The 57,671-nt window shown below is 71.2% G+C and carries 50 protein-coding genes (1 of these 50 running past the window's edge); 25 read left to right on the top strand and 25 right to left on the bottom strand.

From position 1 onward, the window contains the following. The 8 genes from DPQ65_RS13870 to DPQ65_RS13835 form a co-directional block, all read right to left on the bottom strand. Window positions 1-1,982: the 5' portion of a helix-turn-helix transcriptional regulator gene (locus tag DPQ65_RS13870; protein ID WP_114907948.1), read on the bottom strand. The gene continues 1,021 nt to the left of window position 1, outside the view; 1,982 of the gene's 3,003 nt are visible here — the first part of the coding sequence; it begins with the start codon at window positions 1,980-1,982; the stop codon falls past the left edge of the window. A gap of 190 nt (window positions 1,983-2,172) precedes the next feature. Next, entirely contained in the window at window positions 2,173-3,072 is a 900-nt protein-coding gene (locus DPQ65_RS13865) for a M56 family metallopeptidase (protein WP_114907947.1), read from the bottom strand. A gap of 13 nt (window positions 3,073-3,085) precedes the next feature. Next, complete coding sequence (locus DPQ65_RS13860) at window positions 3,086-3,472, bottom strand: BlaI/MecI/CopY family transcriptional regulator (protein WP_114907946.1); 387 nt, start codon at window positions 3,470-3,472, stop codon at window positions 3,086-3,088. Window positions 3,473-3,684: 212 nt separating this feature from the next. Beyond that, a complete protein-coding gene (galE, locus tag DPQ65_RS13855) occupies window positions 3,685-4,722 on the bottom strand; it encodes a UDP-glucose 4-epimerase GalE (RefSeq protein WP_114907945.1) in 1,038 nt (345 codons plus the stop codon). 42 nt (window positions 4,723-4,764) lie between these two features. Next, window positions 4,765-5,469 carry an ABC transporter ATP-binding protein gene (locus DPQ65_RS13850; RefSeq protein ID WP_114907944.1) on the bottom strand — a complete coding sequence of 235 codons (705 nt, stop codon included), beginning with the start codon at window positions 5,467-5,469 and terminating at the stop codon, window positions 4,765-4,767. Then, the gene (locus DPQ65_RS13845; protein ID WP_114907943.1) at window positions 5,466-6,644 is read right to left on the bottom strand and encodes an ATP-binding cassette domain-containing protein; all 1,179 of its coding nucleotides are present in this window, start codon (window positions 6,642-6,644) and stop codon (window positions 5,466-5,468) included. Before DPQ65_RS13845 ends, DPQ65_RS13850 begins: the two co-directional genes overlap by 4 nt. Window positions 6,645-6,728: 84 nt before the next feature. After that, window positions 6,729-9,539, bottom strand: coding sequence for an ABC transporter permease (locus DPQ65_RS16360; RefSeq protein ID WP_114907942.1), 2,811 nt, complete (start codon window positions 9,537-9,539; stop codon window positions 6,729-6,731). Beyond that, entirely contained in the window at window positions 9,536-13,165 is a 3,630-nt protein-coding gene (locus DPQ65_RS13835; protein WP_114907941.1) for an FtsX-like permease family protein, read from the bottom strand. Before DPQ65_RS13835 ends, DPQ65_RS16360 begins: the two co-directional genes overlap by 4 nt. A gap of 243 nt (window positions 13,166-13,408) precedes the next feature. Here DPQ65_RS13835 and DPQ65_RS13830 point away from each other — a divergent pair, with 243 nt between their 5' ends. After that, window positions 13,409-15,478, top strand: coding sequence for an acyltransferase family protein (locus DPQ65_RS13830; RefSeq protein WP_162802247.1), 2,070 nt, complete (start codon window positions 13,409-13,411; stop codon window positions 15,476-15,478). Between the two features lie 10 nt (window positions 15,479-15,488). Beyond that, window positions 15,489-17,270, top strand: a complete 1,782-nt coding sequence (locus DPQ65_RS13825; protein WP_162802246.1) for a glycosyltransferase family 4 protein — start codon at window positions 15,489-15,491, stop codon at window positions 17,268-17,270. Here the strand turns inward: DPQ65_RS13825 and DPQ65_RS13820 are convergent. The 3 genes from DPQ65_RS13820 to DPQ65_RS15755 are packed head-to-tail and all read right to left on the bottom strand — an operon-like array spanning window position 17,240 to window position 22,415. Further along, window positions 17,240-19,408 (bottom strand): glycosyltransferase family 4 protein, encoded by a 2,169-nt coding sequence (locus tag DPQ65_RS13820; protein WP_114907938.1) that lies wholly within the window; start codon window positions 19,406-19,408, stop codon window positions 17,240-17,242. The genes DPQ65_RS13825 and DPQ65_RS13820 overlap by 31 nt on opposite strands. After that, a complete protein-coding gene (locus DPQ65_RS13815) occupies window positions 19,408-21,987 on the bottom strand; it encodes a glycosyltransferase family 2 protein (RefSeq protein WP_162802245.1) in 2,580 nt (859 codons plus the stop codon). The genes DPQ65_RS13820 and DPQ65_RS13815 overlap by 1 nt, the downstream gene beginning before the upstream one ends. Continuing rightward, window positions 21,987-22,415, bottom strand: coding sequence for a hypothetical protein (locus DPQ65_RS15755; RefSeq protein WP_162802244.1), 429 nt, complete (start codon window positions 22,413-22,415; stop codon window positions 21,987-21,989). The genes DPQ65_RS13815 and DPQ65_RS15755 overlap by 1 nt, the downstream gene beginning before the upstream one ends. Window positions 22,416-22,569: 154 nt before the next feature. On the opposite strand from DPQ65_RS15755, the gene DPQ65_RS13810 reads away from it, so the two are divergent. Beyond that, window positions 22,570-23,772 carry a glycosyltransferase family protein gene (locus DPQ65_RS13810; protein ID WP_114907936.1) on the top strand — a complete coding sequence of 401 codons (1,203 nt, stop codon included), beginning with the start codon at window positions 22,570-22,572 and terminating at the stop codon, window positions 23,770-23,772. Window positions 23,773-23,849: 77 nt separating this feature from the next. On the opposite strand, the gene DPQ65_RS13805 is transcribed toward DPQ65_RS13810, so the two are convergent. After that, window positions 23,850-25,949, bottom strand: coding sequence for a glycosyltransferase family 4 protein (locus DPQ65_RS13805; protein WP_114907935.1), 2,100 nt, complete (start codon window positions 25,947-25,949; stop codon window positions 23,850-23,852). Between the two features lie 9 nt (window positions 25,950-25,958). Then, entirely contained in the window at window positions 25,959-26,426 is a 468-nt protein-coding gene (gene paaI / locus DPQ65_RS13800) for a hydroxyphenylacetyl-CoA thioesterase PaaI (RefSeq protein ID WP_238146865.1), read from the bottom strand. Window positions 26,427-26,535: 109 nt separating this feature from the next. Between paaI and DPQ65_RS13795 the strand changes: the two genes are divergently transcribed. Further along, a complete protein-coding gene (locus DPQ65_RS13795) occupies window positions 26,536-26,961 on the top strand; it encodes a hypothetical protein (protein ID WP_114907934.1) in 426 nt (141 codons plus the stop codon). 35 nt (window positions 26,962-26,996) lie between these two features. Here the strand turns inward: DPQ65_RS13795 and DPQ65_RS13790 are convergent, their stop codons facing one another. The 4 genes from DPQ65_RS13790 to DPQ65_RS13775 all read right to left on the bottom strand — a co-directional run bounded on the left by DPQ65_RS13790 (window position 26,997) and on the right by DPQ65_RS13775 (window position 30,486). Further along, on the bottom strand, window positions 26,997-28,187 hold the full coding sequence (locus tag DPQ65_RS13790; protein WP_114907933.1) for a 3-hydroxyacyl-CoA dehydrogenase NAD-binding domain-containing protein: 1,191 nt from the start codon (window positions 28,185-28,187) through the stop codon (window positions 26,997-26,999). 50 nt (window positions 28,188-28,237) lie between these two features. After that, window positions 28,238-29,143, bottom strand: coding sequence for a deoxyribonuclease IV (locus tag DPQ65_RS13785; protein ID WP_114907932.1), 906 nt, complete (start codon window positions 29,141-29,143; stop codon window positions 28,238-28,240). A 115-nt stretch (window positions 29,144-29,258) separates the two neighbouring features. Further along, window positions 29,259-29,627, bottom strand: coding sequence for a nuclear transport factor 2 family protein (locus tag DPQ65_RS13780; RefSeq protein ID WP_114907931.1), 369 nt, complete (start codon window positions 29,625-29,627; stop codon window positions 29,259-29,261). An 82-nt stretch (window positions 29,628-29,709) separates the two neighbouring features. Then, entirely contained in the window at window positions 29,710-30,486 is a 777-nt protein-coding gene (locus tag DPQ65_RS13775; RefSeq protein ID WP_114907930.1) for a hypothetical protein, read from the bottom strand. A 92-nt stretch (window positions 30,487-30,578) separates the two neighbouring features. Here DPQ65_RS13775 and DPQ65_RS13770 point away from each other — a divergent pair, with 92 nt between their 5' ends. Then, window positions 30,579-31,637: an ArsR/SmtB family transcription factor gene (locus tag DPQ65_RS13770; RefSeq protein ID WP_114907929.1), complete on the top strand. Its 1,059-nt coding sequence runs from the start codon at window positions 30,579-30,581 to the stop codon at window positions 31,635-31,637. Window positions 31,638-31,675: 38 nt separating this feature from the next. On the opposite strand, the gene DPQ65_RS13765 is transcribed toward DPQ65_RS13770, so the two are convergent. Beyond that, complete coding sequence (locus DPQ65_RS13765; RefSeq protein WP_238146864.1) at window positions 31,676-32,209, bottom strand: putative immunity protein; 534 nt, start codon at window positions 32,207-32,209, stop codon at window positions 31,676-31,678. A 176-nt stretch (window positions 32,210-32,385) separates the two neighbouring features. On the opposite strand from DPQ65_RS13765, the gene paaN reads away from it, so the two are divergent. The 7 genes from paaN (at window position 32,386) to DPQ65_RS13730 (ending at window position 39,146) form a co-directional block, all read left to right on the top strand. After that, entirely contained in the window at window positions 32,386-34,101 is a 1,716-nt protein-coding gene (gene paaN, locus DPQ65_RS13760; RefSeq protein WP_238146863.1) for a phenylacetic acid degradation protein PaaN, read from the top strand. Further along, window positions 34,094-34,555: a DUF3817 domain-containing protein gene (locus DPQ65_RS13755; RefSeq protein WP_238146862.1), complete on the top strand. Its 462-nt coding sequence runs from the start codon at window positions 34,094-34,096 to the stop codon at window positions 34,553-34,555. Before paaN ends, DPQ65_RS13755 begins: the two co-directional genes overlap by 8 nt. A gap of 106 nt (window positions 34,556-34,661) precedes the next feature. Continuing rightward, window positions 34,662-35,876 carry a formaldehyde dehydrogenase, glutathione-independent gene (fdhA, locus tag DPQ65_RS13750; RefSeq protein WP_114907927.1) on the top strand — a complete coding sequence of 405 codons (1,215 nt, stop codon included), beginning with the start codon at window positions 34,662-34,664 and terminating at the stop codon, window positions 35,874-35,876. Between the two features lie 50 nt (window positions 35,877-35,926). Further along, complete coding sequence (locus DPQ65_RS13745) at window positions 35,927-36,718, top strand: NUDIX hydrolase (RefSeq protein ID WP_238146861.1); 792 nt, start codon at window positions 35,927-35,929, stop codon at window positions 36,716-36,718. Window positions 36,719-36,738: 20 nt separating this feature from the next. Continuing rightward, window positions 36,739-38,421, top strand: a complete 1,683-nt coding sequence (locus DPQ65_RS13740) for a substrate-binding domain-containing protein (protein WP_114907926.1) — start codon at window positions 36,739-36,741, stop codon at window positions 38,419-38,421. A gap of 41 nt (window positions 38,422-38,462) precedes the next feature. Further along, window positions 38,463-38,738 (top strand): hypothetical protein, encoded by a 276-nt coding sequence (locus tag DPQ65_RS13735; protein ID WP_114907925.1) that lies wholly within the window; start codon window positions 38,463-38,465, stop codon window positions 38,736-38,738. 147 nt (window positions 38,739-38,885) lie between these two features. Then, the gene (locus DPQ65_RS13730; protein WP_114907924.1) at window positions 38,886-39,146 is read left to right on the top strand and encodes a DUF6458 family protein; all 261 of its coding nucleotides are present in this window, start codon (window positions 38,886-38,888) and stop codon (window positions 39,144-39,146) included. On the opposite strand, the gene DPQ65_RS13725 is transcribed toward DPQ65_RS13730, so the two are convergent. Together DPQ65_RS13725 and DPQ65_RS13720 are read right to left on the bottom strand one after the other, a co-directional pair. Further along, the gene (locus DPQ65_RS13725) at window positions 39,143-39,865 is read right to left on the bottom strand and encodes a dienelactone hydrolase family protein (protein WP_114907923.1); all 723 of its coding nucleotides are present in this window, start codon (window positions 39,863-39,865) and stop codon (window positions 39,143-39,145) included. The genes DPQ65_RS13730 and DPQ65_RS13725 overlap by 4 nt on opposite strands. Continuing rightward, window positions 39,865-40,248, bottom strand: a complete 384-nt coding sequence (locus tag DPQ65_RS13720) for a phage holin family protein (protein WP_114907922.1) — start codon at window positions 40,246-40,248, stop codon at window positions 39,865-39,867. Before DPQ65_RS13720 ends, DPQ65_RS13725 begins: the two co-directional genes overlap by 1 nt. Window positions 40,249-40,284: 36 nt before the next feature. On the opposite strand from DPQ65_RS13720, the gene hisC reads away from it, so the two are divergent. The 11 genes from hisC (at window position 40,285) to DPQ65_RS13665 (ending at window position 51,099) form a co-directional block, all read left to right on the top strand. Then, window positions 40,285-41,361: a histidinol-phosphate transaminase gene (gene hisC / locus DPQ65_RS13715; RefSeq protein ID WP_114907921.1), complete on the top strand. Its 1,077-nt coding sequence runs from the start codon at window positions 40,285-40,287 to the stop codon at window positions 41,359-41,361. 290 nt (window positions 41,362-41,651) lie between these two features. After that, window positions 41,652-42,839: a pyruvate dehydrogenase (acetyl-transferring) E1 component subunit alpha gene (gene pdhA / locus DPQ65_RS13710; protein ID WP_238146860.1), complete on the top strand. Its 1,188-nt coding sequence runs from the start codon at window positions 41,652-41,654 to the stop codon at window positions 42,837-42,839. Then, window positions 42,839-43,840, top strand: coding sequence for an alpha-ketoacid dehydrogenase subunit beta (locus tag DPQ65_RS13705; RefSeq protein WP_114907920.1), 1,002 nt, complete (start codon window positions 42,839-42,841; stop codon window positions 43,838-43,840). Before pdhA ends, DPQ65_RS13705 begins: the two co-directional genes overlap by 1 nt. Before the next feature lie 57 nt (window positions 43,841-43,897). Then, complete coding sequence (locus DPQ65_RS13700) at window positions 43,898-45,436, top strand: dihydrolipoamide acetyltransferase family protein (RefSeq protein ID WP_114907919.1); 1,539 nt, start codon at window positions 43,898-43,900, stop codon at window positions 45,434-45,436. A 5-nt stretch (window positions 45,437-45,441) separates the two neighbouring features. Further along, the gene (locus tag DPQ65_RS13695; RefSeq protein ID WP_114907918.1) at window positions 45,442-45,855 is read left to right on the top strand and encodes a hypothetical protein; all 414 of its coding nucleotides are present in this window, start codon (window positions 45,442-45,444) and stop codon (window positions 45,853-45,855) included. A gap of 63 nt (window positions 45,856-45,918) precedes the next feature. Beyond that, the gene (locus DPQ65_RS13690) at window positions 45,919-46,575 is read left to right on the top strand and encodes a hypothetical protein (protein ID WP_114907917.1); all 657 of its coding nucleotides are present in this window, start codon (window positions 45,919-45,921) and stop codon (window positions 46,573-46,575) included. Between the two features lie 35 nt (window positions 46,576-46,610). Next, window positions 46,611-47,213, top strand: coding sequence for an RES family NAD+ phosphorylase (locus DPQ65_RS13685; RefSeq protein WP_162802243.1), 603 nt, complete (start codon window positions 46,611-46,613; stop codon window positions 47,211-47,213). Window positions 47,214-47,272: 59 nt separating this feature from the next. Further along, the gene (locus DPQ65_RS13680) at window positions 47,273-47,707 is read left to right on the top strand and encodes a VOC family protein (RefSeq protein ID WP_114907959.1); all 435 of its coding nucleotides are present in this window, start codon (window positions 47,273-47,275) and stop codon (window positions 47,705-47,707) included. Between the two features lie 75 nt (window positions 47,708-47,782). Then, window positions 47,783-49,003 (top strand): thermonuclease family protein, encoded by a 1,221-nt coding sequence (locus DPQ65_RS15890; RefSeq protein ID WP_114907915.1) that lies wholly within the window; start codon window positions 47,783-47,785, stop codon window positions 49,001-49,003. 78 nt (window positions 49,004-49,081) lie between these two features. Further along, entirely contained in the window at window positions 49,082-49,597 is a 516-nt protein-coding gene (locus DPQ65_RS13670) for a YybH family protein (protein ID WP_114907914.1), read from the top strand. A gap of 65 nt (window positions 49,598-49,662) precedes the next feature. Further along, window positions 49,663-51,099, top strand: coding sequence for a hypothetical protein (locus tag DPQ65_RS13665; RefSeq protein WP_162802242.1), 1,437 nt, complete (start codon window positions 49,663-49,665; stop codon window positions 51,097-51,099). Here the strand turns inward: DPQ65_RS13665 and DPQ65_RS15740 are convergent. The 5 genes from DPQ65_RS15740 to DPQ65_RS13645 form a co-directional block, all read right to left on the bottom strand. After that, window positions 50,991-51,638 carry a hypothetical protein gene (locus DPQ65_RS15740; protein WP_162802241.1) on the bottom strand — a complete coding sequence of 216 codons (648 nt, stop codon included), beginning with the start codon at window positions 51,636-51,638 and terminating at the stop codon, window positions 50,991-50,993. The two genes, DPQ65_RS13665 and DPQ65_RS15740, sit on opposite strands and share 109 nt — an antisense overlap. Then, window positions 51,635-52,195, bottom strand: coding sequence for a DUF4352 domain-containing protein (locus DPQ65_RS13660; protein ID WP_114907912.1), 561 nt, complete (start codon window positions 52,193-52,195; stop codon window positions 51,635-51,637). The genes DPQ65_RS15740 and DPQ65_RS13660 overlap by 4 nt, the downstream gene beginning before the upstream one ends. Further along, window positions 52,192-52,827 (bottom strand): hypothetical protein, encoded by a 636-nt coding sequence (locus tag DPQ65_RS13655; RefSeq protein ID WP_114907911.1) that lies wholly within the window; start codon window positions 52,825-52,827, stop codon window positions 52,192-52,194. Before DPQ65_RS13655 ends, DPQ65_RS13660 begins: the two co-directional genes overlap by 4 nt. A 118-nt stretch (window positions 52,828-52,945) precedes the next feature. Then, complete coding sequence (locus tag DPQ65_RS13650; RefSeq protein ID WP_114907910.1) at window positions 52,946-53,515, bottom strand: hypothetical protein; 570 nt, start codon at window positions 53,513-53,515, stop codon at window positions 52,946-52,948. Window positions 53,516-53,814: 299 nt separating this feature from the next. Next, window positions 53,815-54,687 (bottom strand): maleylpyruvate isomerase family mycothiol-dependent enzyme, encoded by an 873-nt coding sequence (locus DPQ65_RS13645; protein WP_114907909.1) that lies wholly within the window; start codon window positions 54,685-54,687, stop codon window positions 53,815-53,817. Window positions 54,688-54,713: 26 nt separating this feature from the next. Here DPQ65_RS13645 and DPQ65_RS13640 point away from each other — a divergent pair, with 26 nt between their 5' ends. Next, on the top strand, window positions 54,714-56,726 hold the full coding sequence (locus DPQ65_RS13640; RefSeq protein WP_238146859.1) for a bifunctional copper resistance protein CopD/cytochrome c oxidase assembly protein: 2,013 nt from the start codon (window positions 54,714-54,716) through the stop codon (window positions 56,724-56,726). Between the two features lie 19 nt (window positions 56,727-56,745). Next, entirely contained in the window at window positions 56,746-57,549 is an 804-nt protein-coding gene (locus tag DPQ65_RS13635; RefSeq protein WP_114907908.1) for a carbon-nitrogen family hydrolase, read from the top strand. Window positions 57,550-57,671 lie beyond the last annotated feature (122 nt).

The raw sequence follows: 57,671 nt of genomic DNA, 5'->3' as shown, positions 1-57,671 counted from the left end.
AGCCGCTCCGACTTCTCGGCCTTGGCGAGTCCCAACGCGTGGGTCAGGTGCCGGTCGGCCTCGACATAGCGCCCCCACAGCAGGGCACCGGTCCCGATGTTGGCGTTGATCCGCGCGATGTCCAGTCGTTCCGCCGAGCTCGACGCGTCCTCGGGAAGCTCCGCGATCGCGTCCCAGGCGGCTTCCTCGCCGAGCATGAGCAGTGCGGCGGCGCGGTTGCCGGCCAGGGAGAGCCGGTCGGCGGGGGAGTGGATGGCGGGCAGGAGCGCGGCGGCCCGCTGCAACCACCGCAGGTGGGTGGAGGCCGGCCATGGGCCGGCGAAGGCCCAGCCGAGATAGGTCATGACCTTGGCTGCCTCCACGGGGTCGTGGCCCAGGTGGGTCACGGCCTGCTCGAGCTCGGCGAGGGCGGCCTCGGCTTCTCCCGTGTTGATGAGCAGCCGCCCGAGGTAGTTGCGGATCTCTCCCCGCTGGCGGTCGGTGAGGTCCGTCGAGTCGAGGGTGCGGCGCAGGGTGGCGACCAGGCGGTGATACAGCTCATCGACGGACTCCCGACGGCCGAGGGCGGCGAGCGCGGCCGTCCGCGCGATTCTGGGCCGGTCCGCAGGTCGGAGGTCCGCGGTGGCCAGTAGGTCGTCGAGGTGGAGGACCGCGGTCGTGTGGTCGCCGGAGTCGATGGCCCGGTGGGCGGTCTGTTCGGCGTAGGTGGCCCACGAGGTGTCGTCACCGGCCTCCCGGAAGTGGCGGGCCAGCTGGGCGATCGGTTGCGGGTTGAGGTCGGTGAGGGCACGACCGGCACGTCCGTGCAGGTGTCGCCTGTCCGGTGCCGGGATGGACTCGTAGACGGCGGCGGCGGCCAGACCGTGCCGGAACCGCCACCGTCCACGGCCGTCGACCTCGAGAAGCCCGGCTGCCGCGGCGTCGGCCAGGGCCGCGCGCCCCTCGACCGGATCCAGCTCCGCGGTCACCGAGATGACCTGCTCGCCGTGCGGTTCCCCCAGGGCTGCCGCGGCGCGCAGCGCGACCTGTGCCGATCTCGAGAGCCGGCCGACCCGCTCCCGGGTGGAGTCGCGGACGGTCGGCGGCACCTGCAGGTCGCTCAGGCTCAGACGCACCCACGACCCGTCCCGGAACACCAGGTCCGCCCGGTCGCAGAGCAGCCGCACCGACTCCTCGACGGCGAGGGGGACACCGTCGGTCCGTTCGTGCAGGAAGGTGGCGAACTCCTCCGACATCGGTCGTCCGTCCAGCATGGAGGACACGAGCGAGGCCGTCTCACCGCGGGCCAGGGGAGCCAGGAGGATCCGCACCTGCGTGGTCCCGGCCGGCAGGCGCGACGACAACCGCAGCAGGAGGGACTGGTCATCCAGGTCCTCGGGCCGGTAGGTCAGCACCAGGTCAGGCCGGTCGGGCTCCTGCCGGGAGGTCAGGAACAGCAGGAACTCAAGGGTGACCTCGTCGGCCCACTGCACATCCTCGACGACCAGCAGGTCGACGCCGAGCGCCCGGATCAGCTCGGTGAGCGCCCGGAACAGCCGGTGACGGGAAGCCATGGCGTCGTCCAGGGCGTCGGGGGCCGGTGGGAGCTCGACGGACCACTCGGGGAAGAGTGGTCGCAGGGCTCCGGCGAGCCCGGTGAGCTCCACGCCGTCCAGGGTCGGTTGGGCGGCACGGAGAGCATCGACGATCGGGCCCAGGGTGAGGGACTCCCGGAACGGCGGGCACACGGCCACCAGTTGGGTGCGCCGGATCGCCGGGTCAGCGGTGAGCGCCTCCTGCAGCAGGCGGCTCTTGCCGATCCCGGCCTCGCCCTCGACCAGCACCACGGCCGGTGATCGGGTCAACGCGTCGGACAGGGTCGTCAACTGGCGGTCCCGTCCGACGAGCGACGGGGCCGAGACGGGGGGAGAGGCGGAGGCTTCCTGGACCTGGACCTGGACCTGGACCTTGGGCGTGGGCGTGGGCGTGGGGACCTGGGACATGGGCTGTCAGTGCTCGAATCTCCCCGTCAGCAGACCCGGGGCTGGTCAGTCGTGCCGTGCGTGAACCGCGGCGACGGCGTCTCCGGTGACGTCGCCGCCCCGTCCGCGGAGTCACTGATCACGGCGTGGAGCATCTCGAGGGAGTCTGGCACACGCTTGGTGAACGGCAGTCAGGTGAGCGTCGCCGCGGTCACGACCGGGTCCAGAGCCCCCAGGCCAGCAGGGCCCAGGGCAGCAGGCCGAGCGCCACGCCTGTCAGCACGACCGGGACCACCGTCGGCTGGAACCTGAGGTGCCCGGGGAGGGCGCGGATCCGCACCGCGGCGTCACCGTCGGCTGCCGCCTCTCCCAGCGTCGCCCGCGGGTGTCCGCGGCCGGCCATCGTCACCAGAGCACCGCCCATCGCGCTGACGCCCACCCTCCGGGCCGCCTGCCGGTCGGCGAGCAGCTCGATCAGCAGGTGCACCTCGGCCAGGGCGGGCTCACTGCGGACCCTGGCGGGCACCGTGCGGTGCAGCACGGTGAAGAACTCCAACATCAGGTCGTGTCGGGAGCGCACATGGGCATGCTCGTGGGCCAGGACGGCCTCCAGCTCGGTGCCGGAGAGAGCGTTGACGGCGCCCTGGGTGAGCACGACGCGGGACTGCAGGCCCGGCAGGCAGTATGCCGATCGGCCGGGGTGGTCGAGCACGCGCAGTCGTCCGTCGGTCCGGCTGGCGACGACGTCGACAACGTGCCGCTGCTCCCGGCGGTTGCTGCGCAGGGAGCGGCCGACCTGGTGTCCGGAGCGCAACAGCAGCACCAGCATGCCGCCGCTGAGGATGGCGGCCACCACGAGACCCACGGTGGTCTGGACCGTGCCGCCGGTGAGCGCCGGCACGGAGTCGCCCGGACCGAAGAGCGACAGCGCGGCAGCCGGTGCGGTCAGCAGGGCGGCTGACACCCCGGTGAGCCCAGCGACCTGCCAGAGGGTCAGCGCCGCTGCCGGGGTGCGGCGCAACCAGCTGATCCGGGGCAGCAGCCGGGGGAGCAGGACGGAGGCGAAGACGGCCAGTGCGGCCAGTGCCAGGACCGGCAGCGCAGTGGACACGGTGGCTGCCGGGTCAGCTGGATTGCTGCTCGGTGACCTCGGTCAGCGCGGCTCGCAGGTCGGCGATCTCGCCGGCAGACGCCTCGCCCAGGAAGTGCAGCATCGCGGCCTTGCGGTCGTCGGCGTCCAAGGCCTCCAGGCTGCCCCGCATCGTCGCGGCCGTCATCTCCTCGCGGGTGGCGGCGGGGGAGTACTGCCAGGCACGACCGTCGCGCACCCGGGTCACGACCTTCTTCTTGGCCAGCCGGTCGAGCACCGTCATCACGGTGGTGTAGGCCAGGTCACGGTCCTTCCCCAGCCGCTCGTGCACGTCTCGCACGCTGAGCTGGCCGTCGCTGTCCCACAGGACATCCATGACGGCACGCTCCAGGTCACCAAGACTTGTTCCGAACGGCCACATGCTCCAAGGATACGTCCTGGGCGCCGGGTCTCCTACGCCACGTAGGACCCCCCCGACCGAGCGCGTGGTGACCCGGGTTCTGCCTCGACCGAGCGCGTGGTGACCCGGGTTCTGCCTCGACCGAGCGCGTGGTGACCCGGGTTCTGCCTCGACCGAGCGCGTGGTGACCCGGGTTCTGCCCCGACCGAGCGCGTGAGTCGCGGAGGGTATCTCTACGCCGACGCGTCCTCGGAGGAGCCGTAGCCCTCTGGGTTGCCCTGCTGCCAGCGCCAGGTGTCTGCGCACATGTCGTCGACGGTGCGCTCGGCCCGCCAGCCGAGTTCGGCGTGCGCGCGGGACGGATCGGCATACGAGGAGGCGATGTCACCGGCCCGCCGTGAGGCGATCACATGCGGGATCTCGCGTCCGGAGGCCCGTTCGAAGGCCCTGACCAGGTCCAGCACGCTGGTGCCGCGCCCGGTGCCGAGGTTCCAGACCGAGAGAGGGTCATCGGTGTGGCTGAGCTTCTCCAGGGCGGCCAGGTGCCCGAGGGCGAGATCGACGACGTGGATGTAGTCGCGCACACCGGTGCCGTCCGGGGTGTCGTAGTCGTCACCGAAGACCTCAAGCTTCTCGCGACGCCCGACGGCCACCTGCGCGATGAAGGGCATCAGGTTGTTCGGGATGTCTGCCGGGTCCTCACCGATGCGTCCGGAGGAGTGCGCCCCGACCGGGTTGAAATAGCGCAGCAGGGCAATCCGCCACGAGGGGTCGCTCTCGGCGAGATCGCGCAGGATCTGCTCGATCATGACCTTGGTCCAGCCGTAGGGGTTGGTCGCCGAGGTCGGCAGGTCCTCGGTCATCGGGACCGGTGCCTGCGCACCATAGACGGTCGCGGAGGAGGAGAAGACCAGCCGGCGCACCCCGAACTCCGCCATGGCGCGCAGCAGGGAGATGGACCCGCCGAGGTTGTTGTCGTAGTAGTCGAGTGGCTTCTCGACGCTCTCGCCCACGGCCTTCTTGCCCGCGAAGTGGATGACAGCATCGAACTCGTGCTCGGCGAAGACCGCGCGCAGAGCCTCGTGGTCCCGCAGGTCCAGCTCGTGCAGCGTCACCTGCGCGCCGCTGAGCTCACGGACCCGCTGGACCGCCTCGGGCACCGCGTTGCTGAAGTCGTCGACGATGACCACGTCGTGAGTGGCGGCCAACTCCACCACGGTGTGCGAGCCGATGAACCCGGCGCCACCGCTGACCAGGATCCGCTCTCTCATGCCCCAAATCCTCCCAGACCGCTCACCCGGTGGACAAGCAGGTCAGGAGACGGCGGCTGCGGTCACTCCGTTGACCACGTGACCGTCGTGGAGCTCGACGAGCCGGTCGGCCCGCTCCATCAGGATCGGGTCGTGCGTGGAGACGACCGCGGCGATCCCCCGCTCGTGGGTCAGCTCGGAGAGCAGGTCCATGATCGTGGCCGCGGTGTCGGAGTCCAGCTGCCCGGTCGGCTCGTCGGCGATGAGGATCTGGGGGTCGCTGACAAGGGCTCGGGCGATGCCGACGCGTTGCTGCTGACCACCGGAGAGCTCATAGGGCCGTTGCGTCCCGTGCTTGCCCAGCGACACCTTGTCCAGGGCCTTGGCCACACGCTCAGCCCGCTCACCGACCGGGGTGTTCTTGAGTCGCAGCGCGACCTCGACGTTCTCGGCGGCCGACAGCACCGGCACCAGCCCGAAGCTCTGGAAGATGTGGCCCACCATCTCCCGGCGGACCGCCAGCACGTCGTTCTCCTTCATCTCCGAGAGCACCTGCCCGTCGCCGAGCAGCACCCGGCCCGAGCTCGGGCGGTCCAGCCCGCCGAGGATGTTGAGCAGTGTCGTCTTGCCGGAGCCGGAGGGCCCCCGCACGACGGTCAGCTCGCCCGGGTGCACCTCGACGTCGACATCGACGAGCGCGTGCACCTCGGCAGCACCCTTGCCGAACGTCCGGGACACCTGCTCGGCCTTGATCAGATAGTCGCTCACTGGTCCTCCTTCGGCGGGCGGAACGCGGCGTTGGGGTCCTTGTCCTCGACCGGCGGCCGGTGCCCCACTGCGGTGGCACCACCAGAACCGGTATGCCGAGTGGCCGGCTTCTCGTCCGCACGCTCGGTGGCTGCGGGGTCGGCCCCGTCGGACGACTCGCTCGCAGGTGTGGGTGTGGCCGCAGGCGTGGGTGCGGCCGGGTGCGGGGCCACCGACCGGTTCGGCTCCGGCTCGACTGGGTGGTGCGGTTCCGGCTCGACCGGGTGGTGCCGCTCGGCGTCCGGCCAGACGCCCACGTGATCCTGTTCGAGCTCCAGGCGCACCCGGTCGCGCAGGTCCAGCTCGGTCATGTAGCCGCTGGGCAGCTGCATCCGGCCGGCCCGGTCGATGACGGTGTACTCCTGCGCCACCAGGTGCTCCACGCCGTGCTCGTCGACCTCGGTGTGCCGCAGGACCTCGGTGGAGGTCCGGCCGTCCCGGATCTGGACGGTGCGTCGCACGTGGTCGGCGATGGTCGGGTCGTGGGTCACGATCAGCACGGTGACACCGAGCTTCTCGGAGGCGTCCCGCATCGACTCCAGCACGATCTCGGACATCGCGTCGTCGAGCTCACCGGTCGGCTCGTCGGCGAGCAGGACGCTCGGGTTGTTGGCCACCGCCGTGGCGATCGCGACGCGCTGCTGCTGGCCACCGGACATCTCCGCGGGGCGCCGGTCGCGCACGTCGGAGACGTCGAGCAGGTCGAGCAGTTCGCCGACCCGCTCCCGGCGCTCCCGGGCGTTGCTGATGAGCAGGGGCAGCGCGACGTTCTCGGCGGCGGTGAGGAAGGGCATCAGGTTGCGGGAGGTCTGCTGCCACACGAACCCGACCGTGTGCCGCTGGTAGTTGACCCGCTGCTGACGGGTCATCGATCCCAGGCCGACACCGGCGACCGTGGCCCGGCCACCGGTCGGCTTGTCCAGTCCGGAGAGGATGTTGAGCAGGGTCGACTTGCCCGACCCCGAGGCACCGACCAGGGCAACGACGTCGCCGGGCTCGACACGCAGGTTGAGGCCCTGCAGGGCCTGGATCTCCACGCCCTCGGTCGAATAGATCCGGACCAGGTCCTCGCACAGGATGTCGGGGCCGCCGTGGTCGCGGGTGGCGATGCTGTTCAGCGCGGTGGATGTGCTCATGCTGACTCCTTGTGGTCCCGCGCGGGCCTCCGGGGGAGCGCGGTGGGTGTGGTCATCTGGGCTGCGCCCTTCGTCATCGCATGCCTACCTCTCCTCGCCCCTGCGGAGCTGGTCGACCAGATCGGCCCGACCGGACATCGCCGCGGACACCGCGATCGCGATGGCGACCGTCACCAGGATGCCCAGGATCACCGGGCCCAGCACCATCCAGTCGAGGGACAGGGTCGGTTGCGTGGACCCGCCGGTGAGACCGGTCAGGCTGATGGCCCGCAGCAGCAGCCAGGGCACGAGCACGCCCAGGCCGGCCCCCACGACGAAGGCCATCGCCACCAGCGGGCCGAGCTCCCAGGAGGTCAGGGCACGGGCCTGCCGCTGGCTGAGACCGAGGGTGCGCAGGACGGTGAACAGCGAAGTCCGCGCCGCGGCGCCCATCAGCTGCACGAAGATGACGGCGAGCACCGTCAGCAGGGTCGTGGCGACGACGGCAGCGGCGAAGAACCAGAGCATCGAGCCGGTGACGGGCGACTCCTGGAAGGTGGAGAGCTTCTCCTGAGGAGTCTCGGCCAGGGCGTTGGGGATGGCCTCGTTGAGCGCGGCCACCAGATCCTCGTTCTGGGTCGGGTCGCTGGCGGACACCAGCACCACGTCGGCGTCGGGCACAGTGCCGCCGGTGGCCTCCCACGCCTCCCGGTCCACCACGATGAAGGCCCCGCGGGTGCGGACCCCGGGCAGCCCGTCGACGTGACTGATGACCTCGACCTCCCCGCGACCGTCCAGGGTCCCGGTGCCCGAGTCGGCCTCGAAGGTGCCGCCGCTGATCACGGGCGTGACCGACGACCCGGAGAACAGCTCCTCGGGCAGCGGGTCCAGAGGCGTGTCGGCCCAGACCTCCTGGAGCGCGTCCTCCACGAGGTAGACGGTCAGGCCACGTGCGGTGAGCTCGCCGGTGAGGTCGTGGTTCTGCGCGGCGGTCCCGACGACCGAGATCTGCTCCACGCCCTCGACCTCACGGACGGGCTGGAGGTCCTCCTCGCTCCAGGACGGGCCGGAGAGGCGCACGCCGGCACCGGCCGACTGCCAGGCCGCCTGTTCCGCACCGCTGCTGATGGTGGAGGACAGCACGGAGGACAGGACCGCCACCGAGACGCCGAGGATGACCGCAAGGGCGGGCACCATGCCGCCCGCGGGGTCGCGCACCGCTCGCGCCGCACCCAGGAAGTTGGTCAGGCCCCGCCGGCGGCGGAAGAACGCCATCAGCGTGTGCACCGGGGCGGGGTAGAGCCGCAGGGTGATCACGCAGGCGGCCAGGGCGAGCAGGATGGGCGTGGCCGCCATCAGCACGTCCACGCCGGTGTCCACGTTCACGGCGACCGTCTCCTCGCCGGTGGCCGCAGATGTCTCCGCGACGCCGGTGAGTCCCCGGTCGAACAGGCGCCACACCGCCAGCCCGGCGAGGGCCAGCACCACGACCTCGATGAGGACCCGGACGCGGCTGGCGCCCTTGCTGCTGAGGTCGCGCCGGCTGCTGCGGGACTCTGTGCTGGTGGTCAGGGCCAGCAGTCCCGCGGGGGCCAGCCCGATCAGCACGACCGGGACCCACTCGGTCCAACCGCTGGAGGTGGAGTTGACCAGGTCTGCCGCGTAGTGCCCCGCCACGGCGGCCGGGATCCCCAGGGCCAGCCCCTCCAGGAACATGCCACCGCGCACCTGGGCCGGGGACCCGCCCCGGGCGGTCGCGAGCGCCAGGGCCTGCTGCCGGCGGGAGGTGATGAGTCGTGCCGCCAGGGCAAACACGGCCAGCGCCACGCCGATCGGCCCGGCGGCCACGACGGCGAGCATGGACGCCGTCGCCCGCTGCTGCTGGGAGAGGTCCTCGAAGGTGCTGAGCACCTCGGCGCCGAAGGTGGTCTGGATCGGTGGGGTGGCCAGGTTGACGTCGGGCGAGTTGAAGGTGGTGTTGAAGCCCTCCTCCGAGTCCGGCAGTCGGATGTCCTGCTGGGTCGAGCTCATCTGGATGAGCTGGGCGGTCACCGCGTCCACCTGGTCACCCGGGACGGCGCTGCCGTCCAGCGGGTAGAAGAGGTTCATGTTGTTGTTGGTGATCGCGCCGGTCGATCCCGGGTTCTCCGGGGGCAGGTATGCCGTCACGAACCCCATCAGGCCTTTGTTGCCGGAGAAGATCTCCCCCACCGAGGTCGAGTTGGGCATGTGCGCCCAGCGTGGGTCCTCGGGGTCCGTCGGCGTGAAGGTGCCGGTGATGAGGAAGTCCTGGTACTCGTCCCCGGCCTCCAGGTTGAGCCGCTGCGCGGCTTCGTCCAGCAGCAGCACCTGGACCGGTCCGCTGGCGGTGCCTTCTGCGATGTCCTCGGCCAGCAGCTGCGGGCTCTCGTTGAGGACCATCTCCGGCCACTCCCCGGAGACCAGCTCGACGTGCTCCTCCAGGTGGGGGTCCACCCGCTGCTGGATATAGACCTCCGCGTACTCGGTGCCCTCCGGGGGGATCCGCGCCGTGTCGTTCTTGCCCAGCTCGATGAAGAAGTCGCCCTCCTGCAGCATCGAGCGCAGCGGCTCGGGCTGGTCCTGACGCACCGCCTCCAGGCCGTCGAAGACCGGTCCCCAGGTGTCCTCTGCCGAGGTGTACTCCCGGTCTGGCTCCGGCACGATCGTCGCGGTCCAGAAGGCCGTCATGTCGCGCTGCTGGGCCGACAGTGCCTCCACCTGGTAGGGCACCTGCCGACTGTTCATGTCCAGGATGTAGCGGGGCCAGAGGGTCGAGGCCGCAGCCACGAGCGCGACGAGCAGGGCGAGCAGCAGGGAGGGCCACGGGTCGGCGAGGAACTGCTTGCGCAGCACGCCCAGGCGACCGGGCAGACGGGGCGTGGAGTGACGGCTCACCGGATCTCCTCCCGATACTCGTGGTCCAGCGCCTGGCCCCGCACCGTCGTGTAGAGGACCAGGAGCAGCAGCAGGAGCACGGCCACCAGCGCACCGATCAGGCCCGCCCACAGGGGCACCTCGAGGGCCAGGGGTGCCGGGAGCTCGGCCTGGCCGGCCAGCGTCGTGCTGCGGGACAGCTCGGGCACGACGAGCCAGCTCACCAGCCACCCGGCCACCAGGCCCAGGCCGATGGAGGCCACCACCACGGCGAGCAGCTCGGCGGCGCGGGCCCGCGCCTGGCCGCCGGGGGTCATGCCGAGGGCCCGCAGCACCGAGACCTCAGCGCGCCGCACCCGCAGCAGGTTGGCGGCGACGGCACCGATGCCGGTCACCGCCAGGAGCACGGCACCGGCCGAGGCCACCCAGAAGACCAGGCGGACGGCGCTCGCGGCGTCGGTGACGGACACCTCGCCCGGGCCCGTCGCGGAGGCGACGGCCGGCAACTCCCGGACACCGGCGAGCGCCGTGTCGGGGTCGCTGCTGCTGGCCCACAGCTGGTTCGGTCGCGGGAGGCTGTCGCCGGCGTCCGTGAGGTGCTGGCTCAGGGCCGCGCTGTCCATGAGGGCGCTGTGCGGAGCGGTCGATCCCGGCACGGCGGTCACGATCGCCGCCACCTGCCCCGGGATGTTGCCGCCGAAGGCCTGCACGGTGATGGGCATCCCCACCTCGAAGTTGCCGGTCTCGGCCAGGGAGTGGGTGATCGCGACCGGCACGGTGCCGTCGGCAGCCGTCGGCGCCTGCTCGTCACTCCCGTCGGAGGTGGCTGGATCCCCGTCAGAGGTGGTCGGACTCCCCTCAGTGGTGGCCGGGCCAGGGTCGCCGGTGACAGCGGTATCTGCGTCCTGGGTGCTCTCGGCCTGCTCCGATCCGTCCGGTCCGGCCGGGGTGGCGGAGCCCATCGCGGTGATCCCGGGGGCCTGAAGCGGCACGACGGCGACATCGTCGGACGCGCCCGGGCGACCACTGACACCACTGGCCTCCACGCCGGTGGTGACGGTCAGTGCGAGCCCCTCCGGCCCCTGGGAGAGCGTTCCCGCCGTCGGCGGGGCAACATAGGCGCCCTGCTCCGGGTCAAAGTCCGGCAGCTCACCCGGGATGGGGGTCTCCCAGCCGTCCACGGCCGGATCTGCCAGCAGGTCCGTCCCGGCACCGTCCCCGCCACTGGTGGTGAGTCCGGTCAGGGTGAGGTCCAGGTCATACAGTGAGGCGGTCAGGGCGTTGGTGGACAGATTCCCGCCCGCCTGTTGGAACCCGAGGTCGATCGCCACCAGACTGCGACCCGGGCCGGCCTCGACCGGCACCTGGATCTGTCCCGTGGAACTGAGGGGAGCGGCGTCCACGGAGGGGGCCTGCGGCGGGTCGCTCACCTCGTCGGGGCGCTCGCTGAGGGTGACGTCGAACTCGATCGGAATCGGCTCCCCGCGGACGCTGACCAGGCTCGTGCTGGCCTCATCCCAGAACCACAGGATCGGGGTCACCTCCCGACCGGACATGAACGGGCGCACGATGTCGTGCACCTGGCTCCAGGCGATCTCCTCGATCGACTCGGGTGGCGGAGGGTCGTCGGTGAAGTCGGGCCCGAACTGCTCGTGGGTCCAGTCGTAGGTCTGGGTGATCGCGGCCTGGAGTGCCTCCACGTCGTGCGGGGATGCGGTCATCTCGACCGTCAGGTCCAGGGCGGTGGTCGCCTCCGGCAGTGGGATGGCGCCCTCGGGTTTGGTCGGACCGCGCAGCGCCTCGGTCACCTCGGGCACGTCCAGCACGCCGTCGGGGACGCTGACAGCCTGACCCAGCTGGTCGACCGGGAGCGCGGTGTAGGCGACGACGTTCTCACCCAGCCGGCCGTCGGACAACCACACCGGTGTGCTGGCGTCGACGCCGTCGACACCGCCCAGGCTCGGCACGCTCGGCAGGGTGGTCTGCGAGACCGGGGCGGAGGTGACCACAGCCCGGATGTCCGCCCCTCGACCCAGGGCTGCCAGGCCCTCGCGCAACTGGGCGGAGGTGCCGGCATACAAGCCTGCGACGGTCGTCGCTCCGACCGCCAGGACGGTCAGCACGACCGGGACGGCATAGACCACGATGCGCCGGGAGACCTGGGCCGAGACCAGGTGGGTGAGCAGGCCGCGGGAGCGGCGACTGATCGTCTCCACGAAGCGGCCCACCGGCCCGAGCACCATGGTGCCGAGCAGGGCGGCGGCGGCGAGCAGGAGAGCCGGGGCCGCGCCGGCGACCAGGTCGGTGCGCAGGCTGCCGTCGGCGTTGGTGACCAGGGGCGAGCCGTAGCGGTTGAGCTGCCACCAGGAGATCGCGGCGGCACCCAGGGTGAGCACGATCGTGCCGAGGGCCGCGGCGGCGCGCGTGCGGCCCGAGCGGTCCGTCGCGGTGCGGGCGGACAGCGTGCGGACCTGCAGCACCGCGACGACCACCAGGGCGGCAACCACGGCCACACCCGCTGCGATACCGGTCCGGATCACGGTGCCCGTCTGCAGGCTTCCCGCCGGGACCAGTTGCATCACCCCCAGGGCGGTCGCCGTGCCCAGGGCGGCGGCGAGCACAGCCACGGCCACGGACTCGACGATCGACCAGGTTAACAACTGACCGCGGGACGCGCCGCGGGCCACCATCAGCTCGACCTCGCCGGAGCGTGCCTCGGCCTGGAGCCGGGCGATCTGCACGATGGCGATCAGGCTGACGAGGAGCAGCAGGGTGACCGGCACCAGGTTGAGGGCGCGTGCCGTGGCCAGGTTCCGCGAGGCAGCCCCGGCGGTCGGGGCCAGGTCACCCTCGACGGTGACGCCGCGGACCTCCACCTCCGGGGTGCGCAACGAGCTGTCCAGGGCACCGGCGACCGCGGCCAGACGGGGCATGTCGGCGGGGAGCACCCGCTCGGCGTCGGGCTGGACGGTGAACTGGACGAAGGGCGTGTCCCCGAAGTGAGTGGTGTCGGTCTCGGGGACGACGAGCGGCCCCATCTGTGCGTCGGCACTGCCGCCCTCGATCATCGGGTCGCCGAACCAGAACGCCTCCTGGGCATCGACCGGCCGCCAGGTCGCGCTGATCTGGACCGTGGTGCCGCCGACGTCCAACTGGTCGCCGACGCCGACCTCCCACTGGGCGGCGGCGCCCTCGTGCAGTGCACCCTGGACCGCCTCGGAGTCGTCGGCCTGCGGCCAGGAACCCTCGACCACCTCGATGCGGTCGGCGAAGTTCGGGTCGTCCGGGGTCAGTGCTGGACCGGCCATCACGACCAACTTGCCGTCGTGGTCGGCGACCGATCGCGGCTCGGAGACGACTGTGCGCTGGATGAGTACGTCGGTCGGGCTGAACTCCTCACGAATGATCCGCTCGGCCTCTGCGGCCTGCCGGGCGGGATCCTCCGCCAGCCGGGTCTGCACGCGGATTCCGGCCTCCGTGGGGTCCGGGGCGCTCAGTGCCTGCCGGGCGGCGGTGGTGGCGGCGGCCTCGGAGTAGCCGAGGGTGCCGGCGATGATGGCGGTCGTTCCGGCGACCAGCACCAAGATGGTGAGGAGCAGGCCGAAGCCGGCACGGGCGCGCTTGACGATCAGCGCAACAACGCCCATGGATGTCCCTCTCCCTGCCGTGCCCTCATGCCAGTCGACCCCACGACCCAGAGTGACTGTGACATGCACGGACGTGCCATGCAACGACTTTACTCAACCGTTGCCCATTCGTGATCCGGGTCATCGGCGGCCCCTCGGGCCGCACGACGCGCCGTCCGACAGGGTCCCGTCCTCGACGGGCGGTGCAGGCACCCGTGAGAGGATCAGCGGCGTTCCAGCACACCGATCAGGACCTCCCGCACAGTGACCTCGCCCTCTCCCACACTTGCCCGGAACCTGCGACACGATGTCGAGGGACTCCGGGCGATCGCGGTTGGCACAGTGCTGCTCTACCACCTGCACACCCCCGGGATCTCGGGCGGCTTCGCGGGAGTCGACGTCTTCTTCGTGATCTCCGGTTTCCTGATCACCTCGGCGCTGCTGCGTGAGGTGCAACGCACCGGCACGGTCTCGATCGTCAACTTCTATGCCCGACGGGCCCGCAGGCTACTTCCCGCGGCGTCGGTGGTGATCCTGTTCACCTTGGTGGTCGGGTGGTTCGTGCTGCCGGCGAGTTCTCGGTCCAACCTGCTCACTGATGTCTTCGGATCGACCCTGTACGTTGTCAACTGGGTCCTCTCCTCGCGGTCGGTCGACTACCTGGCTGAGGGGTCCGGCGTCTCCCCGCTGCAGCACTACTGGTCGCTGTCCGTGGAGGAGCAGTTCTACCTCGTCTGGCCCCTGATGATCCTGATCGCCGTGGTTCTGGCCGCACGCTTCCGCCTCCGGGTGGTCCGCACCATGCTGCTGCTCCTGTCGTTACTCGGGGTGGCCTCGCTGGTGTGGTCGGTCGTGCTGACCTCCACCGACCCGGCCACGGCCTACTTTGTGACCACGACCCGGCTCTGGGAGTTGGCGGCCGGGGCCGTGCTGGCCTTTGCCGTGCCTTGGCTAGCGGGTCTGTCCAGGCTGGTCGCCCAGCAGGCCGTGGCGGCCGGCCTGGCCATGATCCTGGTGTCGGTGACCCTCTATGACCAGAGCACACCCTGGCCGGGCTCGGCCGCGATCCTGCCGGTTCTTGGCGCGGTCCTGGTCATCGCCGCTGGTGTCCCAGGCCACCCCACCGTGGTGGGCCGTCTCCTCAGCCTGCCCCCGATGGTGTGGATCGGCGGACTGTCCTACGCGATCTACCTGTGGCACTGGCCCCTGGTCGTTCTCGCCGAGGCGCAGTGGGGAGAACTGGGCGCTCCGGTTCTGGTGGGTCTCGGCGTCTTGTCGATCCTGCTGGCCTGGGCCACCAAGGTCCTGGTCGAGGACCCCATCCGCTTTCGCACGTCGCTGACCTCCCGGCCGTGGCGTTCGCTGGCGATGGGCGGCCTGACCATGGCAGTGATCTGCGGAGTGACCGGTGCGGCCTGGGTCAGCCGCCCGAGCCTGGAGGACGCCGTCACGACTCCGGGAGCGGCCGCACTGGTCGCTGACCCGGACGCTTCCACGTGGCAGCGGATCGAGGATCCGAGCACGGCCTACACACGCACCGGTCCGCTTCAACCCGATCCCGCCCTCGCCCGGGACGACATCCCCAGCTACTACGACGACGAGTGCCAGATCGCCCAGGGCGAGCCCGACCCGGATCCAGACTGTGTCTACGGCGTCCCCGGGGCAGAGACCGAGGTCGTGCTCTGGGGTGACTCCAAGCTCGGGCAGTACTTTGCCGGGTACGACGCGATCGCCAAGGAGGAGGGGTGGCGACTGACGACCTACCTCAAGTCCTCCTGCGCGGCCACCGTCGCCGGCCACCACATGGAGGACTGCAACCAGTTCGGGCGCACGGTTGTCGACACCCTGGTGACGCAGGAGGACCCGCCCCACCTGGTGATCATGAACTCCGGCAGTGGTCCGAAGCCGGAGCTCCTGGAGGGCATGATCACTGCCGCCACCGCGCTGCAGGACGCCGGCATCCCCGTGCTGGTGATGATGGACAACTCGTCACCAGGGAAGGAGATCTACGAGTGCGCCGCGGAGAATCTCGACGACCTGCGAGCGTGTGACTTCCCCCTCGATGAGCCCCAGGGCGGCCAGTTGATGACCTCGCTGTCTGAGGCGACTGGCGCCGTGCTCCTCGACCCGCGGGAGTGGATCTGCCCGGACGACGCTGTGTGTCCCGTGGCGATCGGAGGGCAGCTGATCTATCGACAGGGCAGCCACATCACCGACACCTACGCTCGCTCGCTGACGCCGTTCCTTTATCGGCAACTGAGCAGCCTGGGCTTTACGCAGGCGACCGCTCAGGAGATCGAGCTGGACGACGTGCCGCAGCGCGACAGCGAGTAGTCTCGACGCCGTGTCTGATCTGAGAGCCTGGGGCGGTCGTGTGCGTCGGGGTCTCGGCGCGCTCGCCCGCAGGACCGGCCGGCAGAGTCCGACGGAACCGGAGGGCCAGCAGCCGGCATCCGAGTCGCCCTCGGCGGACCATCCGGCCGCGCCCGCAGATCAGCCGGCCCCTTCGGCCGAGCCCACACCACCTCCGCCGCCGACCGAGGACCAGCTCACGGCCCGGCGGCTCAAGAGGCTCAGCGACGCCGGAGAGCACGAGCAGGCCCTGGCCCTGGCCGAGCAGGAGTTCGCGCGCATCAACGAACAGGACCAGCCCGAGCAGGAGCTGATCAAGCAGGTGCAGGCGACCGCCGCCCAGGCAGGAGCGATCAGTCTGCACATGGCCGTGCTGCGACGCCGCATTGAGCTGTCCCCGCGCAACAAGCTGTTGATCCACCAGTTGCGCATCCAGGAAGGCCGCTGGAAGGAGTCGGAGCCCGGGTGGCTGCCGACGATCGACCCCGACGTGCTGGCCGACCTGCCGCACTCAACCGGCCAGGACAGCACCGACCGGACCCGGACCGGCAAGGTCCTGCACCTGCTCAAGATCGGGGTGCCGCAACGGCAGAGCGGCTACTCGATGCGCAGCATGTACACGCTGATCGGCCAGGCCAGGGCCGGTCTGGATCCGGTGGCGGTGACCGCACTGGACTTCCCCCGCACCATCGGCATCGAGGAGGCCCCGGAGGTCGACGAGGTCGGTGGCATCCGCTACGTCCATCTGCTGCGCGACCCGATCCCGGAGAAGGAGACCATCGAGGACTACCTCGGCGCCTACGCAACGGCTCTGGTCCCGGTCGTGGCCGCCGAGGACCCCGACCTGATCCACGTCCACTCCGGCAACCGCGGCACCGAGGCGGCCCTGGTCGCGCTCGCCGTCGGCCGGGCCCTGCACCTGCCCGTCGTCTATGAGGTGCGCGGCTTCTTCGAGGCCCTCTGGACCAAGGACACGGCGTGGGGCGAGCGGGCAGAGCTCTATGACCGCAGGATCGCCGCCTCCGTCTGGGCGCAGCAGCAGGCGGCGTCGGTCGTCACGCTGAGCGAGTCGATGAAGAACGACATCGTGTCCCGCGGCATCGATGCCGCACACGTGCACGTCGTCCCCAACGGCGTGGACCCGACGGCGTTCGTGCCGCGCGAGCGGGACCGGGCGCTGACCGAGCAGCTCGGGCTGACCGACCGGTTCACCTTCGGCTACGTGTCCAACCTGGACCACCACCGGGAGGGCCAGGAGCTGCTGATCGACGCCGCGCTGGAGCTGCGCCGTCGCGGCGTGCCGGCCACCGCCCTGATCGTCGGGGAGGGGAGTCGTCGCGAGCTGCTGGAGCAGCACGCCGATGACGTCGGCGCAGGCGAGGCCGTCCTGTTCACCGGGCGCATCCCGCACGACCAGGTCGGCGACTACTACGCCCAGCTGGACGTCTTCGTGATCCCCCGCATCGACGAGCGGGCTGCCCGTCTGGTGACACCCCTCAAGCCCTACGAGGCGATGGCCCTCGGCATCCCGCTGGTGGTCTCCGACCTGCCTGCGCTGCAGGAGATCACCGGCGACGGCCAGCGCGGTGAGACCTTCCGGACCGGGGACGCGATCTCGTTGGCCGACGTGCTGGAGGGACTGGCCGCCGACCCGGGGCGGCGAGCGGAGCTGGCGGCCGGTGCGCGGGACTGGGTGCTCAACCACCGCACGTGGGCGCACAACGAGCAACGCTATGCGGCGGTCTACGACGCCGTGCTGGGGTCCAGCAACTGACGGTAGACCCCGTCCACGGAGTCGGTGATGCGGCTCCAGTCCCGTTCTCGGGCAACCCAGTCGCGGGCTGCGGCACCCAGCCTGGCCCGTTGGCCGGGGTCGTCCAGCAGCTCACCGAGCACCCGTGCGAGGTCATCGGCGTCGCCCTTGGCGAACAACCGGCCGGTCACCCCGTCCTGGACGATCTCGGCCAGTGCCGCCACATCGGAGGCCACCACTGCCTTGCGCATCGCCATCGACTCGAACGGCTTGATCGGCGAGATCATCTCGCAGACCGGCAGCGGCTTGCGGGGGAACGGGGTGATGTCCACCAGGCTGAGGTAGTCCTCGACCTCCTCGTGCGGGACCCGGCCGGTGAAGGTGATGAGGTCACCGACGCCCAGCTCCTCCACGACCATGTGCAGCTTGCGCTCGTAGGCACCGTCCCCCACGACCAGGAGGTGGAAGTCGTCGCGCTGCTCGCGCAGCCGGACGAGGGCCTCGAACAACAGGTCCAGCCCCTCGTAGTGGACCAGCCCACCGAGATAGCCGATCACCTGCTTGTCGGCCAGTCCCAGCCGTTCGGCCAGCCCCTGGTCGCGCTCGCGGGGGGTGAAGCGGTCGACGTCGACCCCGTTGGGCACCACCGTGATCCGGGAGGGGTCCACACCCATGCGCTCCATCTCGCGCCCCAGGGCGTGCGTGATCACCAGCAGGGCATCGGCCTCCCGGGCGACCGTGGCCTCCAGCAGGTCCAGGTAGTGGTGGCGCGGAGATCCGGTGAACAGCGGCAGCCGGGCTCCCTCCAGCAGCTGCTTCAGCCCCCGCATCTCGTAGACGAACGGGACCCCCAGCTCACGGGCGGCCGTCAGACCGGCCATCCCCACGTCATACAGGCTGGAGGCGTGGATCAGGCTGGCCCGCTTCTCCCGGGCGAGTCCGACGATCCCGGCGGCTCCCTGGGTGACATAGGGCGTCAACGGGACCCGCGGGTAGTGGCGGACCCCGTCGGTGAGCAGCCGGTGGTAGGGGATGCCGTCGACCACGTCCACGGGTGGCGGGACACGCTCGTCGTCGGCCTGCCACCACTGGTCGAAGGGGAAGCCGAGCCGGGTCACGGCGGTGACCTGCCAGCCCCGCTCGGCGAGGGAGGTGAGTATGCCGTGTGACCGGGTTGCGTAGCCACCGGAGCGCAGCGGCAGGGACTGGCCGAGGACCGAGAGCACGGAGCGGGTGTCGAGGTCGGCCGGCGCGGTGGCACGCACCGGGGGTTCCCAGGGATGGGCCAGGAGGTGCTCCTCGTCGGCGGCCTCCGCGAGCAGTGCCCGGGTCGTCTCCTGCGGTGAGTCCCCGTCGACACGGCCGGCGGCCTCTGCCGCGAGGGCGGTCCACCCGTGGCCCGCCGCGTGCCGCGAGAGCCAGCGCCAGGCCGCCGCGGAGACACTGTCGAGCGTCTCCTGCGACCAGGTCGGCAGCAGGGCCGCCAGGTCGGCGAACCGGCGGGTCCCGGTGAGCCGGCGGACCAGGTGTGTCGCACCCTCGGGGAGCGCGAGCAGCTCGGCGACGTCAGAGGCCTCGAGCGGACCACCGAGCGCCAGCTCGGACGCGCGGGCCGCGGCGATGAGCGCGTCCGCCCCGGCCAGGGTGACGCCGGGATGGCGGGCTGCTGTGCGGTCGCGCCAGCGCTGGAGGTCCGGCCGGTGGCGGTGGTCGATCTTGGCCAGCGCGGCGATGGTGCGACGCACCTGCGATTCCGTGGCGGGGGTCTGCTGGAGCAGCGCGGTCTGCGCACGGTCGAGGACCGCACGATCGCGGATCTCGCGTGCGGACTGGGCCAGACGCAGGAGGTCGGTTGAGCTGGCCTCGCCACCGGTCAGCAGCGACGTGAGCAGCTCGACGGCACGCGCGTGGTCCTCAGCGCGGAAGGCCGCCACGGCGGTGGTCCGCACCAGCCTCGCCGGCGCATCGGGTGCCAGCTCCTGCTCGAGCAGGGCATGCGCCCGCTGGGGGTCGGTGGAGGTGAGCTGCTCGGCCGCGGCCACCCGCGCATCACGTGACAGGAGCCGGAGCGGGGCGGGGCCGAAGGTGCGGGGCACCTGCCTGGCCAGGGGCAGCAGCGCAGCACGGACGCGCCGGGTCAGTGCGCGCCGGGTCACCATCAGCCGGCTCCCGGGCCGCCGGTGGGGAGCCGGTCGGCCGCACCCTGCGCGGTGTCCTCCGTCATCTCCAGGCTGGTCGCGGGGCCGGGGGGCGCCGTGGGGCCGGGTGGTGCCGTGGGGCCGGGTGGTGCCGTGGGGCCGGGCGGTGTGTCGAGGGCACCGACCTCGGACTGGCCCAGCAGCGCACGCAAGGCTTGCTCCCACACGTCGGCGCGTCGGCGGGCCGAGTGATCCGGGTCGTCCTCGGTGCCCAGCAGCTCCAGCACGGCGGCGGTGCTCTCCCTGGGGCCGACGCACCGGACTCGCCCCAGCAGACCGCTGTCCGCCGCGGCCTCGGGCAGGACACAGGGCAACCCGGCCGCGAGTGCCTCCAGGGTGGCGATCTCGGCGTGCAGGTCCCAGGTGCCGTGGTAGACCCAGACGTCGAGGTGGGACAGGAACTCCCGCAGGGTCATCCCGGTGCCCAGAAAGGACAACCAGGAGGGCGGCGGCAGCTCACGCCTGAGCACCTGGGTCGGGGTCGTCAGTCCGCCCAGCGTGTGCACCTCGACCGACACGTCGCTGGCTTCATCGACCGGGACCGGTGTGAGGGGGTAGGCGCGCCGCAGGGCCTTGGGCCCCCGGGGCCAGCGAGCGACATAGTCCCGCAGGTGATGTCCGATCACCACGGCACCCCCCGTCGTCCGACCGCGCCGGGCGGTGCGCACCCTGGGCCAGTCTGCGCCGGTGACGAGCGTCAAGTCGGCCTCGACCCAGCGGTCGTCCGGGACCTGCACCCGGCAGGCCGAGGGACCGTCGGGCAGTTCGTGCAGGTGAGCGGGTCCGCCCCAGCTGGGAAGTCTCCCGAACAGCTGCTCGCACCGGGAGTCGACGGCGGCCACCGACCACTGGTCCGGGTCCGCCTCATCGGCCAGCACCAGGATCTCCCGGGCCGGCAGGCTCGCCGCGTCGAGGTGGAGCAGGCTGGCCGGGTCGGTCACGACCAGCAGGTCGGTGCCGTCGTCCTCGTGGACGTTGGTGAGCCCGACCCGTCCCAGTCGAGTGTCGTGGGCCAGCGCGCGGCCGGCCGCCTCGCGCTTGCGGGCCACGGGGTGGGGGGACTCGGTGTTCGCCACCGCGGTCGTCAGGCCGGCGTCGGAGGCGGCGCGTGCCACGCCCATGGTCCGCGGTGCGCGGGGCTGGCCGGTGCGCAGGTCGCCCAGCACCACGACCTGCCAGTGAGGCGGACGTGGCGCGGCTGGCCGATTCGGTGCCCACGAGGCACGTGGCAGCGGAAAGGGTCGTGCCGGTGCGTCGGCCAGCGGCAGCCGCGCCTCGAGGCGGCCGGCCCTGATCTGGTCGTGCCACTCCATGTAACTGTCCCGGTAGGCCAGCCGGTCCCACCGGAGCCAGCCCGGGACCGCGTCCGCACGCGAGAGTGAGTTGGACCGCAGCTGAGTGATCGCCAGCGGTGAGGGGTGGCGCAGGTCGCGCACGCTGCCCTCCCGCAGGGCCTGCAACCGGAACGGGAGCTCCATGTCTCCCGACTTGCGGACCGAGTCGAAGTCGCCGACGAGCCGGTGGACCGGCACCCGGTCGAAGAGCAGTGAGCTGGCATTGAGCCGGGCCGCGGGGTAGCCGACGTAGGTCAGCGTCAGGTCCTCGTAGGCGCGCAGCGTCCAGGTCCGGTTGGCCAGCAGCGTGGGGTTCTCCAGCAGGTGCCGCACCTGCAGCTCGATCCGGCGAGGATGGGTCCAGTCGTCGCTGTCCTGGAAGGTCATCCACCGGCCACGCGCGATGGTGAGAGCGAGGTTGCGGGCCTGGTAGGTGCCCCCGTTGCGGGGGGCCCGGACGATCCGGACCCGGGAGTCGAGTGACTCGGCCTGCGCCAACAACTCCTCGGCGCCCTCCGGCGAGGCGTCGTCCACGACCAGCAGCTCGAGATTGCGCCAGGTCTGCTCCAGCACCCCGCGCACGGCGAGCAGCAGGTCCCGGTCCGGCCGGAATGCCGACATCACGACGGTCACCAGCTCCCCGTCGACCTGCTCCTCCGTGGGGGCGGCGAGTCGTTGATAGGGGTTCTGGTCAGGGGTGGGCGGGAGCAGGCGCACCGGCTCCAGCCCGTCGGCGTCGAGGATCTCGTTCAGGACCGTGAGCCACCGGTCCTCGGCCGCCGAGAGGCCCTCGGACGGCTCCTCCGCCCCGGGACGGTGCGGGTTCAGCAGGTCGCTGCGCAGGGACCACCGGTCGAGCGACTTCAGCGGCACCCCTGGGTCGTTCAGCAGCGTCTCGAGCTCCTCCCGACGGTCGGTCCGCACGAGGAGCTGCGCGTAGAGCGTGGCGATCTCCGCACGTTGCGAGCCCACCCCCTCGCGGGCCACGATCGCATCGAGCAGCTCCAGCCCGCGAGTGTGTGCGTCCGGTGTCCCGGAGAGGGCGACGAGCCGGGCGAACGCCGCGTCCTGGCCGGCCGCGCGGAGCACCTCGGGGGCCAAGGGGCTGCGCGTGCGGATCGCGAAGGCCGTGTAGGGCTCGATGCGATCGGGACGAAGCCCCTCGGCCAGTCGGGCGACCAGGTCGTTGGTGGTGTCCGCACCCATCAGGACGGCCGGTTCCCCTCCATGTCGCGGCGGTCGGCCAGCATGTCGAGGAGCTCCACGCGGGTGCGTTCGGTGCTGGCGACCAGGCGGGAGCTGAGGGCGTCGACGCGCTGCTCCAGGTCCACGATGTGGGCGGTGACCTGCGCACTGTTGTCCTTGGGCCGCTTGGGCGGCCGGGAGCCCCAGGGGCCGATCACGGCCAGGGTGGTCCCCAGGTGGAGCAGGACCAGCCCGATGGTGACGGCGAGCCACCAGGTCAGGACGGCCGCCACGATGGTCAGTGCCCCCACCAGGCCGAGCGCGGTCAGGACCGCCGCTGACGGGATGCGGCCGAGGATCCGTCCGGCCGATCGCCCCTTGGCCGTCGACCTCGTGGGTGTTGGCCTCGTGGGTGTCGGCGTGGCTGATGACCCCGTGGCTGATGACATTGCGCGGTCGCCTCGCTTCTGGTCGGTCGGGCGGGTCCCGCCAGGCCCGCGGCACTCTGGCGACCAAGCATGCCACGTGCTCGCCGGCCCGAGGTTCCCCGACCCGCCTGTGATCCCGCCGCGGGGCCGTCCCGGGCCACATAGAGTGACGCCCATGGCACACGGTCATGACGTCGGCGAGGGTGCGCCCGCCACCGACCTCGTGGTGGCCTACGCCTTCGCGCCCTTCGTCGACACCGCTGCGATCGTCGCAGCCAAGCGGGTCCGGGCGGCCGGTCGCCCGGTGGACGTCCTGCAGAACGACATGTCCTCCCTGCGGGACACCGACCCGGCACTGGACCAGATCGCTGGTCCGCTCGTGCGACGCAAGGTCGCGCTGGCGACCCCGACCCTCTTCTCGTCCTGGCGGGGTGTGCGCACCTTCGTCGAGGCCGGGCTCGGCCAGGCGCTCGAGTGGGACGGCGACGGTCCCGGCTACGAGCGCGTCTACAGCCGGGCCCACTGGGTGCCGAGCCACTTCCTCGCGGCGCGGTTCAAGCAGCTGCGGCCCCACGTGCGCTGGACGGCCGAGTTCTCCGACCCGCTGTCGGTCTACGTGGACGCCAGGGAACGGCACACCGACGTCGCGCAGGGGGAGTTGCTGGACGAACTCACCACGGCGGTCCGGGCCGCCGGCTTCCCCCCGCCGGGCGACAACCTGTTCAGCTGGGTCGAGACTCTGCCCTATGCCCTCGCCGACGAACTGCTGTTCACGAACGAGAACCAGCGCGACCTGATGATCGGCCGCATCGCCGACGAGGGGCTCGCGGCTCGCGCGAGGGAGCGCGCCGTGGTGTCTCCGCACCCGACCCTGCCGCCGGAGTTCTATCGCCTGGGTGACCCGGTCGAGGACCTCGATCCGGACCGACGGCACATCGGCTACTTCGGCAACTTCTACGCCAATCGCAGCATGACCAGCGTGGTCGCCGCGCTCAGCGTCCTGCCACCGGATCTGCGCGACCGCCTGCAGCTCAACATCCACACCGCCAAACCGGACGCCCTGATGAACGCTCTGCGGGGTCTGGGGCTGTCCGGGGTCGAGCTGGTGCGGGCCCGGCCCTTCGTGGGATATCTCGACTTCCTGGCGCTGAGCACGCGGATGGATGCCCTGCTCATCAATGACGCGGTCACCCGCAAACTGTTCCCCGCCAACCCGTTCCTGCCGTCCAAGTGGAGTGACTACCGGGGCAGTGGCCGCCCGGTGTGGGGCGTGGTGGAGGCCGGGAGCCCGCTGGCGTCCCAGCCGCTGGACCTCAGGTCACCCGTGCAGCACACGACCGCCGCCGTCCAGGTCCTCGCGCAGATCGCATCCGCCTGACGGTCCACCCGGACGACGAGCGTGCGGATCACGTCCGCGTCACGGTCCCCTGGGGCGAGCTCGCGGGTCGCGTCGGCCTATTCGTCTCCCACGACCAGACGGCTCAGTATCCGAGCGGGCCGGCTGCGCAGGAAGCGTTGCTCGACCTCCGTCCGGACCGCCACCGAGGCAGGCTGCCACCGCCGCTCCTCCGCGTGCGCCAGGATGCGCTCGGCCGCCGCGTCCACACTGTCGACCACCCACTCGGCCGGGAACAGGCGGCGTGCGCCGTCGAGGCTGGCGAACACGGGCCAGTTGCGCACGACGGGCACGGCACCCGAGGCGGCGCCCTCCACCAGACCGAGGCCGAAGGACTCCCGTCGGCTGCTGCTCAGCACGAAGCCGACGGACCTCAGGTGCGGTGCGATGTCGGAGGTCGGTGTCACGAACTCCACGCCACCCCGGACGTCCGGTGCCGTGAGACGCTCGCGGAACCGCTCCGCATACTGCACACCCGAGGTGACCGCCGTGGTCAGGAAGTCCGATCCCACCAGCACCAGCGTCCACTCGGGGTCGACCCGCCGGAGACGGCTGAGGACGTCCAGGGCCCACACCGGATCCTTGACCGGCTGTGCCCACCCGATGATCAGCATCCGGCGCAGGTGGCCCGGGGTCTTCTCGGTGGGGATCCGGGTCGTGTCGACGGCGTTCGGGAGGACGTGGACGGTGGTTGCCGACAACCGGTCGCCGAGCAGCCGACGGACCACGTCGCGCAGGTGCTCACTCACCAGGACCAGGTGGTCGACGCGAGACCAGTCGATGAGGTGGATCCAGGCTGAGAGGGCATCCATGCTGTGGATGCGCAGCGTGACCCGGACCCCCTCGGGCACCTGCATGAGCGCCACGAGCGCGCCCCGATCGGCCCAGTCGATGAACACGGCATCGGCCTGTCCGAAGAGCTCGGTCAGCTCCGGGTCGGTGACGTCCTCGCCGAGGGCCTGCCGCAGCCGTGCCTCGATCGGCTCCGGTCGGACACCCAGGCCCTTCACGGTCGAGCCACGCCCGGTCCAGGCGTGCTCCCGCAGCCGGACGTCCGGTCGCGACTCCAGCTCCTCCACGAGCTGGGCGGAGAACCGGGGATAGGAGCCGCGCAGGACGACGACCCGTGTCGGCCCGTCCGGGTCCCGGTCGGGCTGGGTGGCCCGGGACGCCCGGGGGACGGGACGGGCCAGCACCTGCCCGACCCGCGAGGCACGCCAGCCGGCGAGAAAGTCGTCGGGGTCCTCCACCAACGGTGTGGCCAGCTTGTCCGCGTGCAGCTCCACGTGGAAGAGGAGGCCCAGCGCCAGGGTGGTCAGCGCGGCCGCCCGGGCCACGTCGGTCTCGAGCAGGGAGTCGATCACCGGCAGCAGCTCGGCCGCGCTCCTGCGCAGGTCGGCATGCTCGTGGCCGGCGGCCGAGGTCTGGATGTGGGCGACCAACGCCTGTCGGCGCACGACCTCCACCGGGTCGGGATCACTCAGCCGCAGGTAGGGCAGCAGGCGCAGCGCCTCCTGGTGGTGGCCGGCGCGGGTGAGCTCGGACAGGAAGGTCGTCAGGTCGTCCTGCGCCTCCTCCGGGGCCGGCGGCTGCAGCAGGGTGACCCGCTCTGCCAGCTCGTCGGCGAACTCGGCGCTGCGCACTCCCTCCCGAGACGCGGTGCGGAGGGTCGACCAGACCCGACCCAGCCCGGCCCAGCCGCGGAGGTCCTGGTGCGGCACCCGCACGCTGCGGCCCGCGATGACCTCCTCGAGTGCGGCCTTGGCCGGGTCTCCGAGGGCGATGACACCGTCCGACCAGTCCAGCAGCCGCAGCACCGCCGGGTCGAGCCTGCTCGCGCCGACCAGGTCGGTCCGGTCACCACGCCAGTGCTCGCGGGGCGTCGAGATCAGTTGCCGGAGCCCCGCGCTCGAGCGCACGAGACCGGGGCGGATGCGACGCTGGGCGAGGAAGTCCAACTGGCTGCCGGGGTCCCCCTCGAGCCACACCAGGGCGACCTCGTGCCCTGCCCAGGTCAGACCCTGCAGGTGGTGGCGCACCCGGGTGAACTCCGCGGCGTCGTGGGCCAGCGCGACCAGGCGCTGGGGCCGGCTCACCGACAGCACCTGGCCGTCCGCCGGCGGCGGACTCAGCGCCGGTGCCTCCTGGGGTGCTGCCACGGCGCGAGTCTAGCGAGACGGCGCGCCGCGACCGGCCGGTGCGCGGGGTCCGATCGAGCGTGACCGGCCACGGAACTCCGCCACCACGGCGGCGTCGCCCTGCCGGGTGACCGTGACGTCGGTGATCCCGTTGCGGCCGTAAGTGGTTCGCTCGGCAGCGGTGGCCAGCAGGACATCGCCCAGGCGTGCCGCGGCGACGAAGGAGATCTCGCACGTCGCTGCGACCGTCGGGGACCCACCGGCGTTGCAGGCCAGCGCGAAGGCCGAGTCCGCGAGCGCGAAGATGAAGCCGCCGTGACAGATGGCGTGCCCGTTGACCATCGCCTCGCTCACGCTCATCCGGGCGGTCGCGGACCCCAAGGCCCCGTCATGTGTGACCTCGAGACACTCGATGCCCAGGCCGGCCGAGGCGCGGTCGTCGGCCCACATGGCCCGCACATGGGTCAGGTCCGGTGTGGCGGCGTCCGGGTCGGTCACGTCTCCGTCTCCGGGCCGGGTCGTCGCATCACGTTCTCAGCCTAGCCACCGGCTGGATCAGCTGCGGGCCGGGCGACGGAATCGTGCCAGCACGCCCGATCGTGCCACCATGTCCGGCGTGGGACGGGGCCGGGCGATCGCGATGGTCGTGATCGGGACGATCTTTGTGGCGCTCGGCGTGCTGATCTGGTTCGTCGACCCGCAGAGCTGGCCCCTGGCCGCGGCCGCCGTCCTCTTCTTCGGCGCGTGCGTGGGCGTCGGGGTGCTGGAGCTGCTCGGCGGCCGGGTCTCCACGGTGGTGCGGGCCCGGATGATGGGGCTGATCTCGATGCCCATGGGGTTGGGGTGCGGGGCGCTGGCCCTGATCGCGTGGGACGACCCGCGCGTGATCGACCGGGCGCCGCCGGCGGTGACGGTCGCCTTCGGGCTGATCGGCCTGGTCTTCTTCGGAGGTGGCGGTCTCCTGCTGCTGATCCGCGGCGGCCGGCCCTTCGGCGTCGACCGCGCTGACTACCGGCGACGAAACCGGCGCTGACGACCCGCGCTGACGACTCGGGGCCGGCGCCCGAGTCAGGCCTGCTCCTCCAGCGCGGAGCTCACCCGGTAGCGCCCGCCCGGGAACGCCGCGTCCAGCGCGCGCAACTGCTGCACGATGGTGGCCGCCCCGATCTCGGCGAGCCACTCGTGGGGTCCCTTGGGATAGTTCGTGCCCAGCTTCATCGCGGTGTCGACGTCCTCGGCGGTCGCCTCGCCGCGGCGCACCAGGTCGACGCCCTCATTGACCAGCATCGCGATGGTGCGCGCCACCGGGTCGGTCTCGATCGGGCCGCCCACGAGCTCCCTGGCCCGGGCCTCGTCCGGGGTGACGTCGACGGGCTGCCCACCCTCGGCATACTCGAAGTAGCCCTGCCCGGTCTTGCGCCCGAGGCGCCCCGCCTCGACCAGCTCGCGCTGCACCGCGACCGGTTCGTAGCGCGGGTCCCGACCGGTCTGCAGCCACACGCTGGTGCCGACCGTGAGGTTGACGTCCTGACCGATCAGGTCGGTCAGCTCGAACGGCCCCATCCGAAAGCCACCCAGCTCGCGCAGCGCGAAGTCCAGTGTGGCGGCGTCGGCGACCCCGGCCTCCAGCAGACGCTGGGACTCGCCGTAGAAGGGCCGGGCCACCCGGTTGACGATGAAGCCGGGGGTCGAGGTGCACAGGACCGGTGTCTTGCCCCAGTGCTCCATCAGTTGCTGAGCGTCGGCGAGCACCTCGCGGGAGCTCTGGGTGGTGCGGATGACCTCGACGAGCCGCATCAGTGGGGGCGGGTTGAAGAAGTGCAGCCCGATGACTCGCTCCGGCGTGCCCAGGTTGGCGGCGATCGCGCCCACGTCCAGGCTGGAGGTGTTGGTGGCCAGCACGGCCGACTCGTCCTGGGTGTCGTCCAGCGTCGAGAAGATCTCGTGCTTGACGGCGAGCTTCTCCACGACGGCCTCGATGACCAGCCCGACCGGGGGCAGCTCCTTGAGGTCACCGTCGGCGGCGGGTCCGATGACGATGCGCTCCAGGGTGGCCGCACTCTCCTGGTCGGTCAGTTTCCCCTTCTCGACCAGGCGGGTGAGGGTCGCGGCCAGCTTCTCCCGTGCCGTCGCGGCAGCCCCCTCCGCCGCATCCACCAGGTGCACCTCGTGCCCGGCCGCAGCCGCGACCTGCGCGATCCCGGCCCCCATGGCACCGGCTCCGACAACGGCAACAACGGTCTGGTCTGTGAGTGGCATGCGCCTCATCAAATCAGACGGCACCCCGCCGACCCGCGCGTGCGGTGGGGTCAGGCCCGGGCCCGGTCCCGCAGTTCCCTCAGCAGGGCGAGGTCGGGGTTGTCGACCTCACGGGAACCGGGAGTCTCGAGGATGAACGGCACCCCCGCGGTCCCGGGATGGGCGAACAGCTCCTCGAAGGCGCCGGTCCCGATGTGCCCGGCACCGATGTTCTGGTGGCGGTCCCTGAAGGCGCCCCGCACGTCCATCGAGTCGTTGGCGTGGATCAGCCGCAGCCGGCCCGGTCCACCGATCTGAGCGATCCGGTCCACCGCCGCGCCCGCCCCGCCGGGCTCGTCGAGCGGCTCGCCCGCGGCAAAGACGTGGCAGGTGTCCAGACAGATCCCGGCCTTCGGGTGGAAGTCGAGTGCCTCCAGGTAGCGGTGCAGGTCCTCGACCCCCGCGCACAGCGAGCGTCCCTGTCCCGCAGTCGGTTCCAGCAGCAGCCACGGCGCTGCGTCGTCCTCCAGCGTCTCCAGGATCGGCAGCAGCCCCTCCCGGACCTGGGCCAGCGCCGCGTCGAGCAGCCCCGGGTCGCCGCTGGCGTCGACGAAGGAGCCGGTGTGCACCACGACGCCCTCGGCCCCGACCTGGGCGGCGCGCAGCAGGTTGTGGGCCACCGTGTGCACCGACCTCTCGTAGGTCGCAGCGGTCGGGCTCCCCAGGTTGACCAGGTAGGGCGCGTGGACGAAGGCCCGCACCCCGCGCTCGGTCAGCGCCCGCGCGAAAGCGGCGTCGTCGGCCGGCTTGCCGGAGCTCAGGGCCCAGCCGCGCGGGTTGCCGGCAAAGATCTGCAGCGTCTCGGCGCCCATCTCCAGGGCGGTCGTGAGGGCCCCGGCGACCAGCCCCTTGCCGACGGGCACGTGGCTCCCGATGGGGTTGCGGACGGCATGGTCGGGATGCGGAGTGGCGGGCACAGCGGGACAGGTTACGTCGTGCGCACTGCCAGCCGGTCTGGCAGGGCGACCCGGCGCATGCTCGGGGCCATGGCGATGGGGGTCGCCCTGCAGGGGTCGGGCGACGCCGCACCGCTCAGCGGATGTCGTCGTGCTGGAGCGGGACCAGGAAGGCCCGCCGCTCACAGATGAGGTCTCCGCGAAAGAGGAAGACCTCACCCATGACCATGCGCTGTCGTGTCCCGTCCGGCTGCGGAGCGACCCCGTGGATCTCGGCCATCACGGTGTCACCCTCCTCGACCAGGCGCACGACGTCGAGGGTCGGCAAGCCGCCCTCGCCGCCGATCGCCGCCCGGTAGGCCTCCTTGCCCGACAGTCGAAAGTGGCCGTAGACCGTCCAGACGATGTCATCGGTCAGACAGGACAGGATCTGGTCGGGGCTGCCCGTGCGGAATCCCTCCAGATAGCGCTTGACGACCTGCTTGTGCGGGGTGTCGGCAGACATGGTGTCCCTTCGTGCGGTGCTGGTTGTCGTGAGTCACTGACTCCGCGCGAGGTCAGGACTCGTCGGTCGTGTGGCGAGTGTGTCAGCGGCGCCACACCTCGGCATCGGTGACGAACGCTGACGAGGACGGTCCGGTCGAGCCGCTGCCCACGGAGATCGCGCCGGGCAGGCGACGCCCACGCACCGTGATCTGCCCGTGCCCGCAGGGGCCGAGCACGAGATGCAGGCTGTGCGGCACCCCACCGAGCGGGAACTGGTCGGTGGTGAAGCTGCGGATGTCGAGCACGTCGGACATCCGCACCTCGACGGCACCGGCCCGGGCCCACAGTCCACGGGCCATGTCCAGGTGCATCACCACCGGGATGCGCCGGTGCACCGGGTCCGGCCAGGGCAGCCCGTCCATCTCCGGGAAGTGGCGGGTGAAGTCGTCGGTCACCACCTGGGCGAGGTGGCGGTTGGCGGAGTAGACGGTCACCCCGTCCGGCCGCCAGAGGATCAGGACGTCGCCGGTGCCCTCGGGTGACCAGCTGACCCGCCACACGGAGGCGTACGCGGTGCACTCCCCGGCCTCGTCGAAGAGCTGGATCCCGGGGTTCGCGCCGATCAGGACGGGGGTCCGGTCGTCCGGGTCGGAGACCGCGTCGGAGGCCGGTGCGCGTCGGGCAGCCGCAGCGGTGCCGCCGGAGACCATGGTGAGCGCCCCACCGGCAGCGACGGCACCGGCACTCGCGAGCAGGCCACGCCGCGGCAGACCCTTGCCCCGCCCGACCGGGGACACGCCATCCCGGACGGTGGTCGCCGGCGTGCCCGTGGCGCGGACCGTCCCTGAGCGGGTGCTGCTGCGGGTGGAGCGGGTCATGGTGCCTCCTGGGTCGAGCCGAACGTGGTGTGATGACCCGACCACCCCGGCGGCACCGCCACAATGGATTCGATCCTGCTCGAAAGGTCCGCATGCCGATCCACATCCGCACCGATGCCGCGACCCTGGCCCGGTCGCGCTTCGGCATCTCCCCGGCCACCGAGGTCGTGGGTGTCGTGCAGAGTCGGGGGCGGCACCCGATGCCGCACGTGCGGCGGTGGTATGCCGAGGCTCACCAGAGCCTCCCGGCGCATCACCTGGAGGTGCTGCAGTCCCTGGTCCCGGATGCCCGGGACCACCCGCACGTGCCGGACTTCCTGACCCCACCTCCCCGCGGCACCACCGAGTCGATGAGCGAGGTCGTCCGACGCATCGCCAGCACCCCGACCGAGGTCGTCGACTACCACCTGGACATCGGGCTGCGCGGCCGGACCGTCCACCCGGACGTGGTCGCTCAGTGGCCCGGACCCACGGCATACGAACGGTGGCGCAGGGCACCCGGTGACCACCTGCAGCGGCTGCTCACGCAGGGGGCACGGTCCGTCGCGGAGCAGGCGGCGGCGGCGATGCAGGCCTTCTTCGATCGGGTGCTGGACCGCGAATGGGGCGCGGTCCGGACCGTCCTGGAGGCCGACATCGCCCACCGTGGTGAGGTGGCGGTGCACCAGGGAGTGGCGGCCCTGCTCGCAGGACTCGGCGAGGGGTTCCGCTGGACCGGGACCGAGGCGGTGCTGGAGCGGCCCTACGAGGGCATCGTCGACTGGGCCGACGACGGGATGCTGCTGGTGCCGAGCGTGGTGCACGCCGGCCCGGTGCGCTTCTCCGCGGAGGTGCCTGATCCGCCGGTCGTGATCTATGCGGCCCGCGGGGTGGCCGGACTGTGGGGTGAGCACCAGGCCGTCGCACAGGTCGGGCCGGTCGTGGAGCTGCTCGGTCGGACCAGGGCCCAGGTGCTGGCGCTGCTGGACGACCCGTTGACCACCAGCCACCTCAGCCTGCTGGGCGGGTGGTCGCAGGCGACCGTCTCCCACCACCTGGGGGTGCTGCGCCGGGCCGGTCTGGTCACCGGCACGCGGCAGGGGCGTGCGGTGTTCTATCGGCGCACGGAGCTCGGCTCCGGTCTGCTGTCCGGACCGCGCGGCTCGGGGTAGCGACGGCGCCGCGTCACAGGCCTCTCGGCCCGGCGTCTCTAGTGGCGTGATCGGCCCGGAGGGCGGCGTCCAGGGTCGACATCAGGTGTGCCACCCGGCTGCGGCCCTCGGGGGCTGTGGGATAGCGCATCAGCACCTCGCGCAGGACGGGTGTCGCGCGGCCCCGGGCCGATCGCGGCCTCCCCGACGGCGGGGTCGCCGGCCGCCAGCTCGGCTGCCCTCGCGGCGTGCGCGGACGCCCGCAGGATGTGACCGACCTGAGTGGCCTGGTGCAGTGGGTGCAGGTAGGCCGCGGCCGCCGCATCGCCCGCGGCACGAGCCGCATGGGCTGCGGCCTCGTCGGAGACCTCACGTGCGGCGCGGTGGGCGTCGGCGCTGGTCACCCGGTGGAGCCTCCCTCTGGGGGCGCCGTTCGCGAACTCACGCGCGGCGTCGAGGGCCGCCCGGGGGCGCGGGTCATCAGGGTCGGCTGCCTCGGAGATGCCCAGGACCTCCTCGGCGCTGGTCAGCGCGAAGCGGGCGACCGCCCGGAGTTCCTCCGCGGTCAGACTGAAGTCGCTGCTCGGGGCCATGCTCCCTAGTGTCGCCCACACCGACCGCGCGTTCGGTGGCCTGGAATCTCGCCGCGCCGTGCGTTCGGTGGCCTTGAATCTCGCCGCGCCGCGCGCTCGGTGGGGAGGTGGAGCGCAACACCGCGCGCTCGGTCGGGGATGGGGGTGCTGGGAGCCGTGACGGTTAGGGTGGAATGGTGACTGAGACAGCCCCCGGAGCAGCCCTGCTCGAGACGCACGCCGAGGTGCTCGACGCGGCCACGCACGCCCTGGCCACCCGCGAGTTCTACAGCCGCTACCCCGAGTCCCCGTCCCCGCGCGTCTACGGCGAGAACGCGGCCCAGGACGGGCAGTCCGCCTTCGAGGAGGCACGCAACGCCGCCTACGCCCCGCTGGCGGACCAGCCGAGCACCGGCGAGGAGGTCGGCGCGGAGGTCTCGCCCTACGGCCCGCCGTTGGGCGTGCGCTACCCGGAGCTGGACATCGTCGCCGGCGTGGCTGCCGCTCAGGCCGCGATGCCGACCTGGAGGGACGCCGGCGCCCGCACCCGCGCGGCGGTCTGCGTCGAGATCATCGAGGCGATCAACAAGCGCAGCCACGAGATGGCCAACGCCGTCATGCACACCTCCGGCCAGCCGTTCGTGATGTCCTTCCAGGCGGGCGGCCCGCACGCCCAGGACCGTGCACTCGAGGCGGTCGCCGCCGCTCTCGTCGAGCAGGAGCGGGTGCCCGCCTCCGTCACCTGGGAGAAGCCCACCAAGGGTGACCCGATCCGGATGCAGAAGGACTACCGGGTCGTGCCGCGCGGGCTGGCGCTGGTCATCGGGTGCAACACCTTCCCGACGTGGAACGCCTATCCGGGCCTGTTCGCGTCGCTGGCCACGGGCAACCCCGTCATCGTCAAGCCGCACCCGCAGGCGGTGCTGCCCCTGGCGATCACCGTCTCCATCGCACGTGAGGTGCTCTCCGCGGCCGGCTTTGACCGGGCCCTGGTGCAGCTGGCCGCCGAGGGCGAGCCGGTCGAGGGGCAGGACGGGCTGGCCAAGACCCTCGCCCTGCACCCGGCGATCAAGATCATCGACTACACCGGCGGTCCCGGCTTCGGCGGCTGGCTGGAGCGCGAGGCCGGCGCCGACGGCACGCTGGTCTACACCGAGAAGGCCGGCCTGAACACTGTGGTCGTCGACTCCACCGACAACCTCAAGGGCCTGCTCGGCAACCTGGCCTTCTCCTTCTCGCTCTACTCCGGCCAGATGTGCACGGCGCCGCAGAACGTCTACGTGCCGAGCGGTGGGGTGAGCACCGACGAGGGTGAGCTGACCCACGAGCAGTTCGCCGAGAAGCTCGCCGGGGCGATCACCGCCTTCAACAGCGACGACGCCCGGGCCGTGGAGATCCTCGGCGCCACCGTCAACCCCGACGTGCGCTCCCGGGCCACCGACGTGCCAGGCCTGGCGGAGCGGCTCGGCGGCCAGGTGATCCTGGACGCCCGGCCGATCACCCACCCCACCTACCCGGACGCGGTGGTGCGCGTCCCCGCCCTGGTCGGGGTCGACGCCGCCAACCTCCCGGCATACAGCCAGGAGTGCTTTGGCCCGGTCGCCTTCGTGATCCGCACCGAGGACACGGCCGCCTCACTGGACCTGCTGCGCTCGACGGTGCGGGAGCACGGGGCGATGACCGCCTCGGTCTACTCCACCGACCAGGACGTGCTCGAGGACGCCCGCGACGCCGCAGCAGATGCGGGCGTTGCCCTGTCGGAGAACCTGACCGGGCAGATCTTCGTGAACCAGACCGCGGCCTTCAGCGACTTCCACGGCACCGGGGCGAACCCGGCGGCCAACGCGGCCTACACCGACGCCGCCTTCGTGGCCAACCGCTTCCGGGTCATCACCAGCAGGCGTCATGTCTAACCTCGGGCTGGGCCGGGCCGTGACCCGGGCGACCCGGTCGGCCATGAAGCAGCGGCGCCGCGAGGCCACTGGCGACTGGCGGTCCCGCGACCGGGACTCGGCCCTGACACATCACGCCCGCGGCTCGACCCTGAACCGCAAGGTCTTCCAGGTCGTGGCCTTCGCCGAGGCGTTCACCTGGGCCGGGCTGCTGGTCGGGATGTACTTCAAGCACATCGCGGAGACCAGCGAGGTCGGCGTCCAGATCTTCGGTCCGCTGCACGGCGCGATGTTCCTGATCTACCTGCTCGTGGCCTTCACCACCAAGAGCGTGTTCGGGTGGAGCGGGAAGATCCTGGTGCTGGCCCTCGTCGCGGCGGTGCCCCCGTTCATGACGGTGGTCTTTGAGCGCTGGGCGCTGGCCCGAGGCCTGCTCGGCGATACCGCGCCCGCGGAGGTTCCTCAGGAGGGCTAGCGCCGGAGGGCTCCCAGGTCATACGGTGAGAGGCACCCCAGAGCGGTCACGGTCCAGTGACCCGAGGAGCGGGCCACCGGCCGGGGCCGGGACAGCGAGCACACACATGGCTAGTAATCGCGGCATCGCCTACCTCGAACCGGGCAAGACGGAGGTTCAGGACATCCCCTATCCCGAGTTCGTCCTGCAGGACGGACCCGGTGTCAACCCGGACAATGTCGGTCGCCCCGTCCCGCACGGCGCCATCCTCAAGGTCGTCACCACCAACATCTGCGGCTCCGACCAGCACATGGTCCGGGGCCGCACGACCGCGCCTCAGGACCTGATCCTGGGCCACGAGATCACCGGTGAGGTCATCGAGACCGGCCCCGGTGTGGAGTTCATCAAGAAGGGCGACCTCTGCTCGGTCCCGTTCAACATTGCCTGCGGCCGGTGCCGCAACTGCAAGGAACGGGCCACGGGCATCTGCCTCAACGTCAACCCCGACCGGCCCGGCAGCGCCTACGGCTATGTCGACATGGGCGGCTGGGTCGGTGGCCAGGCCGAGTACGTCCTGGTGCCGTATGCCGACTGGAACCTGCTGAAGTTCCCGGACCGGGACCGGGCGATGGCCAAGATCATGGACCTGACGATGCTCTCGGACATCTTCCCGACCGGCTTCCACGGAGCGGTGAGCGCCGGGACCGAGGTCGGGTCCACGGTGTATGTCGCCGGAGCCGGCCCGGTCGGCCTGGCTGCGGCGGCCTCGGCGCAGCTGCTCGGTGCCGCCGTGGTCGTCGTCGGTGACCTCAACGAGGAGCGGTTGGCCCAGGCCCGCAGCTTCGGTTGCGAGACGGTCGACGTGTCCAAGGGCCCCGTGCCGGACCAGCTGGAGCAGATCCTCGGCGTCCCCGAGGTCGACTGTGGCGTCGATGCCGTCGGTTTCGAGGCCCGGGGCCACGGCGAGAACGCCGGCACCGAACAGCCTGCTGCCGTGCTGAACTCGCTCATGGACATCACCCGTGCCGGCGGTGGACTGGGCATCCCGGGCCTCTATGTGACGGGCGACCCCGGCGGCGTGGACGAGGCGGCCAAGGAGGGCTCGCTGTCGGTGCGGCTCGGACTCGGCTGGGCCAAGTCCCACTACTTCGTGACCGGCCAGTGCCCGGTGATGAAGTACCACCGCGGCCTGATGCAGGCGATCCTGCACGACAAGGTGGACATCGCCAAGGCCGTCAACGCCACCAAGGTCTCCCTTGACGAGGCGCCGCAGGCCTATCAGGACTTCGACTCCGGTGTGGCCAAGAAGTACGTCATCGACCCGCACGGCATGGTCGCCTGACCGGGCCGGTCCCCGCTGCGTCACCAGGGGGCCATGGTTAGGCTGGCTGGGTGAGCCCAGCCCCGCCTTCCGGTCCCTCGCTCAGGGATGTCGCACCCGGAGTGCGTGAACTCACCTGGCCCCCTGGTGCCGAGCTGGTCACGGCGGAGGTGCTGCCGCTGCTGGAGCAGGCCTTCACCGACGGCGGGCACCGCGTCGAGGCGCGGGTCCTGGTCGGCGACCGGGACAGCCGCATCGCCCTGCAGCGTGCGGGGTTGCGTCCGGAGGGCACCGCCAGGGGCCGCGGTATGTCGAGTGCCGGCGAGCCCGCCGACCTCACCGTGCTCGCCCGGCTGGCTTCTGACCCCGAGCCGGGCACCCGGGAGTCCTTCCTCGCCATGCTCAACGCCACGCTGCCCAGGACGCGGGTGATCGCTCAGGGCCTGGTCCGGGACGCCCGCGGTCGGGTGCTGCTCTGTGAGCTCACGTACAAGACCGACTGGGATCTGCCGGGCGGAGTCGTCGACCCGCACGAGTCTCCCCGCGGTGCGCTTGAGCGGGAGGTGGCCGAGGAGCTCGGGCTGGACCTGCGCGCGGGCCGGCTGCTGGCGGTCAACTGGATGCCGCCCTACCGCCAGTGGGATGACGCCGTGCTCTTCGTCTTCGACCTCGGCACCGTCCCCGACCTCATCGAGCGCGCCCGTCTGGAGGCCAGTGAGCTGGCCGCGGTCCACTGGGTGGGCCCGCTGGATCTGGGCTCCCACCTGGCGCCCTACGCCGCCCGCCACCTCACGACGATCCTGGACGCCGGAGCAGCAGCGGGGACCCTGTTCCTGGAGAACGGATCCCCGGTGACGGCCTAGGTCCTTTACCATGACCTCTTGTGTCTCGCCACCGTCGCCAAGAGCAGCGCTCCCTCACCCGGCCCCTGGCGATCCTGCTCGCCCTCGCCCTGGCCGCCCTCGCCGTCTACGGCGTCGTGCAGGCACTCAGCGGGGACGACCAGAGCGACCCTGACCGCACCAGCCAGGAGGACCCTGCCGCGCCGAGCGGTGCCCGTGGGGAGCCCGCCAGCGGTGCGGATGCCAGTCCTGCGGATGCCAGCAGCGCTGGCGGTGCGGACCCGGCCGGCTCGTGCGAGGAGACCGACGAGGTGACCGTGCTGGCCGCACCGGAGATCGCCCCGGCGATCCGGGAGGTCGCGCAGACGGCGGACGGGTGCCACGCCTACACGGTGACGGCGCACACCGACCGAGAGGTCGTGGCGCGTCTGACGGGCGATGAGCAACCGACGGCACAGGTGTGGATCCCCACCTCACCCGCCGTCGCAGACGTCGCGGCACGGGCAGGTGTGGAGCTGCAGTCCGGCCCCGTCGTCGCCACCTCACCTGTCGTCCTGGCCGCCGAGGAGGCCGTCTTCGCAGAGGTCACAGCGGCTCTCGTCGACGAGCCCACCTGGGCCGACCTGGTCACCGCCGAGCTGCCGCTCGTGGTGGGCGACCCCGGGCAGGACCCGGCCACCCGTTCCACCCTCCTGGCAGCCCAGTCCGGGCTCGGTGAGTCCGACGCGGCCCGGGTGCTCACGCAGAACCTGATGGTGGGCCTCGCCCAGAACGCGACCGCGGACCCGCTGGGCGCCGTGGCCTCGGGCCTGCCCGTCTTCGTGCCCACCACCGCGGCCCAGGTGGCCGCCTCCGCCGACACCGATGTCGCGCTCGCGGGACTGACGCCACGAGGAGGTGCCGGATCGGTGTCCTACTCGTTCGTGGTGCTCCCGGGCGGGGAGAGTGCTCCCGGCGTCGCCGAGCTGGAGGAAGCGCTGCTCAGTGACGCGGCCGCGTCGGTGCTCCAGGCCGGCGGGTTTTCCGCCGGCGACGCCGCCGCCACAGCGCCGGATGAGGCCGCCGTCGCCGCGCTCACCGAGCAGTGGGGTGCGCTCAACCCGCCGTCGCGGCTGCTCGCGGTCATCGACGTCTCCGGCTCGATGGACGAACAGGTCGCGGACACGACCAGGATCGGCATCACCAGCGAGGCGGCGGGGGTGGGGCTGAGCATGTTCCCCGACGACAGCGCCGTCGGGTTGTGGGCCTTCTCGACCGACCGGGGCCCGGAGGGTGAGGACTTCGCCGAGCTGCTGCCGGTGCGCCCACTCACCGAGGAGGCTGCCGGTCGGACGCAGCGTGCGTTGCTGGGGGAGGCTGCCGAGGGTCTGACCCAGGACTTCACGACCGGGGACACCGGACTGCACGACACGATCCTGGCGGCCTACCGGCACATGCAGGAAGACTGGCAGGAGGGCTATGTCAGCTCCATCGTCCTGCTCACCGATGGTGTCAACGACGACTCCACCGGTGGCCTCAGCGAGGACGAGCTCATCACTGAGCTCGAGGCCGCAGCCGACCCGGCGCGGGAGGTCCGGTTGATCCTGATCGGCATGGGGCCCGATGTCGACTCGGCGGCGCTGGACCGGGTCGCGACGGCGGCCGGCGGACAGTCGTTCGCCGCGGAGGACCCGCGCGACATCGGTCAGGTCTTTGTGCAGGCGATCGCGGCCCGCCACGGCTGACCGTTCGGCGGGATCGTCAGGGAGAAAGGGTGCGAGCGGGCATGCAGTTGTGGTTGGAGATCTTCCTGGCGCTGAGCGTTGCGCTGGCGCTGGCCGGCGTGCCGATCGGCCTGTGGCTCCTGGCCGATCGGCTCCGACCTGATCGAGTGGCCCATCCCGGTGAGGTGGAGGGCGAGGCTGACGCCCCGGTCGTGCGTCACTCCTATGACGTGCGAGACCACGGTGGGCCCATCGTCGAGCGCCGCGGGCCCAACGTCACCGAGAGCCGCACGCGCGATGTGATCGACCACACCAGCGGGGACAACCCCCGCCTCTGACCCGCCACGCCACATGCAGACACGCGCCCGCGGCCGCACGCAGGCGCGACGCGACCCGCCCGGTCCGCCCCTGAGCGGCGCGAGCCGCCGGTTCGGGTCATGATGGGGTGACAGGGAACACATTCCCCGCGAGGCAAAGGAGACACAATGGGTATCGGACTCGGCATCACCCTGCTGGTGGTGGGAGCGATCATGTCCTTCACCACGCTCGACAGCGACTACATCGGCACCAACCTCGACGTCGTGGGATGGATCCTGATCGCCGGCGGAGCGCTCGCCATCATCCTCGGACTGATCCAGAACGCTCAGCGCACCCGGACCGCCCACACCGTCGTCCAGGAGCGTCGTGGCGGCCCCGACGTGGTGGAGCGCGACGTCATCGACCGCCGCGACGACCCACGTGTCTAGCTGACCGGCAGACGCGTGGTCAGGAACTCGACCGTCTGATCCCAAGCAGCGGCCGAGGCGCCCGGGTGGGCGAACATCGGGTGCGGGTTGTCAAAGGCGTGGCCGGCGCCGTCGTGCAACTCGAACTGCACGTCCCGGTGGTCGCCGCGGACCGCCTCGCGGATCAGCGTCACCTGCTCCATCGGGATGTAGGCATCCGCCGTGCCGAAGTGATGCAGGCTGGGGACGTTGACCCGCACCCCGGAGTCCACCAGCTGCGGTAGGGCCGAGCCGTAGTAACTCACCAGCGCCGCAGGGGTGGTCGGTGCCGCGGCAGCGGTCGCGTAGGCCAACCCGCCGCCCAGGCAGAACCCGACGTAGCCGACAGCACCCACGTGCGGGAGCGTCGCGAGGTGCTCGGTCACCGCGACCCCGTCGCGCACCGCGCTGTCCCAGTCCAGCTGCTGCACCAGGGCCATGCCCTGCTCGAGCATGTCGTCCGCGTCCTCCGGGACAGCCCCTGCGGGGACGCGCCAGTAGAACTCGGGCGCCAGGACGGCATACCCCAGGTCGGCGAGGTCCGCGCAGCGGCTCCGGATGTAGTCGGAGACCCCGAAGATCTCCTGGAAGACCACCAGGGCCGGGCGTTGCCGCCCGTCGCCGGCGTCCGGGAACCACAGGTGCGCGGGCATCGCGCCGTCGGCAGTCGGGATCGAGACCTCGCTCGGCTCGGTGGTCATCAGTCCCTCCCGTCCGGCAGCACGGCGTTGAGGATCATCGAGATGATCGTGATGATCACCGCGCCGAGCACGGCATCCCACCAGAAGGCCTCGATCGAGAAGCCCAGGTCGAACCAGCCCGCGACCCACGAGGTCAGCCACAGCATGATCGCGTTGAGGATGAAGGTGAACAGTCCGAGCGTCAGGAGCATGACCGGCAGGGACAGCACGAACAGGATCGGCTTGATCACGGCGTTCAGGACACCGAAGATCAGACCGACCGCCACGATGGTCAGGACGAAGGCGGTCGTGTTGGAGGTGTCCTCGAACACGATGCCGTCGATGATCCGGGAGGTGATCCACAGCGCCACGGCGTTGACGAGGACTCTGATGAGGAACGACATGGGTCCATCGTTGCACCTCCGACTAGTCTCGTGCCCATGAATGATGGTGTCCGCCTCCGCAAGACGCTCGAGGGCGTCCCCGCCTACAAGCCGGGCAAGCCGGCCGCCCCCGTCGAGGGGCTGACGGCCTACAAGATCTCCTCGAACGAGAACCCGTACCCCCCGCTGCCCTCGGTCGTGCAGGTCGTGGCTGACGCGGCGGCCACCATGAACCGCTATCCCGACATGGCCGTCACCCGGCTGACCGAGGCGCTCGCGCAGCGGTGGGACGTCCCGACGACGCACATCGCGACCGGCACCGGGAGCGTCGGTGTCCTCGGCCAGCTGATCAACATCACCTGTGAGCCCGGGGACGAGGTCGTCTACGCCTGGCGCTCCTTCGAGGCCTACCCGATCGTCGTGGCCCTCGCCGGCGCCGCGTCGGTGCAGGTGCCGGTCACGGAGACTGCTGAGCACGACCTGCCCGCCATGGCGGCCGCCGTCACCGACCGGACCCGGCTGATCCTGGTCTGCACGCCCAACAACCCGACCGGCCCGCACGTCTCCGACGCGGCGCTGCGCGAGTTCCTCGGCCAGGTGCCCAACGACGTGCTCGTGGTGATCGACGAGGCCTATCTGGAGTTCAACACCGCCGAGGACGCCCCGGACTCCCTGGCGATCTACCGTGACTTCCCGAATGTCGCTGTGCTGCGCACCTTTTCCAAGGCCTACGGCCTGGCCGGCCTGCGGGTGGGCTACTGCATCGCGCAGGAGAACGTGGCGACGGCCCTGCGCAAGGCGGCCACGCCGTTCGGGGTGTCCGACCTGGCCGAGCGCGCCGCGGTGGCCAGCCTCGCGGCATACGACGAGCTTGAGGTGCGGGTCAAGGCCCTGGTCGATGAGCGCCAGCGGGTGCTGGCGGCGCTGCGCGAGCAGGGGTGGCCGGTGCCGGAGACCGAGGCGAACTTTGTGTGGATGCCACTGGGTGCCGACTCGGGTGCCTTCGCTGCAGCCTGCCAGGAGCACGGGCTCACGGTGCGCCCGTTCCCCGGCGACGGCGTGCGCTGCTCGATCGGGGAGCCCGAGGCCAATGACCGGCTCCTCGAGGTGGCCGCAGAGTTCCGCAACCGCTGACCCCACACCCGCGCTCCCATCGGCGCACCCGAACCGGAATCGTCGAGGTCCACGCGACGGCTCAGCGCTGTGACCTGCGATGATGCGCGAGCGCGTCGCACGATTCCGGTTGGTGTGCGGCGCTGCAGCTGCGTCCAGCTGGCCACCCGTGTGCCCAAGGTCACCTGCCAGCCTGCCGGTGCCTGCGCATCACGCGTTCAAGGGCACCTCGGCGCTGCGGTAGCGTGGGACCGACCCTGCAACAGGCCGTGGCGCTCGCCGCGTCGGGCCGCATGAAGGAGCAAGAACCAGTGAGCGACGACGTCGTCGCGCCGGTGGACACCGCCGCGCCCGCGACCCATGAACCACCCGCGAGGGACATCACCGACGGTGGACCCGAGATGGTCCAGTTCCTCGACGCCGAGGGCAACCGGGTCCCGGTGACCGAGGCCAACTCCGCCTATGCCGAGTTCATCGAGGACGTCGACGGCGAGGAACTGCGCAGCCTCTACCGCGACCTGGTGCTGGTGCGCCGGGTGGACGCCGAGGGGCACGCACTCCAGCGTCAGGGCGAGCTCGGACTCTGGCCCTCACTGCTGGGCCAGGAAGCCGCCCAGGTCGGGGCCGGACGGGCGATGCGCCCCCAGGACTACGCCTTCCCCGGCTATCGGGAGCACGGCGTGGCGTGGTGCAAGGGAGTCGACCCGGTCAACCTGCTGGGGATGTTCCGCGGCGTCAACCACGGTGGCTGGGACTCCAACGAGAACAACTTCCACCTCTACACGATCGTCATCGGCAACCAGATGCTGCACGCCGCCGGCTACGCGCTGGGTGTCCAGAAGGACGGGCTGGTCGGCTCCGGGGACGTGGACCGCGACGCCGCGGTGATGGCCTTCACCGGGGACGGCGGCACGGCACAGGGTGACTACAACGAGGCGCTCGTCTTCGCCTCGGTCGCGCACTCGCCGGTCGTCTTCTTCGTGCAGAACAACCACTGGGCCATCTCCGAGCCCAACGAGAAGCAGTTCACCATCCCGCCCTATCAGCGCGCCCGCGGCTTCGGGCTCCCCGGCGTCCGGGTCGACGGCAATGACGTGCTGGCCTCGCTCGCGGTGACCCGTGCGGCGCTGCACCGGGCGCGGTCGGGACAGGGTCCGACGCTGATCGAGGCCTTCACCTACCGGATGGGTGCCCACACCACCTCCGATGACCCGACGAAGTACCGCATCGCCGCCGAGGTCGACCTCTGGAAGAAGAAGGACCCGATCGACCGGCTGCGCAAGCACCTGGTGGCGCAGGGACTGGGCGACGACGACTGGTTCGCCGAGCTGGAGGCCGAGGCCGACGAGCTGGCCCTGCGGATCCGCACCGCCTGCCAGCAGATGCCGAATCCTCCGCACGAGGAGATGTTCGAGAACGTCTACGTCGACCCGCATCCGCTGGTGGAGCGGGAGCGCGACGAGTTCATGGCCTACCAGGCCAGCTTCGAGGAGGACTGATGAGCGCCAGCACAGGGGTGCAGCCCCAGAAGATGACGATCGCCAAGGCGCTCAACGCCGGTCTGCGTGCCTCGATGGAGGCCGACCCCAAGGTCGTGCTGCTCGGTGAGGACATCGGCAAGCTGGGTGGTGTCTTCCGGATCACCGAGGGCCTGCAGAAGGACTTCGGTGAGGACCGCGTGCTGGACACGCCCCTGGCCGAGGCCGGGATCATGGGCACCGCGGTCGGCATGGCTCTGCGTGGCTACCGGCCCGTCGTGGAGATCCAGTTCGACGGCTTTGTCTACCCGGCCTTCGACCAGATCATCAGCCAGGTCGCCAAGATGCACTACCGGTCGCTGGGGCACCTGCGGCTCCCGATGGTCATCCGCATCCCCTACGGCGGCGGCATCGGCGCGGTGGAGCACCACAGTGAGTCCAACGAGGCGTACTTCGCGCACACCGCGGGGCTGCGCGTCGTGACGGCGGCGACGCCCGAGGACGCCTACTGGATGATGCAGCAGGCCATCTCCAGTGATGACCCGGTGGTCTTCTATGAGCCCAAGCGGCGCTATCACGAGCGTGGTGAGGTCGAGCTCGGTGACACCGCTCCGCTGGGCCTGCACGATGCCGTCGTCCGGGCGCAGGGCAGCGACCTCACCCTGGTCACCTACGGCCCGATGGTCAAGACCGCGATGATCGCTGCCCAGGCTGCCGAGGCCGAGGGCACCTCGGTCGAGGTCGTCGACCTGCGCTCGCTGTCGCCGCTGGACCGCCCGACCATCCTTGACTCCGTCGTCAAGACCGGTCGCGCGGTCGTCGTGCACGAGGCGCAGACCTTCCTGGGGATGGGGGCCGAGGTGGCCGCCCTGATTCAGCAGGAGGCGTTCTACCATCTGGAGGCGCCAGTCCTGCGGGTCGGGGGCTACAACATTCCCTACCCGCCCAGCCGGCACGAGGAAGTTTTCCTCCCCGATATCGACCGCATCCTGGACGCGGTCGACCGCTCGCTCGCCTACTGAGTGCCTGGCACTCTCGACCACCTGACCGCCACCCGCTCGCTCACCTAGGAGTCCGCCGTGCCACAGTTCAACCTTCCCGACCCCGGTGAGGGCCTCGTCGAGGCCGAGATCGTCACCTGGAAGGTCAAGGTCGGTGACGAGGTCAAGGTCAACGACATCGTCGTGGAGATCGAGACGGCGAAGTCGCTGGTCGAGCTGCCCATCCCCTGGACTGGCACGGTCTCGCAGATCCTGGCCGAGGAGGGCACCACGGTCGAGGTGGGCCAACCGATCATCGTGATCGACACCGGCGACGAGGCTCCGGCCGAGGGTGGCACCGCCGAGACCTCGGGGGTCGACGCCGCCGAGGGCGGAGCGGAGGAGCCCCAGCGGGAGGCGAACCTGGTCGGGTATGGGCCAGCCGCCACGGCCACCGCCCGCCGGCCGCGCAAGCGGGGTGGCAGCGCGCAGGCCCCGGCCGCTGAGCCGGCCCAGGCTGCACCCGCCGCCGACCCGGCCCAGGCTGCACCGGCCGCGCCTGCCCAGGCTGCACCGGCCGCGCCTGCACCTGCAGCTCCTGGGTCCGCCGCCGCACCGACCGCGCCCGCTAGGTCAGGCACCCCCAGTGCTCCCACCCCGGCAACGCCTGACACAGGCTCCGCCCGAGGTGGCAAGGTGCTGGCCAAGCCGCCGGTCCGCAAGTACGCCAAGGACAAGGGCATCGACCTGACCGCCATCACCCCGACCCGGGAGGACGGAGTGATCAGCCGCGCCGACGTCGACGCCTATCTGGCCGGCCCAGCCGCTGCGGCCGCCGCACCGCCGACCACCGACGCCGGTGACCCGGCAGCCGCAGCCAGCGCGTCCGCATACGCCGCCCCTGTCTTTGACCGCGCGGGCGAGCGGGAGACCCGCACCCCGGTCAAGGGTGTGCGCAAGATGACCGCCCAGGCGATGGTCGGCTCGGCGTTCACCGCGCCGCACGTGACCGAGTTCATCACCGTCGACGTCAGCGCGACCATGGAGCTCGTCGAGCGACTCAAGAGCGACCGCGAGTTCCGTGACGTGCGGGTCAACCCGATGCTGCTGGTCGCCAAGGCCGTGTGCCTGGCTGTGAAGCGCAACCCCGGCATGATCGCGGTGTGGGACGAGGCCGCGCAGGAGATCGTCCAGAAGAACTACGTCAACCTCGGGATCGCCGCGGCCACCCCGCGCGGGCTGATGGTGCCGAACATCAAGGACGCGGACCTGATGGACCTGCGTCAGCTCGCCGACGCGATGAGCAACCTGGTCGAGACCGCCCGGTCCGGCCGCACCCAGCCGGCCGAGATGTCCGGTGGGTCGATCACGATCACCAACGTGGGCGTGTTCGGCGTGGACACCGGCACCCCGATCATCAACCCGGGCGAGTCCGCGATCGTCTGCTTCGGCGCGGTCCGGCGGCAGCCGTGGGTGGTCACCGCCGCCGACGGCACCGAGGAGATCGTGCCGCGTTGGATCACCCAGCTCGCGGTCTCCTTCGACCACCGCGTCATCGACGGCGAGCTGGGCTCGAAGTTCCTGGCCGACCTGGCCGCGATCTTGGAGGACCCCGCCAAGGCCCTCGTCTGGGGCTGACCCTCATGGTGACGTCGGGGCGCCGTCGTGCGCCGCGGCTGCGGGACCGGCTGTTCACCGGTCTCTGCGTGCTGTGCGCCTTCGGCGTGGTCTTCCTCGCCCTCTCCCGGGGCAACCCGCGGGCTGCCGTCATCGGCGGTGTGCTGTTCCTTGGCTACGCGGTCCTGCACGCGGTCGTGCGGCGTCTCGAGCCTGCGGCGCGGCTGGCGACCGGGCAGGAGGCAGATGCCGCCGAGCGACTCACCCAGTTCCGGGCCACCCGGACTGCTGGCCAGGTCGCCCTGGTGACCGCCGTCGTGGGGGTGGCCCTGAGCCTGTTCGCCGACTGGGACACCGGTCTCTGGGTGGCCGGCGCCGCGGTGCTGGTCGTGGCCTCGTTCGTCGTCGCTCTCTGGTGGTTCGGTCGGTTGAAGGACTGAGAATCCACACCTGCCGCACGCTGCCGCATCTCACAGGCGCGTGCGTGCGGTAGCCTGCGAGGCATGGGCAACGCTGCGGTGGAGATGTTCCTGCGTGCGATCGCCACCGACGTGACGGTCGCAGAGTTCACACGCGCCGCGGCCGAGCATCCCGAGTGGATGCCACAGCGTGCACCCAGTCCGACGGCTGCGCCGGTGCCGAGTGATCAGTTGGACGCGGTGCTGGCCGCATCCGGCCTGTCAGCCGACCAGCTGGAGGAGACCCGGCGAGAAGCGCGGGACCCTGGGCTGGGCGCCCGGATCGCCCTCCATGACGCCGGGATCGCTGCGGACCTGCTGCGCTCGTCGCGCACGGCTCAGCAGGTCGCCGAACTCCTCGACCGTGACTCTTCCAACATCAGACGCGGCGTGCAGGCGGGCCGCTACTACGCCGTGCGGGTGGCCGGTGCGCTGCGTCTGCCGGATTGGCAGTTCGTCGAGCGGACAACCTACGACTACACCCCCGGTGAGGATGCGGTGCCGGACATCGAGATCGTGCCGCTCCCTAACCTGTCCGCTGTCGTCGCGGCCATTCCGGAGGGTCTGCACCCTCAGGTCATCGCCGGGTTCATGGACACCCCGCAGCCCGAACTGGACGATCGGTCCCCGATCGAGTGGCTCACTGGGGGCGGCGACCCCGAGCCGGTGAGCGACCTGGTTGCGGGGCTGGTCCACCAGTGAGCGGATGGTCATCCAGGGCACCGAACATGCCTCCGGTGCCCCTATCGGTCACCGCGCAGGATGTGCGCCTGTGGTCCAACCAGCTGTTGCGGATCGCTCCGACCACGACGACACATGCCCTCCCATTCGGCTCCCTGCGCACCTACGGTCCAGTCCCCGGGAGCCGGTGGGACCCGCACCCGGCTGGTGCGCCCACCGTGCATCCGCCGCGATGGGGCGTGCTCTACACCTCGTCCACGCTGACGGCCGCGTGCGCAGAAACCAGTCAGCGGACTCGCACCATCGACCGTCGCACCGGTGCTCCGGCAGTGACCACGTGGACCCCCACCCGGCCCTTGCGGTTGCTCGACCTCACCGCGGGGAGCACGTGGCTGATCCGCCACCAGGCTTCCGCGGCCCTGACGACCAGACCGGCTCCGCACTGCCAGGCCTGGGCCCACCACATCGTGGCCTCTCTCGATGAGCAGATTGACGGGCTGTATGTGCCCTCGGCATGGACGGGCACCAATGTCGTGCTTTTCGGCCCAGCCGCTGACGCCTTCCCACCTGCGCCGACGCACCGGGTGCCGCTCGACGACCCGGCCCTGTTCCCCGTGCTGCAGCGGGTCGCGGCCCAGATCGGGTGCACGCTGATCTGACCAACACAGACCCGACCCGCGGCATACAGTGGGTCTCGGAGTTCACGCAGGAGGTCACCATGAGCACCCCCAGGATCCGGGCGACGTCGATCTCGATCAGCACGCCGGAGCCGCGCGAGCTCGCGCAGTTCTATGCCCGGCTGCTCGGTGTCGAGGTCGCCGTGTCCGAGGGGCCGCGCGAGGGTGAGCCCGCCGCGGCCGGGTGGGCGCAGATCCGGCCGGAGAGTGACCGGGTGGCGATGACGCTGAACTTCGAGTGGGACGAGCGCTATGTGCCGCCGGTCTGGCCGACCCCGCACGCCGAGCCCGGCGCCACCGGAGCGTTGGGGCCGCAGCAGGCGATGGCGCACCTTGACCTGTGGGTCGATGACCTCGACGAGGCCCAGGTGTGGGCGATGGAGTGCGGCGCACGCACCCACGAGCACCAGCCGCAGGCGGGCGTGCGGGTGATGCTCGACCCGCACGGGCACCCGTTCTGTCTGTTCGTGGGCTGACCCGGGGAGGACGCGGCCACTGACATGCTTTACTCTCTCTTGGGTTAATGCTCAGGAAAAGAAGAGGGTGCAGGGATGGCAGGGCTTCTCGCCAAGATCGTGATCGGCGCCGTGGGTGTCGGGGTGGTGACCGCGGGGGCCGTGCAGGTGGTTGGCGGCCCCGCCGAGGCCGAAGCTGGCGGCTCCGTCGTGGCGTCCGTCGTCAAGGTCGTCGATGGTGACACCCTCGACGTGCGCTACGGCGACGGCGTTCACCGGGTTCGGTTGCTGAATGTCGATGCCCCCGAGAGCAAAGACCCGAACCGACCGGTGGAGTGCCTAGGGCAGGCGGCATCGGAGTACCTCGCCGGTCAGCTTCCCACCGGCAGCGAGGTGACGCTGCAGTTCGACGTTGATCTCCTCGACCCGTACGACCGCGAACTCGCCGGGGTCCTGAAGGATGACGTTCTCATCAACGCTGAGCTGGCGCGTGCCGGCCTGGGTGTGCCTGTGTACTTCGCACCGAACAAGCGCTTTCTGCCCCAGGTTGAGAGCGCACATGCGCAGGCCCGGGCCAGCCAGGTCGGCCTATATGACCCTGCCGCAGAGTGTTCGATCCCTGCCCAGGTGGAGCAACTCCGGCGAGCGGACGAACAGCTCAGTGAGGCTGCCCCGGCAGACGACGCAGCAGTCGACGAGATTGTGGCCTATCTCGAGAGTGTCGAGCGACGTCGCGAGAAGGCCGCAGCGCTGCTCCTCCTCCTGGGTGGTGACACCACCATTGCGCCACTTGCGGGCTACGCAACCGATGAGCTCACGTCGATGACAACCACCACTCGGGACCTGGACGGGTCATGGGCAGCCCTCCAGGAGACGTGGACGCAGCGGCAAGCTCAGGCCGCCGAGCGGGAGGCGACCGAAGCGCAGCGCGAGGCGGAGGAAGCGGCCGAGCGGGAGGCGGAGGAAGCGGCCGAGCGGGAAGCGGCCGAGCGTGCGGCTGAGGAGCAGGCTCAACGCGAGGCGGCCGAGCAACGCGAAGCTGAGGAGCAGGAGCGTCGCGCAGCCGAGCAGCGCCAGCAGGACGAGGAGGAGGCCCGTCGCCAGACCCCGACGCCTGCGCCGGCTCCAGCTCCGGCACCGGCTCCCGCCCCGGCGCCACCGCCTGCACCTGCTCCGGCGCCAGAGCCACCCCCGACCCGCCCCGGCGCGGGCTACACAGGGTGTCGCGACTACAGCAAACCCGGGCCCTACTACGACGACAAGGGCCGCGGATACATGCCCATCGACTGCCAGACCAAGGCGCCGCTCGTCCCGTGACCCATCGGCTGGGACAGGACCACACCACCTCCGGATGCCAGCGGCTCCACTGACCGAGCCCTCGGCATACTCGGAGTCATGGCAGATCACCCGGAGGACGTCGCCCACGGCTTTGCGCGCGCCTGGGAGCGAGGGGACGCCGACGCGATCGCGGCGCTCTTCGTGGAGGATGCGGACTTCGTCAACGTCGTCGGCTTCTGGTGGACCAGGCGGGAGCAGATCCGGCACAACCACGCCTACGGTTTCGAGCGGATCTTCCCGGGCAGCACCATGACCATCGAACGACTGAGGGTGCGTGACCTGGGGGAGAGCGCGGTGGTGCTCGCCCGGTGGAGGATCGACGGGCAGCGTATGCCGTCACCCCGGGGCCACGCCCCCGTCACCGCGGACGCCGCCCCGGCTTCGGGGGATGCTCGGTCCGGGGACCAGGGCCAGGGTCGCGCGGGTCGGCGCCGCGGCATCCTCACCTTCGTGGTCCACCGGCAGCGCGACGGGTCGTGGCTGGCGGTCGCGGCGCAGAACACCGACATCGTCCCCGGCGCGCAGACCCTGCTGGCCGGACCCTCGGGCACGGATGCGGTGCGCTATGACTGACCCGAGTGTGCTGAGAGCCGAGCACATCAGCAGGGATCGGCAACTGCTGGTTACAGTTACGCCCGATGAGTGAGCACCAGACACCTGCGGCGGACCCTCCGCGTCCGTCGGTGTCCCCTGGCGCCTCTGCGGAAGGAACAGGCGAGGCCGCACGCACAGACCTGGCGGGGGTGCGCGAGACGGCGGAGATCCTGCGCGGCACGACGGCGCTGCTGGCGCGCAACTGGTTGCCACTGTTGGCGATCGCGGCCGCCAGCCTGTTGGCCCACGAGCTGCTCTCCCGACTCGCGGTCGCCGCCGGGATCGTCGGCGCCGTGCCCGGATTCCTCGCGCTGGCGCTGGTTCCCCTCGTGAGTCTGGCGGCCCTGGTCGGGATGCTGCTCGTCGTGCGCAGCCGAGTGGGTCGGCGCACCAGCCCGTGGGGCGTGATCGCCGCCGCGGGCAGTGTGCTCGTGCCCTTCCTGGTGGTCTATGAGAGCCGCGGGGACCTGCGTGCCGACCTCATCGACTACTCCCGGGGCACGCTGTATGAGCAGCTCGGCGCCGAGACCCCGATCAGCGGGCTGCCGCAGATCGCCTCCTGGCTCGTGCTGGGCATCGTCATCGGGGCGCTGGTCGTCCGGGCCGTCGGCACCCGGCTCGCGAGCGACGAGCGGCTGGGCCCGGCGGAGGGCCCGCGGCGCAGCCTGCTGCAGATCCTGGCTGGCTACGCCGAGGCAGTGTGGATGACGCTCGGAGCCTGGGTGCTGGCCGGCGTGCTCAGCGGGGTGATGGGCTGGTGGTCGAGCCGGACGGTTGCCCTGGCGCTCTCGGAGATGTGGGCGCGGGTGCGGGTGAACCTGCCCAGTCTGGGCGCCTTCGGTGACTGGGTCCTCAGCGTCGTGCCCGTGGTGGCCGATGCGGTGGTCATCGGCCTGGTGGTCCCGATCTCGATGCTCACCATCGCCGTCATCGTCTACGGCTTGCAGGTCGCCGACACGGTCAAGCCCGACGACGTCGTCCGTGCGGTCCGCACGGGCCGGTGGACCGCCCTGACCCGGCGGGTGGGAGATGCGCCGCTGCGTCAGGCGTGGAGGCGGCTGTCCGACACCGAGAGCCGCTTCGGTGCCCTGGCGGGCGGGCTCGCGCTCGTGCTGCGCTCGGCCTTCGCCCCGGTGCTTGCCTACTGCATGCTGTTCACGCTGCTGGCCCAGCTCGACGTGGTGGTCTGGTGGCTTGCCCGGCTCGTTCTGGGCTGGCGCACCGAACTGTTCTGGGACGCGCTCTACGTGCCGCTCGGCGGGGTCGCGGAGCTGCTCACGCTGGTGTTGACCGTCGTGCTCACCGCGGTCTTTGCCGATCGGCTGCTGATGCGGTTCGGCGCGGCCGGGCAGTTGCGTGGCCGGCGCCCGCGTCAGGAGGGCAGCGGCAGCTCGATGAACCGCGCTGGAGGGAACTCGCGGCCATCCACCCGCACCGAGACGAGCTCGGCATCAACGGGGACGAGCACCAGCACGGACTGAGCCGTCGGCACCGGCTCCTCCTCCGGGTCGGACGTGCCGCACGTCAGGGACGACTCATACGGGTCGGTGCGGGGCACCTCCTCCCCGGCCAGGAACAACCGGCCCCCCTCGTCGCGCACCTGCACCTCGCACGAGCTCAGGTCCGTGGGCGTGCCAGTCTCGACGGAGAAGTCCAGCGCGAGGAACTGGAACCCTGCAGGGGGTTGCTCCTCGTCCACCACCGGCACCGTCTCGACCGCCTCGAGTCGCACGCTCAGGGTGTCGATGCTGGCCCAGCCCGTGCCGTCCGGCTCGACGGCGACGTTCTGCCCGAAGGCCCACCAGGCCTCTCGGCCCTGCTCACTGGCGAACCACCCCCACCCCGCGAGCGACACCACCAGGGCGACGGCAGCGGCCACCGTCGTGCCGCGACGGTGTTCCCGGGGCGGGGCCGGAGCTCGGGCGCCGCGGGGCCGAGGGGCGGTCGCGGTGCTGCCCTCGCCGGCGGTGTCCGTGCTCGTCGCGGGAGGCGAGGGCTCAGGAGGCTGCTGCTCGCTCATCGTTCGCCCTCCGCCAGCACGCGCGCCGACTCCAGGACCAGCGGCTCGGAGCTGGCTGCGACCGTGAGCGGGACCCGCAGGATCGACGCGGGGCGTTGCGTGTGCGGAGTCTCGGGGCGGAACTCCAACGTGAGGTCACCGACCGCCTCGCCTGGCACCTCGAACAGCAGGGTGCCGCGGTGCCAGATGTCCGGCCCAGCAGGCCAGACCCGGCCATCGGACCCGAAGCCGGAAGGCTCCACGAACTCCCGGCCGTCGCCGTCGATCAGCACGACCTCCTCCGGCGTCTCCCAGGCGTCGGTGGTGGCGTAGGAGAGGTCGACCACCACGAAGACTGCGGGACTGGTCACCACATCATCGTCCTCGAGCTGGGTCGCCGTCGTCGCGCCGTGCACGTGGACCTGGAAGTTGCCGACCGTGCTGTCGGAGCCCTCCTCGCCGTGCTGCACGCTGTGCCAGCCAGTGGCGAGAAAGTTGCTGTCGATCGCGTTGGCTCCACCGCCCACGGCGATCGCGGCGACGAGCATGGCGGCCGCCGCCCACCGGGAGCGCCTCACTCGTCCTCCTCCTCGAGGATGGCGGCCGGGGCCTCACCCAGCGGGAGGCGCACATGGAAGGCGTTCGCCGTGGCGCGCCAGGTGTGCTGCCCGGCCTCGATGGTCCATTCCGTCCAGGCCGTCTCGTTCATCGTGAGCATCAGCTCAGCGGGTGGGTCCGCCAGGGCCGTGGTGCGCCACAGCAGCGCGACCTCGTAGGTGACTCCGGGCTGGGCCCAGCCCAGCCGGCCGCCGGTGTCCAGGCGAAGCACCTCCGTGGGGTTGAGCCGATCGTCGGTCGGGATGCCGTCGGTGAGCTCGAAGGTCTGGTCACTGAAGTCGACACTGATCGGTTGCGTGCCCTGGTTGGTGATCTGCACGAGGGCGCCCACCCAGAGCTCGCCCTCCTCCAGGCTGCCGGCATCGACCCGCTCGGAGACGAAGTAGGACCGCGGCACGACCCGGTAGGCGCCGGTATCGGTCAGGGTCCCGGGCTCGACCTCGCGCGGGGGTGGTTCCGCGGCGCCGAGACCCCCGGAGGCGGCCAGCACCACGGGGATCACCAGCAGCAGTGAGAGCACGAGGCGGCGCGGCCACGTGGCGAGCAGGAACGCCAGGGCCGTGCGTGCGGTGATCGCCCCGGGCTCAGTCACCCGGTCAGGATAACCGTGGACGGCAGGGAGTCACGGACCAGCACCGGGCAACAGAACGGCGCCGACCCCACACGGGGATCGGCGCCGTCAGTTTCCGGGGACCGGACTCAGCAGAGCATCAGCCCGCGCAGGCGGTCTCCAGCTCGGCCTGTGCGTCTGCGGACGCATGGGTGTCGATCTCCGGGAGGGTGATCGTGCCGGCATCGGGGTCGACGACGTCCTCGCTGCCCTCGTTGACCAGGTCCACGACCTCGGTGAACGGGGCGTTGACCGTCGTGATCAGGCTGGAGATGTCCTCCGGTGCCTCCTCGGCGGTGGCGTCCAGGCGGCTCTTCAGCAGCATGACCTCGCTGTAGGTCACCTGGTCGGTCACCTCACCGGCTTCGAGGGCCGAGCGTGCGGCCTCGGCGCGGTCGGCCAACGGGCCGCCCTCGGTGAAGAACTCGTTGCAGGCCGGCTCGCTGTACTCGCCACCGGCAGCCTCGGTCTGGTCGGCGGCGTCGCCGGTCTCCTCGGCGGTGTCACCGGTCTCGTCGCCGGTCTCCTCGGCAGTGTCGCTGGTCTCCTCGGTCCCCTCGTCGGCGCTCTCCTCGGAGGTGGTGGCCTCCTCCGGCTCATCCTCGGCGCTGCACGCGCCCAGGGCCAGGGTGGCGGTCATCGCCAGGGCGACCACGCTGAACTTCTTCATGTCTGTTGCTCCTCTTCATCGTCCACGGACCCGGATGGGCGCACAGTGCGAGGGAGGCCTGACAGGTCATCCACTGCACACGCGGCGACATTGACCCGGGCAAACACGTCGGGCGACCTTCGCCCGGTGGTGTCTTCCGATATCTTGCGGCAATTGCTTACCCAAAGCAACTTGGTTTCACAGGTCCCCGCCGACCTGTGGGGCGGGTCGCCCCAGAGCCTCTGCCACAGCACGGGAGAGCCGTGCGAGGCCGCTCCCAAAAGAGGAGAGAGGCGTGCGAGACCGCCACCAGATGACGGTCAGGGAGTGAAGGCGATAGCGTCCAGGACGCGCGCCGCAAGGTCCTCGTCGCCGACCACGGAGTATGCCGTGTCGCCCGTCGGGCGTCGACCTGCGGCCCGGCGCCCGAGGGCTTCGGTGGACAGGCTGATGGTGGTGGTCGGGTCGTCCTCGGAGTGCACGGCCTCGCCCATGCCGCTCTCGCTCTCGCCGGTGAACAGCACATGGTCGCTGCGCTCGCCGGCCGCGTCGTGGCTGACCCGAACACCTGCCCGGGCGGTCACCGGGCCGGTGCTCTCCAGGATGACCGTCTGCGCGTCCTCCATCGGCACGGCCTGCATCAGCCGCGGGAAACTCACCACGATGGCCTTCACGAACGTGGCCGCCGCCGGGGTGTCCAGGTCGCCCAACCTCCCGAGGGCCTCGCGGATGTCCTGCTCGTGCACCCAGATGTCGTTGAGTCGCAGCTTCAGCAGCGACCCGAGCGGCCTGGTCGTGCCGAGTGGTGCACGCACCTCGGTCTCCAGCGTCAGGTCCGGGTTGGCCAGCGTCGCCAGCCTCCGCTGCAGGAGCTCCTCCAGCTCGGTGACGACCTCGGTGCCCGGGGTGCCGCGACGGGCGTGGACGCCCTGCTCCATCCAGGCCGCGAACTCGTGGTGCACGTGCTCCAGGTCGCTGATCTCCACCTCCGGGTTCTCGCCACCTTCGAGAAAGTGCTCGACCGCGGCCACGTGGGCGATGTGGTCCTGCACACTCCATCCCGGGCACGACGTCGACAGGGCGAAGTCGTCCGCGGAGCACGTGCTGCCCAGGTCGATCACTGCCTGCACGACCTGGCGGAAGCCCTCGATGAGTCCGTCGAGGTCACTCGGGGGAGCAGGATGGATCGGCATACAGGGAGCCTACCTAGCATGGGGGCGTGACGACAGACCAGGCTGCACCCACCACGACCCCACCCTCGCCCCAGCTCGGGCGGGTCCTGGCGGGCCCGGCAGGGATGGTGCTGGTGGCCGCCCTCCTGGTGGCCGTGGTCGCCGGAGCCCTGTCCGGTGCGCTCGCGCCGCTTCTGTTGGGCGACACAGGCCCGGTCGTGCGCTACGGCCAGGTCATCAACAGGGTCGTCCACGACCTGTCCGCCGCGCTGACCATCGGCCTTCTGCTGGTGGCTGCCTTCCTCACGCCCGAGGGGCGCGGGACCGCGCGCCGGTCGACGGCAGCGGTTGCCGCGGCCTACTCCGCCGGTGCCTGGACGCTGACCTGTTTCGTCGGGCTCGCGCTGACCTTCTCCCAGTCCTCCGGGTTGTTGCTCACCGACCCGGCGTTCTTCGGTGAGCTGCGCAGCACGGCCTGGCCCCTGGAGATCACCCGCCTGATCATCATCGAGCTGGCGATGGCCTTCGCGGTCTGCGTCCTGGCCGCCTGGGCACGCACCCGCGGACAGCTCGCCTGGGTGTTCACCATCGCCCTGGCGACCCTCTGGCCGATCAGCTTCGCCGGGCACAGCAGCGGCCTGGTGGGTCACGAGCAGGGGATGACCGCCCTCCTCATCCACCTGGTCGGCATCACGCTGTGGGTGGGCGGGCTGCTCGCGATCGTGATCCTGCGTCCGGTGCTGGGCACGGCCGTCCAGGTGACCCTGGAGCGCTACTCGCCGGTCGCGCTGGCCTGTTACGTCGCGGTCGGCGGCTCCGGGGTGCTGTTCGCCTTCCTCCAGGCAGACAACCTGGCCGACCTGATCACTCCCTACTGGATGCTGCTGTGGCTCAAGGTGGTCGCGCTCCTGGTCCTGGGCATGTTCGGCTACAACCAGCGGAGGCTGCTCCTGGAGCGTGGTGCCGCGACACCGGGAGTCTTCGCTCGCCTCGCGGTCACCGAGCTCGGGGTCATGGCGGTTGCCCTCGGACTCGGTGTCGCCCTGGCCCGCACCCCGCCGCCGGTCATCGAGGACCTCACCGGTGTCGACCCGGCGCTCAACCTGACCGGCTTCCCCACGCCTGAGCCGTTCACCGCGAGCCGGCTGCTGACCGCGTGGGAGCCGATGTGGATGTTCCTGCTGCCCGCGCTGGCGCTGATCGGGCTCTACCTGGCAGGTGTCCGTCGGCTCCGCCGCCGGGGTGACGCCTGGCCGGTGGGGCGCACCGTGCTGTGGGTGATCGGCTGGGCGATCTTCATCTATGCGACCTCCGGCGCCCCGGGGATGTACGGCAAGGTGCAGTTCAGCCTGCACATGGTGATGCACATGGCGCTGATGATGGCCGTGCCGATCTTCCTGGTCCCGGCGGCACCGGTCACTCTCGCGCTGCGGGCGCTCACGCCGCGCACCGACAAGACGCTGGGCCCGCGGGAGGTGATCCTGGCGATCGTGCACTCGCGGTGGGCGGGCTTCTTCGTGCAGCCCCTCGTGGCTGCCGTCCTGTTCTTCGGCTCGCTGATCGCCTTCTACTACACGGCCTGGTTCGAGTGGTCGCTGTCCACCCACTCCGGGCACGTGGTGATGGTGGTGCACTTCTTCCTGTCCGGCTATGCCTTCGTCTGGGCGCTGGCCGGGACCGACCCCGGGCCCCGCAAGTGGCCGGCGCCCATGCGCCTGATGATCCTGATCGGCACCCTGGCCGCGCACGCCTTCTTCGGGCTGGCACTGATGTCCGGCACCTGGTTGCTGGCCCCCGGGTTCTTCAAGACCGTCGACCTGCCGTGGGTGCCGGACCTGTTGGCCGACCAGCAGCTGGCCGGCATGATCGCCTGGGGCATCGGAGAGCTGCCCACCGTGGTCCTGGCGATGATGGTGACCTGGGACTGGCTGCGCAGCGACACCCGCGACGCCAAGCGGCACGACCGCCGGGCCGACCGGGACGGCGACGCCGAGCTCGCCGCCTACAACGAGCATCTCGCCCACCTGGCCCGACACGGCCGCGACACCCGCCCGCAGTAGTCATCGCCAAGGAGACAACGTGCGCATCGCCCTGATCCAGTTGCAGTATGCCGACGGGGAGTCCGTCCCGGACCGCACTGACCGCGTCGTCGACCTGGTCCGTGCCCAGGCGGGTCACGACCTGGTGGTGCTGCCCGAGCTGTGGAGCGCCGGCGGTTTCGACTACCGGGCCTGGCCGGAACGCACCCAGACCGTTGACGGGCCCGTGGTCTCCGCCGTGGCCGAGGCCGCGCGTGAGATCCGTGCCGTGGTGCACGCCGGGTCGATTGCGGAGGCCCCCGACGACGAGTCCGGCCCGGAGGGGCGCGGGCTGTGGAACACGTCGGTGCTGCTGGAGGCGGCGGGTGAGCGGATCGCGCGCTACCGCAAGGTGCACCGCTTCGGGTTCGGCAACGGCGAGCCCCGCCTGATGGAGGCGGGGGAGGACATTGTCGTGCTCGACCTGCCGGCACCGGCGGACGGCCTGCGGGCGGGGCTGTCGACCTGTTACGACCTGCGGTTCCCCGAGCTCTACCGCGCCCAGGTCGACCAGGGGGCCGAGCTCTTCGTGGTCCCCGCGGCGTGGCCCGCAGCCAGGGTCGAGGCATGGCGGCTGCTGCTGCGCGCGCGGGCGGTCGAGAACCAGTGCTTCGTGCTGGGGTGCAACACGGCGGGCACGCACGCGCGCACCGAGATGGGAGGCCGCAGCGCCGTCATCGACCCGCGCGGCGAGGTTCTCGCCGAGGCAGGGACCGGCGAGGAGGTGCTGTCGGTGGAGATCGATCCGGCGCTGGTGCGTGAGTGCCGGGAGCAGTTCCCCGTCCTGGCCGACCGCCGCCTCTAATTTTGGGCTCTTCTGACTCACCTGTGGGTGTTCTGAGGGTGCCTGGGTAGGGCGCACGCCGTTCCCTGCATAGGTTTCTGAGCTGTCAAGGAACAGAAGCCAGTGGTCAGGAGAACGGCGTG

Origin of the sequence: Ornithinimicrobium murale, from assembly GCF_003352835.1 — a bacterium.
GTDB classification, from domain to species: domain Bacteria; phylum Actinomycetota; class Actinomycetes; order Actinomycetales; family Dermatophilaceae; genus Ornithinicoccus; species Ornithinicoccus muralis.
The sequence above is the reverse complement of the archived record's forward strand: the minus strand, read 5'-3'. Positions and strand labels throughout refer to the sequence as shown.

Bases quoted from the DNA above. Each gene is read 5' to 3' on its own strand.
- DPQ65_RS13860 (WP_114907946.1), bottom strand. From the start codon at position 3,472: ATGTGGCCGTTCGGAACAAGTCTTGGTGACCTGGAGCGTGCCGTCATG.
- galE (WP_114907945.1), bottom strand. From the start codon at position 4,722: ATGAGAGAGCGGATCCTGGTCAGCGGTGGCGCCGGGTTCATCGGCTCG.
- DPQ65_RS13845 (WP_114907943.1), bottom strand. From the start codon at position 6,644: ATGAGCACATCCACCGCGCTGAACAGCATCGCCACCCGCGACCACGGC.
- DPQ65_RS13835 (WP_114907941.1), bottom strand. From the start codon at position 13,165: ATGGGCGTTGTTGCGCTGATCGTCAAGCGCGCCCGTGCCGGCTTCGGC.
- DPQ65_RS13820 (WP_114907938.1), bottom strand. From the start codon at position 19,408: ATGGTGACCCGGCGCGCACTGACCCGGCGCGTCCGTGCTGCGCTGCTG.
- DPQ65_RS13815 (WP_162802245.1), bottom strand. From the start codon at position 21,987: ATGGGTGCGGACACCACCAACGACCTGGTCGCCCGACTGGCCGAGGGG.
- DPQ65_RS15755 (WP_162802244.1), bottom strand. From the start codon at position 22,415: ATGTCATCAGCCACGGGGTCATCAGCCACGCCGACACCCACGAGGCCA.
- DPQ65_RS13810 (WP_114907936.1), top strand. From the start codon at position 22,570: ATGGCACACGGTCATGACGTCGGCGAGGGTGCGCCCGCCACCGACCTC.
- DPQ65_RS13795 (WP_114907934.1), top strand. From the start codon at position 26,536: ATGTCCGGCGTGGGACGGGGCCGGGCGATCGCGATGGTCGTGATCGGG.
- DPQ65_RS13790 (WP_114907933.1), bottom strand. From the start codon at position 28,187: ATGCCACTCACAGACCAGACCGTTGTTGCCGTTGTCGGAGCCGGTGCC.
- DPQ65_RS13780 (WP_114907931.1), bottom strand. From the start codon at position 29,627: ATGTCTGCCGACACCCCGCACAAGCAGGTCGTCAAGCGCTATCTGGAG.
- DPQ65_RS13775 (WP_114907930.1), bottom strand. From the start codon at position 30,486: ATGACCCGCTCCACCCGCAGCAGCACCCGCTCAGGGACGGTCCGCGCC.
- DPQ65_RS13770 (WP_114907929.1), top strand. From the start codon at position 30,579: ATGCCGATCCACATCCGCACCGATGCCGCGACCCTGGCCCGGTCGCGC.
- DPQ65_RS13765 (WP_238146864.1), bottom strand. From the start codon at position 32,209: ATGGCCCCGAGCAGCGACTTCAGTCTGACCGCGGAGGAACTCCGGGCG.
- DPQ65_RS13755 (WP_238146862.1), top strand. From the start codon at position 34,094: ATGTCTAACCTCGGGCTGGGCCGGGCCGTGACCCGGGCGACCCGGTCG.
- fdhA (WP_114907927.1), top strand. From the start codon at position 34,662: ATGGCTAGTAATCGCGGCATCGCCTACCTCGAACCGGGCAAGACGGAG.
- DPQ65_RS13735 (WP_114907925.1), top strand. From the start codon at position 38,463: ATGCAGTTGTGGTTGGAGATCTTCCTGGCGCTGAGCGTTGCGCTGGCG.
- DPQ65_RS13730 (WP_114907924.1), top strand. From the start codon at position 38,886: ATGGGTATCGGACTCGGCATCACCCTGCTGGTGGTGGGAGCGATCATG.
- DPQ65_RS13725 (WP_114907923.1), bottom strand. From the start codon at position 39,865: ATGACCACCGAGCCGAGCGAGGTCTCGATCCCGACTGCCGACGGCGCG.
- DPQ65_RS13720 (WP_114907922.1), bottom strand. From the start codon at position 40,248: ATGTCGTTCCTCATCAGAGTCCTCGTCAACGCCGTGGCGCTGTGGATC.
- hisC (WP_114907921.1), top strand. From the start codon at position 40,285: ATGAATGATGGTGTCCGCCTCCGCAAGACGCTCGAGGGCGTCCCCGCC.
- DPQ65_RS13705 (WP_114907920.1), top strand. From the start codon at position 42,839: ATGAGCGCCAGCACAGGGGTGCAGCCCCAGAAGATGACGATCGCCAAG.
- DPQ65_RS13695 (WP_114907918.1), top strand. From the start codon at position 45,442: ATGGTGACGTCGGGGCGCCGTCGTGCGCCGCGGCTGCGGGACCGGCTG.
- DPQ65_RS13690 (WP_114907917.1), top strand. From the start codon at position 45,919: ATGGGCAACGCTGCGGTGGAGATGTTCCTGCGTGCGATCGCCACCGAC.
- DPQ65_RS13680 (WP_114907959.1), top strand. From the start codon at position 47,273: ATGAGCACCCCCAGGATCCGGGCGACGTCGATCTCGATCAGCACGCCG.
- DPQ65_RS15890 (WP_114907915.1), top strand. From the start codon at position 47,783: ATGGCAGGGCTTCTCGCCAAGATCGTGATCGGCGCCGTGGGTGTCGGG.
- DPQ65_RS13670 (WP_114907914.1), top strand. From the start codon at position 49,082: ATGGCAGATCACCCGGAGGACGTCGCCCACGGCTTTGCGCGCGCCTGG.
- DPQ65_RS13665 (WP_162802242.1), top strand. From the start codon at position 49,663: ATGAGTGAGCACCAGACACCTGCGGCGGACCCTCCGCGTCCGTCGGTG.
- DPQ65_RS15740 (WP_162802241.1), bottom strand. From the start codon at position 51,638: ATGAGCGAGCAGCAGCCTCCTGAGCCCTCGCCTCCCGCGACGAGCACG.
- DPQ65_RS13650 (WP_114907910.1), bottom strand. From the start codon at position 53,515: ATGAAGAAGTTCAGCGTGGTCGCCCTGGCGATGACCGCCACCCTGGCC.
- DPQ65_RS13645 (WP_114907909.1), bottom strand. From the start codon at position 54,687: ATGCCGATCCATCCTGCTCCCCCGAGTGACCTCGACGGACTCATCGAG.